This is a genomic window from Corallococcus sp. AB038B, assembly GCF_003668955.1.
GTDB classification, from domain to species: domain Bacteria; phylum Myxococcota; class Myxococcia; order Myxococcales; family Myxococcaceae; genus Corallococcus; species Corallococcus exiguus.
Map to the genome: position 1 here is coordinate 376,565 of NZ_RAWO01000003.1, position 57,671 is coordinate 434,235.

The window sequence follows — 57,671 nt, forward strand, 5'->3', positions numbered from 1 at the left end:
CGCTGGAGGAAGGCAGAGCAACCAGCCACTCCTCAGGCCTGCGTCCCCAAGAATCGGGTTTCGTGCTACCCCGAAGCCGTGGACCCGCTTGTCACCCTCCTCGAACCGGCGCCCCAGGTAGATGAATTGCCAGGTGCGTTCCCGAGCCCCTTCGACGCCGTGGGCCCGCACGCCCTCGCGCGCCGGGCCGCGGAGTCGCTGCAGGCCACGCTTCGCGAGGGATTCATCGCTCCCGGCATTGCCAGCGCCGTCCTCCAGGGACCAGACGGCGGAAAGATGTTCGGCGTGCTCGTGGTTCGGCAGCCGGACGGAACGCTCGGCGTGCTGCGAGCCTTCTCCGCGATGCTCGCGGGACGCTGGGACGTACCGGGCTTCGTGCCCCCCGTGTTCGACCGTGAGGCACGCGCCCGCGTGGAGCCAGTGGCCGACGCCACGGTGAAGTCCCTGCTGTCCCGCGCCGAAATGTGGAGCACCTCCGAGGAATTGCGTCGCGTGCGCGAGGACGATGACGCCCGACAGACACGCGAGGCCACGGAGCGCGAAGCCATGCGCTTGCGCCACGATGCCCACCGCCGCCAGCGCCATGAACGTCGCGCCGCCATTGTGGCCATGTCCGCGCTCACGGAGACCGAGCGAGCCCAGGCGCTGCACACGCTCGACCAGGAGAGCCGGGGCGACAAGGCGGAGAAGCGTCGATGGGACGCAGCGCAGGAAGAAGCCCGTCGCCAACTCGCCCCCGCCCGCGCGAAGGCGGAACGTCGCGTGCGCGCGCTGGACCGCCTGCGGCGCATCGTCTCACGCGGCTTCATGAAGCAGTTCCACGACACGTACGCCATCACCAACGCCCGAGGCGAAACCCGCCCCCTCCGTTCGCTCTACGGTGGCGCGGAGCCCCCATCCGGCGCTGGCGACTGCGCGGGTGCGAAGCTGCTCGCATACGCCTTCGCGCACGGACTTCAGCCGGTGGCGCTCGCGGAGTTCTGGTGGGGCACGCCGCCCGCGTCCGGTGGCCGCGTCCAGGGCGCCTTCTATCCAGCGTGCCGCGACAAGTGCGGCCCCCTGCTCCCATTCATGCTGAAAGGCCTGGAGGTCTCCGCGCCGCGCGTCTTCGTCCCGCCGCCCGCGCCCACGCCAGAACTCTCCATCGTCTTCGAGGACGCGTGGCTCGTCGTCATCGACAAGCCCTGTGGCCTGCTGTCCGTGCCGGGCCGGGACGCCTCCCTCCTCGACTCAGTACTCACCCGCCTGCGCGCGCGATACCCCAACGCCACGGGACCGCTGCTCGCGCACCGGCTGGACCTGGACACGTCCGGGTTGCTCGTCGCCGCGCTGGACAGCCGCACGCACGCATCCCTTCAACGCCAGTTCCTCCACCGCGACGTGGCCAAGCGCTACGTGGCGCTCATCGACGGTCCCGTGCACGGCGACGCGGGCACCATCACCCTGCCCCTGCGCGTGGACCTGGACGACCGTCCCCGGCAGATCGTCGACCCCATCCACGGCAAGCCCGCGGTCACCGACTGGGAGGTCCTCCACCGCGCAGCGAGCCACACGCGCGTGGCCTTCCATCCACGCACGGGCCGCACGCACCAGCTCCGCGTCCACGCAGCCCATCCCCAAGGCCTGGGCGCGCCCATCGTGGGAGACCCGCTGTACGGACACGCGGGCCTCCGCCTGCACCTGCACGCCGAAACGCTGTCCTTCGTGCATCCAGCCACGGGGCAGCGCGTGTCGTTCACCCGCGCCGCCCCGTTCTGAACGCCTGCGTCAGTTGACGAGCAGCACCTTGCCCACGCCGCCCTGCTCCGCGACCTTCTGGGCTTCGCGCGCGTCGTCCAGCTTGAAGGTCCGGCTGATGGGAATCACCAGGTCCCCCTTCGCCGCGCTCACTGCGATCTGCTCGAGCCGGCGCGCGTCCGGATGGGCCATGAAGCTGCGCACGACGAGGCCCTTCTCCTTCGCGCCCTTCGGCTCACCCAACACGCTGCCCACGGTCCCGCCGTGCTTCACCTTGTCGAGCACCGCTGCCACGGCCTCACCGCCCACCGTGTCCGCCACCGCGTCCAGCGTGGGCAGCTTCGCGACGTCCTTTGGATCATCCAGCGCGACGACGCCGTCCACGCCCAGCTTCCGGGCCTCCTCCACCTGCGTCTTCCGCACGCCCGCCCAGATCTTCGCGCCCCGCGCCCGCGCAGCGAAGACGGCCGAGCGCCCCACCGCGCCCAGCGCGCCCGTGACGAGCACCGTCTCCCCCTGAGAGGGCCGCACGTGCTCCTCGATGAGCTGCGTGCCCGTCAGCGTCACCAGCGGCAGCGCGGCGGCGTCCCGCAGGTCCAGGTTGTCGGGCACCTTCGCCCAGGCCTCCGTGGGCGCGACCACCGTCTCCGCGTAGCCGGCGTTCACCAGGCCCATCACGCGGTCGCCGGGCTCGAAGGACTCCACGCCCGTGCCCACCTCCACGACCTCACCGGCCACGTCGCGCCCGAGGATGGTGGGGAACTTCAGGTCCATCCGCCCCTTCATGTCCCCTCGGCGGATCTTCCAGTCCACCGGGTTGATGCCCGCGGCGGTGACGCGGACCTTCACCTCGCCCGGCCCCACCTTCGGCTCGGGCATCTCCTGCACCGCGAGCACATCCACGTCCCCATAGCCTTTGAGCACGACCGCTTTCATCCGGGCCTCCACGTAGCCGAGCGAGGGAAGAGACTTCCAACGTCGGCCCAACGGTAAGCACCCGCCCGGGGGCCGCCATCGTCGGCGACCGGTCGCTCCGCCTCCTGCTCCCCTGGACGGCGGATGGCCGTCAGCGGGGCTGGAACTCCAGCGCCTCGCGCAGCACCGGATACGTGTCCTCCGCGGCGGTGCTGCCCATGAAGGTGTCCAGGTGGCCGTAGCCCGGCAACATGCGACGCTGGTACCAGCGCGCGCCGTTCGCCTCGCGCAGCCACTGGAAGGTGCGCTCCGTGGACGACGGCAGGTACGTGCGATTCTGCTCGCTGGAGACGAACGTGATGGGCCGCTGGAAGGGCTCCGGGTCCAGGTAGTCCGGCGGCCGGGCCTGCCCGTAGCGCCGCAGGTTCTCCGTGCGGCCGTAGTCGAACTTCACCGCGTGACCGCCGCGCGACATCTGCCCCAGGTGGCGGAACGTCAGCAAGTTGCACTTGCCGAACTGCTCCTCCAGCCGCGCGTGCGTCTCCTGGTTGAGGCGCGCGTGCCGGTACAACCGGCCGTACATGAACGACAACCGGTGGCACACCGGACTGTCACACTCCATCCGCAGGAAGCCCGCCACCTTCGTGAAGGCCGCCTGGAACAACGGCGTGCGGGACGCGTCATCCGGCGTGAGCGAATCCAGCCCCGCGTCCAGCAACTCCGGCACCCGCAGGAGCGCCTTGAAGCGCGTGGAGGCCGGCGTGTGGTGGTGCAGCGCCACCTGCGACGCCACCACGGTGCGCACGTCCTGCAGGTGGCCCGCGGCCATGGACATGAAGAACGCCGCGGACCCCGCGCAGTGCACCACCGCCTGCACCGACTCCGCGCCGGTGATTTCGCGGATGCGCCGCACCGCCGTCGGCATGTCGTGGTCCGCCGCGTCGTCCAGCGTGAACTGGCGCAGGGGCAGCTGCACGCTGGCGCGCCAGTCCAGGAGCCACGTGTCGTAGCCGTGGCGCACCAGGTACTGGACGAAGTTCTCCTTCAGCGTGGGCAGCATGAACATGCCGCTCCACACGCCCGCGCCGTGCACCAGCAGCACCGGGCCCTTCGTCCCGCCTACGTAGCGGGTGAGCTTGAGGGGCACGCCGTCGCCCGCGAGGAAGTCGTACCGCTCCGCCACGGGCAGGCCCTGGAGCGAAACATCCTGGGACAACGTCCGCGACACCGCCGCGCTGCTTCGGTAATCAAAAGCCATGGGCCACCGCCTCCGCGATGCGCTCGGCCACCGCGCTGATGGTCATCACCGGATGGAAACCGATGGACGTGGGGATGACGGAGCCATCCGCCACGTACAGTCCGGGGTAGTTGAACACTTCGCCCTCCGTCGACACGACGCCTCGGCCCGGCGACTCCGCCAGGTGCGCCCCGCCCAGCGAGTGCACCGTGAACGGCCGGCGGAACAGCTCCCACGTGACGAGCGGCGCGAACGTCCCGCCATACTGCGAGGCCAGCTCATGCATCGCGGACGTCATGCGATTCACCAGCGCCACGTTCTCGTTCGCGTAGTCCCACTCGATGTCCAGCCGGTCGCCCTTGAGCACCATGTGTCCGTTGGCATTGTCCTGGCCAATGGCGAACAGGTTGCTCGTGCGCGCCGGATCCACACCGGTGCCCAGCGGTTTGCTGAACAGCCCCTTGGCGAACGCGCCGTGCAACAGCGGCCACAGCTTCGGCCACAGCGGAGCCCCCATGCCGCCCAGCAAGCCCAGCTGCGGCTGTCCCAGCCCAGCGAGCACCGCCGTCGCCGGCCGGTTGAACGTGGCCGTCACCATGGTGAAGCGCGGCGCGGCGTCGAAGAAGCGCATCACCGTGGCCACGTCCGGCCCCTCCCACGGGATGATCTCCTCGCGGCTGCCGTGCAGCGAGCCCAGGAAGTCGCCGTTGCCGGAGTAGCCGCGGCCCAGCCAATCGCTCACCAGCGGCAGCGTGCGGGCGCGGTCGCGGCTGCGCAGCAGAATCTCCACCGTGCCCAGCGCCCCGGCGGACAGCACCACGCGGCTGCCCTCCACGGACGTCTTCTCCCCGGTGGCCAGGTCCTTGAAGTGCACCCGGTAGCCGCCCGCCACGCGCTGCACGTGGGACACCGACAGGCCCGGCCACACCGTGGCGCCCAGCTTCTCCGCTCGCGCCAGGTAGGTGAGGTCCAGGGTGTTCTTCGCGCCGGACTGGCAGCCGAACTCGCACTCCGCGCAGCGCTGACACGCCTTGCGGCCCGGGGCGGAGGGCTCCGTCCAGGACACCGCCTGGTCCGGGTCGAACGTCTGGCGCCCCATGCGCCGCGCGGCCTGCTGGAACAGGTCGCGCTTGCGCAACGGGTCGGACGCGGGGAACGGCTTCACGTCCAGCTCGTGCGCCACCTTGTCGTAGTACTTGTCCAACGCCTCGCGGCTGAAGCCCCGGGGCCAGCGCGGATGGTCGAAGACGATGGGGTCCGGCCGCACGTGGATGTTCGCGTAGACGAGCGACCCGCCGCCCACGCCGCTCGCCGTCACCGTGCCGATGCCAGACAGGAAGCGCACGTCATAGAGCCCGCGCGCCTCCGGGCGGATGGGATTGCGCCAGAGCAGCTCGTCCGCGCGCGTGACGTCCCGAGGGAACTGGCCCGGGTTGTACCGGCGGCCCCGCTCCAGCACCGCCACGGACCTGCCCGCCTGCGCCAGCCGGAGCGCGGTGATGGAACCGCCGAAGCCGGAGCCCACCACCACCACGTCGTACTTCTTCGCCATGTCCATGGTGTGTTCCCCCTAGTCGAACTTCGCGCGGGCGAAGACGTCCCAGAGCGTGCCCATGAACATGCCGCCGAAGCGCCGCATCGCGTCCGCCTGCTTCAGCGGCGAGGACGTTCCCAGCACGGAGAACGTGGTGAGCTGCTGGAGGAAGTCCGGCAGGTGCAGTCGAATGATGCCGGTGGCGACGATGGGGCCGGTGCGCTCGTGCCCCTTGCGCAGCACGGTGTAGAGCGTGGACGTGTCGCTCCACACGTCGAAGCCCGCGTCGTCGTTGACCTCCTTGTAGCCATCCAGGAGGTACGGCTGGCCATCCACGCCGGTGAAGGGCATCAGGTACAGCATGCGCCGCTCGTAGAAGCGCTCCGTGCCCACGAAGAGGTTGAAGACGCCGTTCTCCACCGGCGCGCCTCCAGGCGGCGTGAAGCCGCGCACGTGCAGCGTGCCCTGCACGATGCCGCCGTGTGACTCCTGCGCGAGGAAGCGGTCCAGGTTGGGCAGCGTGATGGTGACGACGAACTCCGCCGTCTGCCCACCGCGCTGGCCCGCCCGCGCCGCTCCGGCGAAGTCCTCCGGCGACGGGTGGTTCGGCTGGAGGAAGCCCTTCATCCGCTCCGTGAAGCGCAGGCCCACCACCGGCGTGGGGGACACCACCGTGCCGCCGGGCGGAATCACCACGTCGCCCAGCGGATCCGTTCCGGGCACCACCGGCGAGGCCACCGTCTCCACCTCCGGCATCATCCGCATGCTGACGCGAGGCGGGTACGCGGGCGCGGCCTTCATGGGCACGCGCTCCGGCGCCACCCAGCCCGGCGCGTCCTTCGCCTCTCGGATGGCGCGCTCCACGTTGAGCTCCGCCACCGCGGCGATGGTGGAGGACGGGTTGACGCCCACGCCCACCGGCAGCGCCGCGCCGTCCATGACGTACAGGCCGGGATAGCCGTGCACCTGGCCGTCGGGCTTGAGGACGCCGTACGCGGGCTCCTCCGCCATCGCGCAGCCGCCCAGGTTGTGCACGGACACCGGCAGGTGCAGCCGCTCCCACAGCGGGTTGTAGGCGGCGCGCGTGCCCAGCGCTCGGGCCACGTCCTCGCAGAGCTGTTCCTGCGTGCGGTACAGCGGCAGGTTCGCGGGCACGTCCCACTGCACCTGGAGCTCGCGCGTGATGGGCGACAGCGTCAGCCGGCCGTTGGACTTGTCCCGGCCCATGGCCAGGAACACGGCCTGGAAGCGGCCGCGCTCGTTCTCGATGGCGGCCATCTCCTTGGAGCGCGTGCGCAGCACCTTCACCAGCTCGCGCTGGAGCAGGTCCGCCGGGAGCGACATGGCGCGGTCCGGGTCCATGGCCACCATCAGCCCCGCGGCCTGCGCCGGGTGCCCGCCCTCCTGGAAGAGGAACCAGGTCTTGTCCTTGCCCTGCCCTTCATCCACCACCATGCCGGTGGTGATGGTGGGGCCCACCGCGGGGTCCCACGGCTCCTTCGTGTCGAAGGCGAAGGCGAGGAAGTCCCCGTTGGCCGAATAGCGCGTGCCCAGCCGCGCGCTCAGGTCCGGCAGCGTGCCGAGCACGTCGCGGTTGCGCAGCAGCAGCTCCGTGGAGTTCACCGCGCCCGCGCACAAGAAGACGCGGCGGGCGTCCACGGTGCGCTGCATGCCGGCGCTGGCGTGGTCGGTGAAGGTGACGCGGTAGCCCGGCGACAGGGGCTCGATGCGAGTGACCTCCGCCTGGGTGGTGACCTCCGCGCCCCGCTGTTCGGCGACGGCCAGGTAGTTCAGGTCCAGGGTGTTCTTCGCGCGGCGGTTGCAGCCGATGTCGCACTCGCCGCAGTAGTTGCAGCCCTCCTGGAGCACGCCGAACTTGTTGGGCAGGGGCTCGCCCGCGGGGGCGAAGCGCACGGCGAGGTTCGGGTAGAAGAACTGCGCCTCGCGGCCCAGCTTCTTCGCCACCTCCTGCATCCGCTTCGTCTTGGGCGGCAGCCCGCGCGCGGCGGCGGTGATGGGCTGCACGTCCAGCATGTGCGCGACCAGGTCGTAGTACGGATCCAACGACTCCCGGCTGTAGCCCTCCGGCCACCCGGACGCGAACACGTCCGGCGGCGGGCGCAGGTGCACGTTGGCGTAGATGAGCGAGCCGCCGCCGTACCCCGCGGCCTGCACGACGCTCATCCCCTTGAGGAGCTTGATGTCGAAGAGCCCCTGCCGGTGCTGCCACAGCCAGCCGTTGCGAGGATCCTCGAAGTCGCGAGGGAAGCTGCCCTTCGGGTAGCGCAGGCCGCGTTCGAGCACGCGCACGGTCAAGCCCGCCTGCGCGAGCCGACAGGCCGCCACCGCGCCGCCAAACCCGGTGCCGATGACCAGGGCGTCGTATGCCGGTGCCATGTTCCCCCTCGGGTGCGGTCCCTGGGGAGCAGGGATCCGGAAGCGCGACCCGGGAACGTCCAGATGAAGGACGGACCTGACTCTACAACGGGTCACCCCCGTTTCCTTGAGGCCGGCCCCCCTCCGTGGATCAGCATTTTTCGCTCTGGAGAACTGGATTCCATGATCAGCGCGGATAGGTTGGCGGGCGAGCGGGCTGATGGCTCGCTTGGACGCGCGACGTCATGGCCATGGCCCGGTACCATCGGCGCGGAACGACCTTTCCCATGAGCGCGGACGATTGCCAGAAGCGGGGTCACCGGAGGTGGTGACGGACGAGGAGGTCCCGGCGGTGCCGGCGGCGACCGCGCCCTCGGCGGATCCGCTGGTGGGGTCGACGATTGGCGAGTTCGTCATCCGGGAGCGCGTGGGCGCGGGAGGGATGGGGGTCGTCTACCGGGCGGAGCACCCACTGATTGGCAAGCACGCGGCCATCAAGGTGATGCGCGCGGAGCTGGTGTCCCCGGAGCAGGAGCAGCGGCTGCTGGTGGAGGCGCGGGCGGTGAACGCCATCCGGCATCCGGGCGTGCTGGACATCTTCAACTTCGGGACGCTGCCGGACTGCCGGCCCTACGTGGTGATGGAGTTGCTCCAGGGCCAGTCGCTCGCGGACCGGATGCTCGAGCAGGACCGGATGGACGTGGGGACCACGGCCTGGGTGTTGGAGCATGTCCTCGCCGCGCTGGGGGCCGCGCACCGGGCGGGCGTGGTGCACCGGGACCTGAAGCCCGCGAACGTGTTCCTGATGGAGCAGCCGGACGCGGCGCCGCTGATCAAGTTGGTCGACTTCGGCATCGCCAAGGTGATGCAGGAGCATGACGCGCTGGCGCGGGCGGACCGCTCCACGGTGGGGACGCCGGACTTCATGGCCCCGGAGCAGATCCGAGGCGGAGAGGTGGGCCCAGCCGCGGACCTGTACGCGCTGGGGGTGATGGCGTTCCACATGCTCACGGGCACCCGGCCGTTCCAGGGTGACAACGTGCAGGTGATGTTCGCGCACGTGGAGCAGGTCCCGCCCCGGGTGTCGTCGCGGGTGGAGGGGATTCCGCCAGAGCTCGATGAGCTGGTGTTCCAGTTGATGGAGAAGGAGCCCGCGAAGCGGCCCGCGACCGCGACGGCCGTGCGGATGAAGCTCCGGGGAATGGCGCGACCGCCCGTGCCGTCCGTGAGCGCGGAGCCGGAGGCAGCACCGCCGCCGAGCGTGGAGTCGCGGGCCGTACCGCAGGAACCCACAGCCATCGTGCCGCCGGGTCGCCGGAACGGGGTGTCCATCGCGGTGGCAGCGGTTGCCGGTGTGGCGCTGCTGGGAGTGGGTTACGGGTTGGGGACGCAGGCGCGGAAGGCGGAGCAGACGCAAGTGATTGCGCCGCCGCGACCTTCTGAACCGGTGATGGTGGACGCGAGGCCCACGCCTCCGGTGGAGCCGCCGCCGCAGGCCCCTGTCGAGGAGCCGCCCGAGGTCATCGCGGAAGAGACGCCGGGAGAGGCAGAGACCGCGACAGCGACCCTGGCGAAGTCCACGAAGTTGCCACCGCTGCCGGCGGGAACTGCCTCCGAGAAGAAGATGGAGCAGCGGCTCGCAGGTCTGTTCAAGCTCGTGCTGGCGCGGGCGAAGGACGTGGATGCGGAGGGTGCGCTGCGCGGCAAGCTGATCCAGCAGTACCGGGCCGCCACGGACGCGACGGACGCCGAGCGTGCGCGCATCCATGTCGCGCTGGATGACATCGAAAAGGACCTGACCCAGCGCATCGCGCTGCACGACGCGCCCCCGCCCCCCGTCGTCGTCGCCGCCGCGCCGGAGCCGCCCAAGGTCCCGGCGCTCGTGATTCCCAAACTCCCCACCCTGCCCCAGGGCAATGCCTCCGAACAGAAGCTGGCCCAGCGCATGGACAAGCTGGTGGGGGAGCTGCGCAAGCGCACGCAGAACCAGGACGTCGCGCCGGAACTCACGAAGCAGTTGGTGGATATCTACAAGTCCGCGGCGAACGCCACGACCGCCACCGAGCGCATGACCGTGCATCAGGCCTTGGATGCGTGGCAGGAGCGGCTGACGACGCGCTTCCCCCGCTGAGCATTACGTCCAGGGGATCCACGGAAGTCCCGAGCCCTCAACATCCCCATGACGGGCCGTAGCGGGCGGCGTCATGGAGGAAAAGGACCGGCTCACTGGAAGTACCGGGGACTCCGCGTCGACTGGCGGACGAGCAAACAACCGGCAAGCCCCCAGGGCACGCGACGGCGTCCCCGGGCTCACGGTACTGTCACCGCAAAACGAGCTTTTCAATGAAGACGCGAAGAATTCCGGAGACGGGGGCACACCGGGCGCTGACGGAACGGGAGGTGCCGGTGGCGATGGCATCCACTGCGCCGAAGGTGGATCCGCTGCTGGGGGCGCAGCTGGGTGAGTTCATCATCCAGGAGCGCATTGGCGCGGGTGGGATGGGGGTGGTGTACCGCGCGGAGCACCCCATCATTGGCAAGCAAGCGGCCATCAAGGTGTTGCGCGCGGAGTTGATGTCGCCGGAGCAGGCGCAGCGGTTGCTGGTGGAGGCGCGGTCGGTCAACGCCATCCGTCACCCGGGCATCCTGGACATCTTCAACTTCGGGTCGTTGCCGGACGGGCGACCGTACGTGGTGATGGAGTTGCTCCAGGGCCAGTCGCTCGCGGCCGTGCTGCGCGCGCGAGGCCGGCTGGACGTGGGGACCGCGGTCTGGATGTTGGATCAGATCCTCTCGCCGCTGGGGGCAGCGCACCGGGCGGGGGTGGTGCACCGGGACCTGAAGCCAGCGAACGTGTTCATGGCGGAGCGGCCGGACGCGGCGCCCATGCTCAAGCTGGTCGATTTCGGCATCGCCAAGGTGCTGCAGTCGCACGAGGGATTGACGAACGCGGACGGTTCCGTGCTGGGGACACCGGACTTCATGGCCCCGGAGCAGGTCCGCGGAGGCACGGTCGGCCCGGCCACGGACCTGTATGCGCTGGGCGTGATGGCGTTCCAGATGTTCACCGGCGAGCGGCCCTTCCAGGGTGACAACGTGCAGGTGATGTTCGCGCACGTCGAACAGGCACCGCCGCCGCCCTCGTCGAAGGTGAAGGGCCTGCCGCCGGAGCTCGACGCGCTGCTGCTCCAGTTGCTGGAGAAGGATCCGGCGAAGCGCCCTGCCTCCGCGGAGGAGGTGCGGCAAAGGTTGAAGGCGCTGTCCCTGGAGCGGCCTCCGGGCGCGCTGGGGCCCTCCGAGTCGGTGGAGCCGAAACGGGAGGAGCCCACGTCTCCGACGGCGCCCCAGCCGCCGGGGCTCGCGGTGATGCTCGCGGATCGCCGGAAGGTGGCACCGCTCGCGGCGGTGGTGGTCGCGGGGGTGGCGCTGCTGGGCACGGGCCTGTGGTGGATGACCCGGCCTGCGGAGACGCCGCCCCAGGTGGAGCAGCGTCTGCCCATGCCGGTCCCGCCCGTGGTGAAGGCGCCGGAGCCGGTGGTGCCACCCGCGCCGGAGACGGTCGTGAAGGCCGAGGCCGAGGCCGAGCCCGAGCCGGAGGCGCCCGAGGAAGAGGCACCGGAGACGGAGGTGAAGTCAGGACTGCCTTCGCTGCCGCTCACGACGGCGTCGGAGAAGAAGCTGGCGCGGCGGTTGTTTGGTTTGTTCAAGCAACAGCGGGCGCGGGCGAAGGACGTGGACGAGGACGGAGCGTTGCGCACCAAGCTGCTCCACCAGTACCGGGCCGCCGCGGACGCGACGACGGACGCCGAGCGCGCGCGGATCCACGTGGCGCTGGATGGCATCGAAAAGGAGCTGACGCAGCGCATCGCCTTGCATGACGCACCGCCCGTGGTCGTCGTCCCGGAGATGCCCAAGGTCCCGCCGCTCGTGCTGCCCTCGCTGCCCACCCTGCCCCGGACCAGTGGGCCTGAGCAGCGATTGGCACAGCGGTTGGACAGGCTGGTCGCGGAGCTGCGCAAACGCACGAAGGGGCAGGACGTCGCTCCGGAACTCACGCGAAAGCTCGTGGGCCTCTATGCGGCGGCCGCGAAGGCCGAAACCGCCACCGATCGCATGGCCGTGAATCAGGCGCTAGATACGTGGCAGGAGCAGCTGAACGCGCGGCTCCCGCGCTGATCATCGAGAAGTCAGGCACGACCCCATGGGTCATGCGGATCCAAGAGTTCCGCCGCATCGGGGATGCGGATCAGGGGGTGTTTGAAAGCATTGGGAGCGCATGGCTATGGTTCGCGCGCCAGCGCCCCCATGAAAAACCCCTCTTCTTCTCGAAGCGACACCGGGCAATCCGCCCAGCCGGCGTCACGGTCCAGCGCGGCCCCGGATCCATTGCTGGGCACGCGGGTGGGTGAGTTCGTCATTCAGCAGCGCATTGGCGCGGGCGGCATGGGCGTCGTGTACCGCGCCGTGCACCCGCTGATTGGCAAACAGGCCGCCATCAAGGTCCTGCGGATGGAGCTGGTGTCCGAGCCGCTGGTACAGCGCCTGCTCGTGGAGGCCCGCGCGGTCAATGCCATCCGGCATCCGGGCATCATCGACATCTTCGGCTTCGGCACGCTCCCGGATGAGCGGCCCTACGTCACCATGGAGTTGCTCCAGGGAAGACCGCTGTCGGACTTCGTCCGTACGAAGCGGCCCATGGAACTCGAGAGCGTCGTCTGGGTGATGGACCAGATGCTCGCCGCGCTGGAGGCCGCGCACCGAGCAGGAGTGGTGCACCGCGACCTGAAGCCCGCGAACGTCTTCGTCGTGGAGACCGCGCAGGCGCCGGCTTCCGTGAAGCTGGTCGACTTCGGCATCGCGAAACTCCTGGAGTCGCACGACACCCCGCTCACGGCCGACGGTTCCGTCATCGGGACACCGGAGTACATGGCACCGGAGCAGATCCGAAGTGGCGGCGACGTCAGCCCCGCGACGGATCTCTACGCAGTGGGCGTGATGATGTTCCAGTTGCTCACCGGCGTGCGCCCGTTCCAGGGGGACTCGGTTCAAGTGATGTTCGCGCACATGGAGGAACGCTCTCCCGCGCCCTCTTCGCGCGTGCCCGGGCTCCCGCCGGAATTGGACTCTCTGGTCCTGCAGTTGCTGCAGAAGGAGTCCACGCGGCGCCCTCCCTCCGCCGAGGCCGTGCGCGAGCGGTTGAAGCGCGTCCCCCTGCGCTCCGTGCCCCGGGCCCCGTCGCTTCCGAAGCCTGATGCCGCGCTGACGACAACACCCGTCGCGGGAGACACCGTGACGCACTCCACGACACAGGATGCGATCAATGCCATCCGCCCATCACCTGGCCTGCGCTGGGGGTTGGCGGGAGCGGTGCTGCTCCTGGGGATGGGGGCCGCCATCATCCAGCACCGGACGCCCGCTTCCGTGCCAGCGGTCACGCCCGAACCCCCTCCCGCCCACGTCGCCAAGGTGCCACCACGGCCGGAGCCCGCGCAGCCCCAGCTTCAGCAGGACTCCCGCTCGGAAGCACAGGCGCAGCCGCCGGCGCCCGCCCCGGAGCTCAAACCGGTGCCTCCCGAGGAGCCTACGACGGTCGCCACCTTGCCAGCGTCCAGTCCGCCTCCCGTGCAACCGCAGACGATTCCCCTTCCTTCCGTGAGCATCCAGAAGGATGACCTGCTCGGGCGGATCAAGACGAGCGTGGCGAAGATGCGGGCCCGGAACGGAGGCCATGACCTTCCGGAGGACATCGTCGAAGAGCAGGTGCTGATCCTGAACAGCATCTCCACGGCGAAGACCCGCAAGGAGCTGGCCAAGATCAAGCAGGAGCTGAACGACTGGGAGCACCGCCTTGGACAGCGCTTCCCTGCGCGCTGACCCGCGCATGTGGCGAGCAGCCCGAGGCGTGAAGTCCGAAGCGAGAGGGAAGCCATCCCTGGCGGGTATGGATTTACATCATGGCAGTCATTCGCGACCTGCCATCCCCCGCCCCTGAGGGTGGGTTGTTTGGAATCAGGGGAAATGCGCGGCTATGGTCCGCGCGAACTCCCCTCATGAAAACCCACCGTCATTCCAATCCCGACGGGGCGACGCTCACGATGCGGAAGACCGCATCGTCGGAGACCACGCCTCTCGTGGATCCGCTGCTTTCGTCACAGATCGGTGACTTCACCGTCGAGGAGCGGATCGGCGAAGGAGGGATGGGGGTCGTCTATCGAGCCACCCATTCCCTCATTGGGAAGCAGGCCGCTATCAAGGTGTTGCGCGCGGAGCTGGTCTCCCCGCGGGTGCACGAGCGACTGCTCGTGGAAGCCCGTGCGGTGAATGCCATCCGGCACCCGGGCATCATCGACATCTTCGGCTTCGGCAAGCTCCCGGATGGGCGCCCCTACATCGTGATGGAGTTGCTGGAGGGACGGCCGCTCTCCGAGCTGATGTCCGACCAGAAGCGGTTGGACGTGCCCACCGTCCTCTGGGTGTTGGAGCATGTCCTCGGCGCCCTGGGGGCGGCGCACCGGGCGGGAGTGGTGCACCGGGACCTGAAGCCGGCGAACGTATTCATGGTGGAGCCGCCGAGCGCCGCGCCCACGATCAAGCTGGTCGACTTCGGCATCGCCAAGCTGTTGGAGAACAGGGAGAGCCCGACGACCATGGACGGCTCCGTGCTGGGCACGCCCGAGTTCATGGCCCCGGAGCAGATCCGCGGCGGCACGGTGGGCCCGGCGACGGACCTCTACGCATTGGGCATCATGGCGTTCCAGATGCTCACGGGTGTGCGGCCCTTCCAGGGCGATCCCGTCCAGGTGCTGTTCGCCCAGGTCGATAAGGTCCCGCCGCTCCCGTCCTCGCGCGCGGAGGGGATTCCTCCGGAGCTCGACACGCTGGTGCTCCAGTTGCTGGCGAAGGACCCCGCCCTGCGCCCCCCCTCCGCCGAGGCCGTGCAGCAGCAGCTCCTGCGGGTGCCTACGGAGTCCCGCACCCAGACCTTCGCGAGGCCCCCGGGCCTGAAGCCCAAGGTGCCCACGCAGCGCCCGGCCCCTGTGCCCAAGCCCGCCGTGGCCCGTGTCGCCACCCGTGCGCCTGTCGTCTCGGTCGCGGATGCAGAAGACTCGGGGACGGAGACGCTTCAGTCCATCCGACGTACGCCCTTCCGGGGCTGGATGCTGGGAGGCGCGGCGTTGCTCGCGGGCCTGGGGACTGGAGCGTGGTGGCTGAGCCGCCCGGCCACGCCGGCTGCAGCGGCCACCACGCAGATAGCGCCCAAGCCTGAACTCCAGCTCACGCCCAAGACCGAGCCCACGAAAGAAGCTCGCATCGAGCAGCCCACTTCGGAAACTCCCCAGGTCGTGGTCACCACCATGCCTGCGCCCACCACGAACGTGAAAGCGCCTGATGGGGAGGCTGAAAATGATCCTCCCAAGTCCGAGGATGAAGGATCACATTCCCAGCCCTCTCGCACCGGAAGAACCACTTACAAGTCCAAGGTCCCATCATCGCCATTGCCGGAGCCCATCCCCGCGATGACTCCGGAGCCGCCCATCGCGGCCCTGAGCAAGTCCACTGAGACCGAAGGCACAGGATCGGACGGCAAGTCCTTGGTGGCGCCAACTGATCCGGCCCAGACGACGCCACCTCCGCCTGCCCCCGTCGTAACAAGCGCCGCGCCCCGTGCCGCGATGCCCGAGCTTCCCAGGGACAATGCTACCCAGAAGGCCCTGGCAGACCGGCTGACCAAACTGTTCAACAAGCTCCATGCCCCGAGCCCGAAGGGGAATCCACCCAAGGAGCTTCAAGACTCTCTGATGCGGCTCGTGGGCCAGGCCGCCAAGGCCAGCACCGCCACCGAAAGAACCGAAGTCAGTACTGGTGCCTACGAATGGGACAAGCGCTTCGAGCAATGGCGGGAATTGCCCGCCGGAGCGTCGGTCGCCGTCGCACCGGCCCTGGTCGAGCCGCAAAAGCCACAACCTGTCCCTGTGCCTACTCCGGTCTATGCGCCTCCTTCGGAGCCGCAGTCGCGACCGCATCTCCTCGGTTCCCTGCCGGAACTGCGAAAAACGACGCCCAAAGAGGTGCAGCTTGCGAGCCGAGTGGAGCAGCTCACCCGTGAGTTCCTACGCCGGACCGCTGGCGCTCGTAGCTCTTTGGATCTGGAATGGCAGCTCCTGCAATTCTATGAACGTGCCGCACAGGAGCTGACCGCGACTGATCGCATGGCGCTCCAACAAAAAATGGACAAGTGGTTCGAGGAGCTGAAGGCACGCTACCCCCTCTGATCATTTCTTCCCCAAAGCGATGTCAGACACGACCCAAGAGTCCCCCTACCCTGGGAGATCCTCCGCATCGTGATCCGCTGAACAGCGGATGTTTGAACGCATTGAGAGCGCGTGCCTATGGTTCGCGCGCCAGCGCCCCATGAAAAGCCCATCCCCTCAAGGCGATACCACCCAGAACATCCGGTCCCCATCGCGGGCCAGTGCGCCTCCGGATCCTTTGTTGGGGACGCAGTTGGGGGAGTTCGTCATCCAGGAGCGCATCGGCGCGGGCGGCATGGGCGTCGTGTACCGGGCCGTGCACCCGCTGATTGGCAAGCAGGTCGCCATCAAGGTCATGCGCATCGAGATGGTGTCGCAGCAGCAGGTGCAGCGCTTGCTGGTGGAGGCCCGCGCGGTCAATGCCGTCCGGCATCCGGGCATCATCGACATCTTCGGCTTTGGCACGCTCCCGGATGAGCGCCCCTACGTCATCATGGAGTTGCTCCAGGGACGGGCACTCTCCGATTACGTCCGCTCGAAGCGCCCCATGGACCTGGAGTCCGTCGTCTGGGTCATGGACCAGATGCTCTCCGCGCTGGGCGCCGCGCACCGAGCAGGAGTGGTGCACCGCGACCTGAAGCCACCCAACGTCTTCATTGTCGAAACACCCGTGACTCCGGCCGCAGTGAAGCTGGTCGACTTCGGCATCGCGAAGTTGATGGAGTCACGCGACAAGCCACTGACGGCGGATGACATGGTCATCGGCACGCCGGAGTTCATGGCGCCCGAGCAGATCCGCGGCGACACCGTCGGACCGGCGACCGACCTCTACGCGGTGGGCGTGCTGATGTTCCAGTTGCTCACCGGCGTGCGCCCCTTCCAGGGCGAGTCGGTCAAGGTGATGTTCGCGCACCTGGAGGAGTCGCCGCCGCTGCCTTCGTCGCGGCTCCCAGAATTGCCGCACGAAGTAGACGCTCTGGTACTCCAGCTCCTCGCGAAGAATCCCGCGTCACGGCCGCCTTCCGCCGAAGCCGTGCGTGAGCAATTGAAGCGCATCCCACTGCGCTCGTCTCCTCGCGCGCCATCCCTTACGAAGACCGAGATCCCGGTCCCAGCGGGTGACAGCAATACACCCAGCACGCAGGAGGCACTCAAGGCCATACGCCAACCGCCGGGCATCGGATGGGCATTGGTCGGAGCACTGGTGCTGCTGAGCGTGGGGGCTGGCGTCGTCCGGCTCCGCTCCGTGCCTTCTGCTCCTATCGACCCCCCAATTATTAGTGTGAGTGCCCATGGGACTGACGCGGGCACCCATGGGACTGACGCGGGCTCCGCTGAGACTCCTGGGGGCATCCTGGGGACCGACGCGGGCATCCTGGGGACCGACTCGGCCACTGACGCAGGAACCGACGAGGGTGTGAACCCCACGCCTCCGAGGCCCCCAAAGGCGAAGCAGGAACTCTTTCAGCGCATCCAGCGGCTCCGGATGGAGTTGTTCCGCAGAAGAGTGGGCGCACCAGAAGCAAAGGTGATGAAGGAGTCACTGCAAACGATCGCGCAGTCCGCGCAATACGCGCGCACCGCAAAGGACTACGCGGGGGCCCATTTCGCGCTGGACGACTGGGAAGACCGCCTCGACCAGCGCTTCCCCCCGCGCTAACCCCGGTCCTCCTCGTCCGCCTCATCCAGCCCCTCCGGCGACTCCAGCAACCGTCGGGCCCGCTCCATCATCTCCACGACGATCTGCCCGGCGGGCTGCACGGTGTCGATGCGCGCCATGCTCGCGCCTCCCGCCGGCAGGCTCATCTCCTCCAGGTCTCCCTGCGTGTCCGGCGTGGGCAGGAAGGAGCTGAACTTCGGCATCACGTACTGCACGTCCAGCACGCCCGGGAACAGCCGCGTCGTCCCAATGGCGTCCGACTCCGTCGTCGGCGGCACGCTCGACTCGCGCCCCGCCCACTCGCGCACCACGCGGTTTCGGATCACCCGCATGCGCTTGCCCGGCCACTCCGGCCCGAACAGCGTCGTCAACGCCGTGTCTCCCGCGTCCCCGTCCACCAGCCGCTCCTTGTAGAGCGGGTGCGCGTACGCCTCCACTGACGCCACCAGCCGCGTGCCCACCCAGACGCCGTCCGCGCCGTGATGCAGCGCGCGTGCAGCGCTGAACCCGTCCGCGATGCCTCCCGCCGCCAGCACCGGCACCGCGTCCGTCAGCTTCCGGAACTCCTTCAGCAACACCAACGTCGGCGTGCTGCCCAGGTTGCGCCCGCCCGCCTGCCGCCCCTGGGCGATGAGCCCCTGCACCCCGGCGTCCAGTGCCTGCCTCGCCAGCTCCACCGTGCCCGCTTGCACCCAGACCCGCGTCCCCGCGGCCTGCAGCGCTTGAATCCATTCGCGCGGCGGCAACGCCCAGTGGAAGACCACCACCGGAACCTTCGCCGCGATGCACGTGTCCATGTGGTCCCGCGTCGTGAAGCCGTGCGGCTCCAGCCGGTCCACGATGAAGTCCACGCCGTAGGGGCGCTGCGTGCCCGCCTGGATGGCCTTCAGCCGCGCCTCCAGCACGCCCGGCGGCTCCGGCGCCGTGCCCAACATTCCCAGGCCGCCCGCTTCCGACACCGCCACCACCAACGGCGGCAGGGACACGAACGCCATGCCCGCTCCGACGAAGGGATAGTGGATGCCCAGCTCGCGCGTCAGCCGCGTCTTCAGCGTGTTGCCCTCCAACACATAGATGGGCTTCGACTTCGGACGGGCCTCCAGGCCCGCGGCATCGGATTCTCCGTCCGCCAGCGACGCCTCGTCCTCGGGGGAAGCAGAGGGCTGGCCGGGTCGTCCGTCGTTCGCGCCGTTCATCGCGTCTCCCGAAAGGATGCTGACGTACCGAGCCTTCAAGATTAGCAGCGCCGCCACCTGATTCAGACGCGACCGGGCGGGGCCGTGCTCACTGGCCAGCAGAGCGGCCTCACTCCTCCGGGATGAGGCCGTCGGGCCCCAGCCCCGCGTCCGTCAGCACCCGCCCCCGCCCCAGCCTCCGCGTCAGGGGCCGGTAGCGCTGCGCCACCAGGGTGCTCAACCGGAACGGCAGCTTCCGCTCACGCTCCACCTTGCGGGCCCGCTCCACCAGCGCCTCTTTCGTCAGCCTCGACGGGCCTTCCAGCCCCACCAGGACGCGGTTGGTCGTGGTGGGCACCTCGAAGATGGACAGGCCGTGGAAGCTCACCTGGTAGGTGCGCACCATCGCTTCGTAGTGCGGGTTCCCCGCGGACTCCCAGACGTTGCTCGCCACCGCCCCGCCCCGCGTCAGCCGTGAACGCACCGCGCCCAGGAACTCGCGCGTGGCCAGGTGCCCGGGAATCTGATCCGCCCCGTACGCGTCCAGGAAGATGAGGTCGTAGGGCGGCCCGTCCGCTTCGATGAAGGCCCGCCCGTCCCCCACGTGCGCGCGCAGGAGCGCGTCCTCCTGGAAGCCGCAGTACTCCTTCGCGGCGTCCACCACCGCCGCGTCCAGCTCCACCACGTCGATGTGCGTGTCTGGCAGCACCGCGTGCAGGAACATGGGGATGGAGCCGCCGCCCAATCCGATGGCGAGGATGTTCTCCGGCTGGGGCACGAACGCCAGCGCCACCATCGCCATGCGGGTGTACGGCAACTCCAGCCGCAGCGGTTCGCCAGGCCACACCACACTCTGGCGCGCCCCCCCGTCGCCAAAGCGCAACGAGCGGCGTCCTTCCTCATCCTCGGTGACGATGACGGGCCCGGAGCCGTCATCGCGCTCGTCCTCCACCGCCAGGACCCGGGCTCCCTACTTCGCGTCCGTCACCGGCAGGGGTCCGCTGTCCAACACCCGCTGCGCCGTCACCGCCGGCCCGTACCGCGGCGTCTGGATGGGCGTGCCCTGCGCGTCCTTCCCCTGACTCAGCGTCATTGCGTCCGCGTCCGGAAGGTAGCCCACGCGCAGGGACACCTCGCGCACGGTGGACAGCTCGCGCGTCTCCTCCGGGCCCGTGGCGTAGGGCAGCGTGGTGCGCAGGGGCAGCGGCACCACCACGCGGCGATTCGCCGTGGCTCCTGGCTCCACGCGGCTGACCGCGGGCACCTCCGGTGCCTCCACCGCCAGGTCTTCCGGCACCGGCAGCAACATCCGCGACAGCACCACCTTGCCGCCGGACAGGTCCACGTAGGCCCGCTCGGGCGCCAGCGTGAGGTGGCCGCTGAAGCCCACGTCCCACAGGCCGTCCGTGAGCAGCACGGCCTTCTGCGTCCGGTTGTGCACCGCGTAGGTGACGGCGAGCGTGTCCGCCTCTCGCGCCACCGACTCCACCTTCAGCTCCACGTCCGCCTGGGCCACGCGCTGTCCTCCTGGATCCGCTGCTGGGGGCGCGGGCCGCTCCGGCGCCCGCGCACAGCCCATGATGACTGCCAGTGCCATGATGGCACCAGCGCGGCGGAAGGTCTTCATCCCCCGAATCCTAGTAGCGCGGGCGGGTCGGCAGGTTCAGATCGTCGCGCAGGACGTTCTCTCCGGGACGTCCGCCCTGCACCACGTCCGGCGTGGACGGGTCCTGGTCCAGGTCGATGGGCAGGCCCACCGCGGAGGTCTCCAGGTTGCGCGTGCCGTCCTTGGAGCCCAGCGCCAGCGTGCCGTTGTTCATGTCCGACGCGTGCACCAGCTCGTGGAACAGGCCCACGACGGGCGGGCGGTTCATCCACTCCTCGCTGCCCAGCGAGATGCGCGTGGTGTTGTAGTTCACCTGCGAGTCCGTGCCCTTGCCCGGCGTGCCGTCCGCGTTCATGAAGCCGTCGTTGAAGTTCGTGCCGCCCGCGCTGTTGCCGCTGGACGTCTCGCGGATGACCGTCTTCTTGCCGCTGTCGTCCAGCGTGCGCAGCAGGTCCTGGCCCGAAGGCAGCGAGCGCATCGCGTCCAGGTCCGACTGCACGCGCGCCTGGAACTCCGCGCTGCCCGTCACTGAGACGGAGGAGCCGCGCTGGTCCGCGTCCGTCATGTCGACGATTTCACGCTCGCCCTCGGCCGCGTCGGCGGTGGTCTCGCCCTCCTCCACGTAGAGCTTGTCCGTGCCCGTGCCGCCACGGACCGTGTCCTTGCCCGCGCCGCCCGCCACCGCGTCGTTGCCCGCGCCGCCGCTCAGCGTGTCGTCGCCGCGCCCGCCGATGACCTGGTCGTCGCCCTCGCCGCCGTAAGCCCGGTCGTTGCCCGCGCCCGCGTCGATGTAGTCCCGGCCCTTGCCGCCGGACAGGGAGTCGTTGCCGTCCAGGCCGTACATCACGTCACGGCCCTCGCCACCCATGATGCGGTCATCGCCCGCGCCGCCCTCCAGGTAGTCGTCGCCGTCCATGCCCTTCAGCGTGTCCTTGCCCTCGCCACCGATGATGGTGTCGTTGCCCGCGCCGCCGATGAGCGTGTCATTGCCCGCGCCGCCCGTGAGCTTGTCGTCGCCGTCACCGCCGTCCAGGGTGACGTCCTGCGTGACGCTCGCGTCCACGGTGATGGAGTCGTTGCCGGCGCCGCCGTTGATGATGACGCCCTTGGACTGTTCGGCGGTGAGGTTCACCGTGTCGCTGCCGGACGTGATGGTGAGCCCGCCGTTCTTGTTCTGCGTCACCTTCGCGGTGTTGTTGCCCGCGCCCAGGTCCACCACCGTGCGCCCATCCGCGTTCGTGCTCACCTGCGGCGCGAGCGCCTTCGCCACGCCCTTGGCGACCTTGTCGAGGGCCGAACCGATGCCCGAAGCGATACCTCCCAGGAAGCCGCCGCCGTCCTTGTCCTTCTTCACCGCCGTCTCGGTGGTGCGGACCTCCGACAGCTGAGGACGTGAACCCGCGCGAGGCCCGGAGTCGAAGCCGTCCGACATCCGCTGCGTGACGGCGGCCTTCACCGCGTTGGGCTTCGCCGGCGGGGCGGGCGTCTTCGGCTGCGGGGTGCTGACAGGGGACGTCGTGCGCGAGCCGGGCTTGCCAATCGTGGTCATGTCGCTTCTCCCAGGTGACGGAGACACCTGGCCAGGGGTCCGGGCGACGGGGCGCCAGGGTCGGCAGAACGCCGACATTCCAGATTGTCGTGAACGTTTGCCGCCAGTTGCGTGGCCCAGCCCGGAACGACACGGCGCGGCACGGAAGCCCCTGGAATCGTTGTGTTTCTCAATTCCCGATTCGCGAGATGGTTTCAAGGATTTCGTGTATTACAGCTTCACCGCCCCTGCCCCATTCGCGGGGAAACGGGGGGTGGATGACGGGAGGGAGCACCGCATGAAGCTGAAGACGTTGCTGTCCGCCGGGGTGGCCTTGGCCGCCGCGGCGTGGGCCAGTCCAGGAGTGGCGGCCACGGCGAACGGCCCCATCTGTGACCCGGCGGCCTACGTGAACTCGACCACCTATTACAACTGCACCGGGAGCAGCCACACGGCGCTGGATATCGGCAACGGATCCTGCGGCGAGTGGAACCACCGGGGCATGCTGGTGGGCAACTACTACTATTACTACTACGGCGGCTGCGCGGCGGCCTGCTACGGCTCCACCTGCAACGGCGGCGCGGGCAACTACTACGTGGTGTCCGGCGCGAGCGGCTGGGACTTCCGCCAGCTGCACTTCTACGCCAACGTCAGCTCCGGCACGAAGACGTGCGACCGCTGCGCGCTGGGGCTCGTGGGCGGCACGGGCAGCGCCACCGGCCCACACGTTCACGCGGACAACCGGCAGTACGGCACGCGCAAGTCGGCCTGGTACACCAGCGTCGGCACCACGTGCGGCACCAACGCCAACTGCACCAACAGGCTGGGCGTTCCCACGCTGTAGCCCCGCGTTCGGGTGTCCTCGGGCAGGGGCCGCACGTCCCCTGCCCGGCTTCACGTCTCCGACGTCCGGCGCGCGTGCGCCCGTCGTTCCTCTTCCGCGTGAGCTCCCTTCGACATGACCTCCCGTCCACTCTTCAAGGTCGCGCTCGCTGGCCTCGTCCTCCTCGTCGCCCTGGGCGTCGTGTGGTGGCGGGGCTCGGCTGGGAGCGCTGACGCCGGTCCTTCGCTGCCCGTCGCGGCGATTCCTTCCGTGCCCACGGCCGCCGCAGGAGCTGGCGCCACCGGGGAGCCTCCGCCCACCGCGCGCGCTGGACCTCGCGAGGAGATTCCCATGCCCGGGTGCTGGGACGGGCTGGCGGCGTTGGACAGGTCCGCGACGATGGAGTCGCTGCACGCCGCCGTGGCCGCCGCCATCCAGGCGCGCGACACCGCGCTGGTGGCCTACCTCCAGGAGCGCCTGACGGAGCTGGTGGGCAATGATCCGGACCGCGCGCTGCAACTGGTGGCGTGGGCGGTGAACTCCGCGCCACCGGAGCCGGCCATCTACCTGGAGGCCCTCAAGGCCTCGCCCGCCGTGCGCCATCCGCGCGTCACGGAGAAGCTGGTGTCAGTGGCCGAGGACAAGACGCTGGCCGCACCGGACCGCGCCTCCGCGTTGGACGCGCTGGAGACGCAGCACCGCTTCACGCCGGAGACGCGCGGGCGGCTCAAGGCCATCGCGATGGATGACTCCGCCGATTCCGCCGCGTGGACGGCCACGCGCACGCTGGGCCGGGTGATGAAGGAGGACTACGAGCGCACCGGCACGTATGCGCCGTATTGGAAGGACCTGCTGGACATCGGCACCACGTCGGATGACTCAGCGGTCCGGCTGCTCGCGCTGGAGATGCCTTCGTACTCAGACCCGTTGCTCGACTCGGACTCCATCGATGCGCTGGCGAAGGTGATGCGCACCGACAAGGAGCGCGACGTGCGCGAGATGGCCGCCTTCCGGCTCGCCGTCACCGAGGACCCGCAGAAGGCCCTGGCCGCGTACCGCGCCGCCTTCGACGGCGAGCATGACCTGTGCGTGCGCTGGGCCTTCCTGCGCTTCGCGGTGCGCGCGGCTGGCGCGGATGCACTGCCCCTGGTGGAGGAGTTCGCGCGCAAGGACCCACGCCTGCGGCAGGACTATCTGGACTTCAAGGCGCTGTACGCCACCGGCACCACGGACTTCGCGCGCATCTGGATGGGCAAGAAGGAACATCACGACTGCGTGGTCGAGGAAGGAGCGCCGCACTGATGGGCTCGCGAACGATGAAGGCCCGAGTGCTCTGGCTGTCGCTCCTGCCAGGACTGGCCCTGGCGCAGGGCGCGCCCGTTACCGTCCCCACCCGGACGGCCTGCACGGTGGAGGGAATGCTGGACGAGGTGCGCGTGGCCATGAAGACGGGCTCGCCCGCGTACCGCAAATACGCACGCCTGCGTTTGAAGGAGGCCGCCATCGCCATGCCGCCGGAGGCCCTGGGCCGGGCTGTGAGCCAGGAGCGTGACCCCGCCGTGCTGGAGGCCGTGGGCGCGGCGCTGGCCACCAAGGCGAGCAACGCGCAGAAGCCGGAGCTGCTCCAGCCACTGCTCTCCCGCGCGAGTCAGGACGCGGACCCCGGCCTGCGCGCGGCGGCGGTGCGCGCGTTCCAGGGCTCGCCGTCGGTGGAGTTCATGGCGAAGAACGGCGACGTCGTCACCTACGAGCAGCTCGTGCGCGACAGCGCGCCGGAGGTGCGCCAGGCGGTGGTGGAGAACCTGGTGACGGAGAGCGCGGGCATCTACTTCGGCCACAACCCGGAGCTGGCGGAAGCAGCGGTGAAGGTCGCCTCGGCCACGGACGACCCGGCGCTGGCCACGCGCCTGCTGGGCGAGGTCTCCATGGAGGCCGCGAGCCCGGAGGTGGTGCGCAAGCTCACCCAACAGCTGAGCTCGGAGAACGCGGGCCTGCGCGCGGCGGCGGCGAAGGCGCTGGGCGGCGTGCCGGGCTCTGAGTCCGCGGGCGCTCGCCGTTCGCTCACCTCGTTGTACCGGAGCGACAGCGACCTCGCGGTGCGCAAGTCGGCGCTGGAGGGGCTGGCGCGGCTGGGCCAGTCCGGCGCCCGGCCGCTCCTGGAGTCCCTGCGCGGCGTGGACAAGCGGCTGGATCCAGAAATCGACGCGTGGCTGTCCGCGCTCCAGCGCAACCTCCAGGAGTGGCACCTCATCCTGCGGGAGAAGCAGCGCTTGTCGCCCTGAGTGCGTCCGCTGGGGAACGGCTGTTCCATGGCGGGCATCCTTCACGCCGGGCCCCACTGAAAAGGTGGCCGGGCGGCAGGGAGAGCGGCAGGTTGAGGGGGCCATGTTCGACAGCGGTTTCGGCTCGTCCACCCTCGCACTGGCGCTCGTTGGCAGCGCCGTCACCATCCTCTCCACCAGCCTGGGCGCCGTGCCCGCCCTGGCCATGGGCGGCATCTCCCAGCGCACCAAGGACGTGCTGATGGGCTTCAGCGCGGGCGTGATGCTCGCGGCCACGGCCTTCTCGCTCGTCGTGCCCGCCATCCACCTGGCGGAGGAGCGCTCCACGTCGCGCTTCGTCCCCGCGCTGGTGGTGGGCGGCAGCATGCTGGTGGGCGGCCTGTTCCTGCACCTGTGCAACCGCTTCATCCCCCACGAGCACTTCATCAAGGGCCAGGAGGGCAACGCGCAGGCGGCGAACCTGAAGCGCATCTGGCTGTTCGTGCTGGCCATCGCGCTGCACAACTTCCCGGAGGGCCTGGCGGTGGGCACCGGCGTGGGCAGCCGCTCCATGACCATCGCCGTGCCCATCCTGGTGGGGATTGGCCTGCAGGACATCCCGGAGGGTTTCGTCGTCGCGCTGGCGCTGATGGGCGTGGCGTACAGCCGCAAGCAGGCGGTGCTGGTGGCGCTCTACACGGGGCTGGTGGAGGGCGCGGCCGCGCTGGTGGGCTTCTTCGCCACGTCGTTCGCGTCAGGCGTGCTGCCGTGGGCGCTCGCGTTCGCGGGCGGCTCCATGCTGTACGTCGTCAGCGACGAGATGATCCCCGAAAGCCACCGCCAGGAGTACGCGAAGGAGGCCACCGCCGGGCTGATGGTGGGCTTCGTGCTGATGATGTTCCTGGACGTGACGCTGAGCTGACGCTTTGCGTGCGCGCACCGCGTCTGTGTCCTGCAGGACACCCGGCTGCCCCGCCCCGTGTGGCCCGGACGTGGTAGTTTCAGGTGCATGTCTGTGTCGGATCGAACCCGCGTCGACGGGACCCCCGGGGAGTCGAAGGACAAGGGCGCCCACCTGGACGAGGAGGGGCAGGAGGCCGCGCTCCACGTGACGCTGCCGTACGAGCAGGCCCGCCGTCCGGGGGACCTGCCCACGGTGCGCCGCTTCCGCCTGTCCGTGGTGGAGGGCCCGGGCGCGGGCATGGTGTGGGAGTCCACGGCGGACACCTGCTCGGTGGGCTCACATCCGCTCAACGACTTCGCGGTGGAGGACTCCACCGTGTCGCGCTTCCACTGCGAGGTGCGCATCGGGCCCAAGGGCCCGCAGGTGAAGGACCTGGACAGCCTCAACGGCGTCATCGTGGACGGCGTTCAGGTGGTCGAGGGCATCCTGCGCAGCGGCAGCCTGCTGCGGCTGGGCCGCGTGGTGCTGCGCTTCGACTTCAGCGCGGAGAGCAACCGGCTGCCCCTGTCGGAGTTGACGCGCTTCGGCACGCTCGTGGGCACGTCCGTGGCCATGCGCGGCTGCTTCGCGATGATGGAGCGGGCCTCCGCGCGCGACGTCACGGTGCTGCTGGAGGGAGAGACGGGCACGGGCAAGAGCCAGGCGGCGCTCGCCATCCATCAGGCCAGCCGGCGCAAGGACGCGGCGTTCCTGGTGGTGGACTGCGGCGCCATCCCCGCGCACATCCTGGAGAGTGAGCTGTTCGGCCACGAGAAGGGCTCCTTCACCGGCGCGGTGAGCCGGCGCGCGGGCGTCTTCGAGGAGGCCGACGGCGGCACTGTCTTCCTGGACGAGATTGGCGAACTGCCCCCGGAGTTGCAGCCCAAGCTCTTGCGCGTGCTGGAGAACCGGGAGATCCGCCGGGTGGGCAGCAACACGTACCAGCCGGTGGACGTGCGGCTCATCGCGGCCACGCACCGCGACCTGCGCGCGGAGGTGAACGCGGGCCGCTTCCGCTCCGACCTGTTCTTCCGGCTCGCGGTGCTGCGCATCGCCATGCCTTCGCTGCGTCAGCGGCCGGAGGACCTGTCCATGCTGGTGTCGGGCATCCTGGCGTCGCTGGGCGCGGACCCGGAGCGCACGGGCGCGCTGCGCACGCCGGAGTTCCTGTCGCGACTGAGGCACGCGGCGTGGCCGGGCAACGTGCGTGAGTTGCGCAACCACCTGGAGCGCTGCCTGGTGTTCGAGGACGCGCTGCCCCTGGCGGAGGAGGACTCTCGCCCGGAGGGCAGCCCGCTGGAGCTGGACCTGTCGCGGCCGTACGCGGAGCAGCGCCGGCGCGTGGTGGACGACTTCGAGCGGCGATACCTGCGGGCGCTCCTGGAGAAGCACCAGGGCAAGGTGGCCCAGGCCGCCGTCACCGCCGGCATGGACCGCGTGCACTTCTACCGGCTGCTGCGAAGGCACGGCATCAAGCCGTAGGCGGCTTCAGCGCCGGGAGGAGAGCCTCCAGCGCTCGGGGGCATCCGGCACGGGACTGACGACGAAGTCCGCTTCCAGTCCCCGCAGCGCCGGGCTGGTGACGATGGGCGTGGCCGCTTCTCCGTCCTCCCGCACCCAGCCGGGCAGGTGGAGCAGGCCCCCTTCCCCGCCCGCCGCGTCCCACGCGGAAGCACTGGCTTCCGTCCAACCGTGAGCCTCTTCCCGCGACGTGAGCCGGTCCACATGCACGGTGACGTGCAGGCGCGCGGTGGAGCTGCCCTTCCCCGTCAGCGCGAGCCCCACGTCCAGCACCCGCGCCCGCAGCTCCCGCTCGCGTCGCACGTCGTCTGGAAGGCTGGCCACGGCGAGCAGGCACGCGCCGCCCATCACCCGCACCTCCATGCCGGCCTCGCGCGCCAGCGTGCTCGCGCGCTCCAGGCCCGCGTCCAGGTCCTCCATCGCCGCGGGGTCCGGTTCTCCTGTCAGCCGGGCCTCCACGTACAGCCCCACCGCGCGGGGGACGGCCACCGGTGCCGCGCCTCCCAGCACCGCGCCCCGCAGGTCCTCCAGGAGCGCGTCCACGTCCGGGTGGCGCTCCTCGCGCGCCTTGCGCAGACACCGCAGCACCACCGCGTCCAGCGCGGCGGACACCGGCGCGTGCTCTCCGGGGCGGGGCGGCGGCGCGTGCAGGTGCTGCTGCTCCACCTCGTGGCGAGTGGTGCCCTGGAAGGGCGGCATGCCCGTGAGCAGTTGGAAGAGCAGCACGCCCGCGGCGTACAGGTCCGTGCGCGCGTCCGGCACCTCGCCGCGGATCTGCTCCGGCGCCATGGACAACGGCGTGCCCAGCACCACGCCGGTGTGCGTGAGCGACGAGCTGCCCGGCGCGCCCGGCACCAGCCCCTTCGCCACGCCGAAGTCCACCAGCTTCACGGCGGGGCCACCGCGCCCCGGCGCGAGCCGCACCACGTTCTGCACCTTCAGGTCGCGGTGCACCACTCCCGCCGCGTGCGCCACTCGCAGCGCCGCGCCCACCTGCTCCATCACCTCCAGCACCTCGCGCGGGGACAGGGGCCCGCGCGTGGCCAGCTCCGCCGCCAGGTCCTGCCCCTCCAGCCACTCCATGGCGATGAAGGGCCGGCCGTCCGACAGCTCGCCGTACCCCAGCACCGTGACGATGTGCGGGTGGCGCAGGCGCTGCAGCGTGGCGGCTTCACGACGGAAGCGCCGCAGCGCCACCGCCGCCGCGGCCACCTGCGGGTGCAGCACCTTCAGCGCCGCGGGCACTCCGGATTGCGCGTGCCGCGCCCGGTACAGCGCGGACACGGGGCCGTGGACCTGGACGCGGTCCACGACCCACTCGCCCACGAGCGCGCCGGGCCGCAGCTCCTCGCCGTAGAGGGCCTCCTCGCCATTGCCCGCCATGGGCTAGCGCTTGCCCGAACCGCCCCGTGAGCTCTCAATGGGCGGAGGAGGCTCCGTCCAGCGCTTGCACAGCTCGATGTGCTGGGCATCCACCAGGTCGCATGCGCCGTTGAGGTAGACGGTGACGGGCTCCTCCCAGGGCTGGTTGGATGTGTCCCGACAGGACTCGAAGTCGCCGTCGCCCGCCAGCAGCGGGCCATCCTGCGTCTCACACTGATGGGGGACCCTCGGGTCGGGGTCCCAGCACGGCCCTGTCACGGTGGCCGCGCAGTCCTCCTGCGTGCCCGGCAGCGCGCACACGCGGTAGGTCGCGTAGGCCCGGCCGTACACCCAGCCCGGGTCGTAGCAGGAGTAGAGGTCCTTGAAGACGGGCTTCGACTGGCGGCCCTTCGGACGGTTGATGGTGTAGCGGTCCTTCTCTCCCTTCACCAACGTCACCGTCACGTTGATGTCGTCGCGGAGCGCGTCCCTGCCGAAGAGGTTGCCGTAGAAGGCACCCTCGCGGACCCGGTACACGGCGCGCTCGGAGAGCGGCGCCTGCACTCCCGCCGAGACGCCCACGGTCGCCGTGCCCTCCGCGTCGCTGTCCCAGGGCGCGGTCATCACCGTGAAGTACCCACCCGACACGGGGCAGGTGAAGTTCACGGAGGGGTCCGTGTCCGTGGAGGACGAGGGGTCCGTGGACTCCGGCACGCACCCCTGGCTGGACTCCACGTGGCGCGCGTCCGTCTTGTCGCAGCCGGCGATGCCCCGGCACACGCGCAGCACCATGCGTGCTTCGCCGCTGGAGCCCAGCGGCGTCCCGGACGGGCAGACCGCCGGGCCGCCCGCACCCACGGAGATGGTCTGCCCCGCCGGGCACCACCCCACCGAGTGCATCTTCCAGCCGCAGTTCCGATCCGCTCCCACCGTCTGCGCGTCGCACGGCACGGCGCTGTTCACGGACGCGGTCGTGGCCGGCACGTGCTCCAGCGGCGCCGTCCACGCGTCCAGCGAGAACGGCTGCGCGATGGAGAGGTCGGGCTCGTGGATCTCCCCGCGCATGGACAGCTCCACGCGGTAGCCCAGGCCGTTGTTGCGCGACAGGAGGCACGCCGTCACGCGCCGGAGGCACGCTTCTCCCGGCGCCTGCGTGCGCCACCACGGACAGAGGCCCGCGGAGCCAGCCCATTCACTGCGCTGAGAGCCGGAGGGTTGGAAGGGGTTGAGGTATTCGAGCGTCTCCCCTTCGTCCAACGCACAGCTCACCAGGTACGCCATGAAGCGCTGCGCGTAGGGGTCGCGGAGCTGGTTGTTGATGAGCGCAGTGCCCATGCCGGGGCTCATCACGTCCGGGTCGAAGAGGGACTCCAGCGAGTTCGTGGACAGGGCCGCGTTGGCGTCGTGGTTCGCGGCGATGGCGTTGAGCACCAGCTCCCGCGTCGTGAGCGAGTTGGCGATGCGGATGTCCGCCTTGCTCGTGCCGAGCACGACGTCGGAATCGTCGCTGGCGGTGGTGTCTTCCGGGAGCGCGGGTTCGCAGCCGGTCAGGGCCAGCAACAGGAAACACCAGGGGACTCGGAGGACGGAGGAGGCCATCGCGCGAACACTCCTTGGGTAGGATTCGGAAACGGGAAGGGAAGGAAACCCCAGGCGCGGCCTTCTTGTCTCCCTGTAGCGTGAAAGGTTACGTGCGCGGCACCGTGTAACGGTTCCCGTTACAGCGCTGAGGGTGCGAGCGCGGCACGCAATGCGTGGAAACGCGTAGACCACAGTGGGGCTTCCGCCACGGCCGGGCCGGCGCGTTCGAGCCACGCACGGGCTTCTTCCATGGCGCCCGTGCGACGCGCGATGGCGGTGGCCTGCAGGAGAATCTCCGCCTTCTCATCCGGTGAGGCCAGCGCGTCCGCTTCGGTGTGGAGCGCGGCCCAGTCCGTCTCGCGGAAGGCGCCGGCGGTCTGTTGATGGACCTGGAGCTCCACCAGCCGTCGCATGATGGCGGTGGGTGGCAGGGATTCCGGCGGACAGCGCTCCGAAATCCAGGCGAGCTGGCGGGCTGCCGCTGCCTCGTCTCCCGCGGCGGCCTGGATGCGGGCGATGAGCAGCGCGTCCACGGGCACGGGGTGTTCGCGGAAGAAGCGCACGCCCAACTCATGCGCGCGCTGCGCGAGGGGGAGCGCTTCGTCCAGGCGGCCCTGCATGTAGAGGACCTCCGCCAGGTTGAAGGTGGACCAGCGCTCCATCTGCGCGTGGGCCAGCTCGCGGCCCAGCGCCATGGCGCGACGCAGGTCCGCTTCCATGCGGGGCACGTCTCCCTGGCGGAGCCACAAGAGGACGCGGTTGCACAGCACGGCGGCCTTGTGGAGTCCGTCGCCCGCGGCCTCGCAGCGCTCCAGGGCTTCGTCGAAGCGTTCGGCGGCTTCCGGCGCGCGGTCCAGGAAGGTGAGCGCGGAGCCCAGCAGGGCCAGCGACACGACCAGCGTCTCGTGGTCCCGGGCACGCTCGGAGCCTTCGGCGGTGGAGGTGAGCACGCGGGCCGCGGCGGCCCATTCGCCCTGACGCACGTGAAGGCGGCCCCGGGCCAGACCACAGCGAAGGGACAGGCGCGGCGCGTCCAGGGGCTCGATGGCGTCGAGCGCTTCGCGCGTGCAGACGGCGGAGCCATCCGAGTCCTCCATCCAGTCGCGCGCGGTGGCTTCCTCCAACAGCAGGTCCACTTCGAGCGCGGCGTCGCCCCGGATGCGGGCCAGGGCGCGCGCGGCGGACAGGTCCGCGAGGCTCTCCCGGAAGCGCTGGAGGCGGTGCCGGACCTTGCCTCGTCCCGCGAGCGCCTGGGCCCGACGCGCGTCATCGGACTCCGGAAGGAGCGCGAGCGCGCGCGTGTAGTGCTGCTCCGCTTCCACGGGCAGGTGACCGGAGCGGGCCTCCTCGGCCAGCGACAGGTAGTCGCGCGAGGCTTCCTGGTGGGCGCCGCAGACGGCCGCGTGGTGCGCACGGCGGCGGCGTTCGGCCACGTCGTCGCCCACGCTGGCCTTGAGCGCGGCGGCGTGCAGCGCGCGGCGGGGCGCGGGAGGCAGCAGGGCTTCCAGGGCCTCGCGCAGGAGCGGGTGACGGAAGGCGAAGCGGCCCGGGCTGGTGGGACGCAGGAGGCCCGCGCGGGTCAGTCGTTGCAGGCCCGCGCCCGCGTCCAGCGCGGCGGCTCGCGACAGCTCCGGTCCCGCGGTCAGGTGGCGTAGGGCCGCGTCCACGCGTGCGACGTCCACCTCCGTGCCGAGCACCGCGCACAGCCGCGCGAGAACACGGTGGGCTTCCGGTAGGCCCGCGAGCACACGTGGGGCCAGTCGTTCGAACAGCGGCGTGACGGAGACGTCCAGCAGCGCGTCCGGCGCGACGTACCATCCACCACCCGGCGCCGAACGCAGGGCTCCGGCGGCACGGAGCGCACGGGCCAGTTCGACGAGGGACAGGGGCACGCCCTGCGCCAGGAGTTCCAGGCGCGCGAGCACGGGCTCAGGGATGTGCTCCGCCGGACGCAGCAGGTGGACGAGCACCGCACGGCTGGCTTCCGGAGGCAGGGGCGGCAGCGTGTGGCGTGAGACGTGGGCGCTGCGCTCGCCCAGGTGGGGACGCAGGCCCAGCAGCGAAGGACGTCCGGCGACGCAGATCCAAAGGGACGCCCGCGGTCCTTCGAGCGTGGCGCGCTCGAGCACATCCAGGCTCAGGGGATCCGCGAGGTGGGCATCATCCAGCAACAGCACGAGCGGGGCTTCACGGGCCTGGGCGACGAGGGCCTCGGCCAGGATGCGGGGCTCCGCGGACGGACGGCCCGCGACGGCGCGCAGCGAATCCAGCAGGGCGTTGGACAGCGACGCATCCGGTGGCGGCGCGCGGAGACGGACGACCCGGGCATGGCCCGTGGACTCCAACTGGAGCGCGAGCGCCTTGAGCAACCGTGACTTGCCATGCCCCACCTCACCGGTGAGCACGCCCAGGCCCGGTGCCGAGGACGACAGGCTCCGCGCCGCGTCCGAGACCAGTGCGTCCAGCAGAGCGTCGCGGCCCACGAACGGAGGAGGCTCTCCATCAGCGCGAGCTCCGTCCTCGTCATGGAGGCGCAGACGGAAGACCGCCCCGTTCTCGCTCTCGGCATCCACGAGTCGCGGAGGCGCCGCGCGTGCACCCCCCGCGACCGCTTGCGAATGCGTGGACTCGCGGCTCGCGGACTCCCGCACCACAGGGCGAGCGTCTCCTTCGTTCCCCTGCTCTGCCGCGGTTCCGATGCTCTCGGGACGCTGTTCCTCCCGTGCGTCAGGCTCACGAATCCCAGGTGAGGCTTCGATGTCGTCAGGCTTGCTGACGGGCTCGATCCACCCGGGCTCCAGCCTTGCGACCGCCTCCGGTGTCACCCGCACTTCGCCCTGCGCGAGCGCCCTTCCCCACCACGTCTCCGGCCGCTCCAGCGCGGCACCCGCGATGCGCGGCAACGTGGTGCCGGGATGCACGTACAACACCGCGACGTGCAGGACCGCGGAGGCCTCTCCGGACTCCACCAACCGCCGTGCCGCGAGCGCGCCCGCGCGCACGTTCGCCTCCGCAGACAACGACTCGCAGAAGACGAGCACGTAGCCCCCCGCCGAGACCCGCGCCAGCACTCCGCCGAACGGCTCCAGCGTGGCCGCCAGCCCTTCCACCGACGCGGCCGTGCGCAGCCCCAGCACCGCCACCGGACGCGCGCCCGCGAACGTCACCAGCGCCTGCGCCGACCGCGCATCCCTCGCCCCGACGACACCTGGCAGCGAAGGTCCTTCCGCGCACGCGGCCTCGAACGCGGCCAGCAGCTCCTCCGCGCTCGCGTACCGTTCCGCCGGCTCCTTGGCCAGACACCGCGCCACCACCGCGTCCAGCGCCCCCGGAACCTGCGCCCGCTCCGACACGCGTGGCGGACGCTGGCTCACGTGGCCTTCGCGCACCTCGTCCGGAGTGCCGTGGAACGGCGGTGTTCCCGTGAGCAGTTCGAAGAGCAGGACGCCCAACGCGTAGAGGTCCGCCGCCGGGCCTGCCTCGCGCGCGTCCAGGCACTGCTCCGGCGACATGTAGACCGTCGTGCCCGCGCGGTTGCCCGCCGCCTCCGTCGGCCCCGCGTCCATCCATCGCGCGAGCCCGAAGTCCAGCAGGCTCAGCGCGCCACCTTCGCGCAGGAAGATGTTCTCCGGCTTGAGGTCCCGGTGCGCGACTCCCACCGCGTGCACGCGCGCCACCGCCGGACACAGCCCCGTCAGCAGCTCCCGCACCCGCGCCACGGACGCCGCGCCCGTGCCTGGCAGCGCCGCCATCCACGCCGCGAGCGTCTGCCCTCGCAACAACTCCTGCACCAGGAAGGGCCTGCCCCCCACCCGCCCCTCTTCCAGCACTTCAGGGACCGTGGGCGGCCCGACGCGCCGGAGCGCCTCCGCCTCGTGGGCGAAGCGCGCATGGTGCGGCCCCAGTCCCACCTTGAGCGCCACCTCGCGGCCGTCCGACTCGCGCACCGCGGTGAAGACGTGGGCGAAGCCCCCCACTCCCAACAGGGCGGCACCGGACAGGCCGGGGACGTCAGGAATCGCCAGCGGCTCCAGGGGGAGACCGGACCCGGCGGCGACGCCATTCACGGGACACGCCGCGCCCGGAGCGAGGCGGCGGTGGCAGACCGGACAGCGCATGCGGATGCCCGGAGGCTACCAGAGCGCCCGCGCCAGCACGATGCCCACCCCCACCAGCCCCTCGCCCGCGATGAGCCCGGCCGCCAGCGTCACGCCCGGCCCTTCCGACGCGGGCCTCCACCGTCGGGCCAGCTCCCACCCCAGCCCGCCCAGGAAGAACCCCAGGCAGGTGGAGGCAGGTAGCAGACACGCCAGCCCCATCCCTACCGCCGAGGGCGTCCAGCGGCGGAAGCGCTCGGGCAGCGCCTGCTCGCCCAGCGTGAGAACGGCCGCCGCGCCCGCGGCCCAGGCCATGGCGATCCGCAGGTCCGCCGAGACGGCATCCAGCCCTGACGCCAGCACCTGCGCCACACCCGCCGTCATCGTCGCGGCCGGCGCCGGAAAGCGCTCCGAACCCAGCACGGAGGGCTCCGGCACCAGCAGGTAGAACAGCGGCACCACCACCAGCGCCCCCACGACGCACCCCAACAGCTGCGCCAGGAACACGCGGCGTGGATCCGCGCCCAGCAGATGCCCTGCCTTCTGGTCCGTGAGCAGGTCCGCGGAGGAGGACGCCGCGTTGACCGTGATGCCCGCCGTCGCCAGGTTCGCGCGCACATCTCCGGGCAGCAGCACGCCATACGTGAGCTGCGTCACCTGCCCCAGCGCACCCACGGGGCTCATGTCCGTCTCCCCCGTGACACGACAGGAGATGAGACACAGCACGAACGACAGCGCCACCGCGAGCAGCGCGTGCGGCACCGGCACGTCGAAGCCCACCCGCGCCAACGCCACCGTCGCGGGCGTCAGCACCAGCATCCCCGCCACCCACCACCGCCCGGGCACCTGGAGCGCTTCAATGGGATGCGGCGCCTGACGCGGCCCGCGCAGCCCCCGCAGCGCCCGGCCCCACACGCGGGCCTGGAGCGCGAACTGCAAGAGCGACGCGGTGGTGAGCGCCGCCGCGCCCGGCCACAGCGCCCACGCGAGGAAGTCCCCATCAGGAGCCACCACGCCCGCCGCCATCAACCGGGGCGCGACGACGCCATGGACGAAGAGCGCCCCCAACCACATGGACGCGGTGACGCGCACGCCCAGCAGCGCGCCGCCGCCCACCGGCATCAACCCCGTCTCCAGCGCGAACCCCAACCGCTCCAGCGACACGCCCCCCAGCGTCCCGGGAAACGCATACGCATAGGGCAAGCGCCCGAAGCCATCGCGCGCGAGCGTCAACACGCCCGCGATCAGCCCGCCCACGCCCAGCATGCGCAGCCGCGGCCCCGCCGCCTCCCCTCCCGAATGCAGCGCGCGAGCCGTCGCCGCCGCGGCCGTCCCGGACGCGAACGGAAGCTGCTCCCGATCCACCAGCTGCCGCTTGAACGGCACCGCGAACAGGACGCCCAGCGCGGACAACAGGAACGTCCACGCCAGCAGCGTCATCCCGGGCAGGTGGTGCCCCGTCGTCAACAACCACGCCCCCTGCACCGACACGAGCGCGCCGCCCGTCGCGTACCCCGCCGACGACGCCACCGTCTGCGCGCATCCCAGCTCCAGCAGGGACAACGGGCTCCCGGCAACGCGGGGGCTCAAGCGCCGGAGCGCCCCATGCGTCGCGGAGGCGAGCAGCGCGGCAGTGACGGCCACGCCGAACGCCACGCCCGTCTTCAGGCCCGCGTAGAGGTTGGTGGCGCAGGTGAGCACACCCAGCCCCGCGCCCAGGAGCACCGCGCGCAGGGTGAGCTGGGGCAGCCGGTCGCCCTGGTACACGCGCGTGAGCCAGTAGGTGTCCACCTCCGCCTGCGTCGTGCCGGGGATGCGCAGCAGCGTCAGCGAGGCGTCGGTGGGCGCGTCCCCGGCGGGGACGGCTCGGGGGGCGGGGGCCGGCATGGGCCGCCCATCCTCTCCGTTCGCACCCTCCCGCGCTACATCCCCGCCCCGTCATGACCTGGGATGTTTCAATCCCTGTCGTCCCCGCCCGCACAATCACAGGCACGCGGATGTCACAGACTCCAACCTGATTTCGTGGGACATCACGGACTATCGGATACATACTCAATGTGAACCGAGCCAATACTCATGGTGAGAAGGCGTCCGGTTCGCGGAGTTCCCCGATGCTCCACGTCACCCCCAGCTGGAAGCGCCTCGCCCTGACGGCGATGGTGTTCTCGACTCCCCTCATGGCCGGCTGCACGGCCGAGCCCACGCGCGAAGCGCCGACGGCCGCCGTGCGCCAGGACCGGGCCCACGACTCGCTGAAGATGTCGAAGCTGTACGCGCAGTGGAAGCAGCAGCACGCGGATGGCACCCAGATGCCGCTCGACCTGGGCGACGCGGATCAGTACGCCTTCCTGATGAAGCGCCTGGAGGCGGCGGGCAACACCCCGGCCAACTCCCCGCGCCTGTTCTCCAGCCTGTCGCTGCAGCGCGAGCGCGTGCTGGCGGAGAAGGCGTCCGGCAATGTGAAGGCGCAGACCACCACCCCCGAGTGGTGCGGCCACCTGCTGCCGCTGGAGGAGATTGCGCACGGCAACGGGGAGACGACGTTCCAGGGCTCGGGCTACCTCACCTGCGCGGGCGGGGCGGACTACTCCTACGTGGACTTCAACGCGTACTCCACGACGCCGGACCGCCAGGACTTCCAGCTGCTGGCCACGACGGCCACGGAGGACTACCTGGTCAAGACGCTGGAGACGGATCCGCTGAACGTGGTGCTGGACGCGGGTCCGGACCGGGTCCTGTATTACGACTCGGTGGGCATGGCCTATGACGAGGCCAGCGGCCGGATGGAGACCTTCTACTCCACCGCGGACACCACGGTGCTGCTGCTGCCGCCGGGCCTGAACTTCGACCACCCGCGCGAGCTCATCGGCACGGGCCTGCCGGGCAACGCCATCCGCACCTGCCTGGAGCGCGGCTCCGCGACGGGCGCGCTGGACTGCGACTACACGCTGGCGAAGAAGGACGCGGCCGGCAACATCATCGCCTTCGCCGGCGGCTACACGGGCGTGGCGGCGGTGAATGCCCAGCAGTCCGTGACCGCGAAGAAGTGGCTGCCGGACACGACGGCCTACTGGCCCACGCCGGGCGCGTTCAACGCGGCCAAGCTGTACCTGCCGGCGCAGGGCTCCTACGTGACGGGCCTGCCGGCCAACTGCACCGTGACGACGGTGAAGAGCGAGGTGAACATCGTCCTCCTGAGCGCGGGCGGCCGCTGCAAGGTGAAGAACGTCGCGGCGACCACGCCGGGCACGGTGGTGCTCACGGGCAGCCTGCCGCTGGGCACGGGCCTGGACGCGTCCAGCATTCCCTTCAACGGACTGATGGACCTGGGCACGGACTGCCTGGCCAACGAGCAGGACGTGGCGATGCAGGCCTTCACCACGGTGAACGCGACGTGCCCGCGCTCGGGTGGCGGCTTCAGCCCGGTGACGCGCGTGGGCTTCCGCCGGCTGGCGGTGCTGGACTTCAAGAACAGCTGCCTCGCGGCGGGCACGCGCGTGCTGCGCGCGGACGGCAAGTCCGTCCCCGTGGAGTCCGTGAAGGTCGGTGACCGCGTGCTGTCGAACGCGGACGGCCGCGCCCTCACCGTCACCACCGTGACGAAGGGCACCGAGTCCCAGCCGATGGTCCGCCTGAAGGCGGGCAAGGGCCAGGACGTGCTCGTCACCAACACCCACCCCATGGTCAGCCGCACCCGAGGCGTCGTGACGGCGGGCGAGCTCGCGGTGGGCGACGTGCTGCTGACGAAGAACGGCGAGGCGACGCTGGCCTCCGTGGAGCGCGTGCCCTTCAAGGGCCAGGTCTACAACCTGACCCTGGGCACGGACACGGAGCTGCTGGACGTGGGCGCGAAGGAGCACACGCTCATCGCCAACGGCTTCCTGGTGGGTGACGCGCGCATGCAGACGGACCTGGCGCGTGAGAAGCACCAGCCCGTCGCCTCGAATGTGCTGGCCGTGCTGCCCGCCGCGTGGCACGCGGACTACCTGAACAGCCGCCGCTAAGCGGCGTCAGGCCTCGCGCGAACGCAGCAGGTAGAAGACGTAGCCGTAGCTGTCCCCGTGGCGGCGGTACAGGTTCACTTCCTGTTCCGCCGCCGCGATGACCTCGCGCAGCGCCGCGTCCGCGGTGGGGCGCAGCCGGTCGATGCGCTGGAGGAGCGGCGTGTAGTACTCGTCCCACCACGCGGACGCGGGCAGCGTGAAGGTGTCCAGCACCGTGAAGCCCGCGGCCTCCGCGCTGGCGCGGTTCTGGGCGATGGTGCCCATGGACGGGTACCCGGAGGACCAGAAGCGCACCGCCTCCGGGGGGCGGACGTCGGTGAGCCAGGTGCACTCGGTGACGGCCACCTGTCCACCGGGCGCGAGCAACGGCCGCCACTGGCGCAGGCCCTGCTCGAAGCCCATCAGGTAGATGGCGCCCTCGGACCAGAGCAGGTCGACGGAGCCGGGCGGCAGCGACAGTGCGCTCATGTCCTCCTGGCGCGTGACGATGGCGTCCGACAGCCCCTGCTCGCGGGCCTCGCGCTCCAGCCGGTCAAGGTAGGGCCGGTGCAGGTCCACGGCGGTGACGCGCGTGCCCAGCTCCCGCGCGAGCACCAGCGACTGCCGTCCGGTGCCCGCGCCCAGGTCCAGCACGCGCGGCGAGGGCGGCAGCGGGGACAGGCGCCGCAGCGCTTCCCGGGTGCAGCCGTCGCTGCCGGGGCCCAGGCGGGGCAGCTCGTTGTAGAGAGTGAAGAAGGCGTTGACCGTCTGGCGCAGCTCACCGGAGCTGCGCTTCACGTTGCCCTGGAGCAGCGGGACGCGCTTCCAGTGCTCCTCGATGCGCTGTTTGAAGAGCTCCGGCATGGGCAGGTCCGCGCGCAGCGTCGTCCACGTGTCGAGCGCGACCTCGACGGCGCCCTTCACCACCGGGAGGACGTCGTCGTCGCTCAGGCCCAGCTTGCGCGCCAGTCGTTCGAAGCTCTGGAGCGACACGTCCTCGAAGCGCTTGGACTTCGCCAGGTTCAGCGCGAGCTGGTCCTGAGGCATGTACTGGATGGTGGAGACGAAGTCGTACGCGGGAGACAGCGTGGGGCGCGTGCCGTCCGGGTAGTAGAGGGACCAGTTCTTGTGGTGCGCGTCGCCGTTGCCGCACGCGATGATGAACACCAGCCGCCGCAGGAACTCCTGGAGCGCGTCCAGGCCCGCGACCTTGAGCAGCACGTTGGCGATGGTCTCGTAGTTGTACTTCTTGTACTTCTCGTCGGAGTACAGCCCCAGCACCTGCGCCAGGTCCTCCATGTGCACGCGGCGGCCGGGGGACGGCCGGTCGAAGCGTCGGATGGCGTAGGCCAGGTCCTCGCGCAGGGTGATGCCCTCCGGGAGGCCGTGCAGGTCAGCGACCGGGAGCAACTGGAGCTCCGGTACGTCGATGCCGGTGGCGCGCGCCCACGTCATCACGGACAGCTCGTTCTCCGGCACGCGGTCGTAGCGGTTGTCCGGGAGCTTGACGATCCAGTCTCCGCCCAGGCCGCCCATGGGCAGCGTCATGCCCCGGTCGCGCCGGAGCATGGAGAACTTGAGCTGCACGCCCGCGAGCGAGAAGCGCAGCGGCTCACCATCCGACACGGGTTCGGCCGGGACGTCCACGAGCGGCGCGTCGTGGCCGGCGAGCTCGCCCGCCGGGCGGATGATGACGGCCCCGGAGAGGTCCGCGCCCAGGTGGGCGATAAAGAAGAACTCGCGCTGCCGGGCGATGTGCTGGCGTTCGGAGATGAGGTCGCGCAGCGGCCCTTCGGGAAGGAGGTTGGAGAAGAACGGCGGCAGCCGCATGCGGCTGGTGTGACGGCGCGACAGGTCGTCCTCGAAGAACTGGCCCAGGACGGGGCGCGGATAGCGCTGGCGGTAGTCCTCGGAGAGGCTGAACTCGATGCGCTCGTCCGCGAGCAGCGTGAGCGTGCCGACGTGCACGTCGCCAATGAGGACGTCGAGGATGCCCGTGGTGGACACAGGGAGCGTGGGGTCCATGTCAGTCCTCATCGTCGTCGATGATCATCGACTGGAGCGAAGGCCGGTCCGAATCATCCCAGCGCGTGCGGGCCTCCATGAACTGGCGCAGGACGGGCTCCAGGACCATCTGGCGCAGGTGGAGGAACGCACCGTCATTGCGCCGCAAGGACTCCATGGCCTGCGGGCTGAGCCCATGGCTGTGGAGGATGTCCTCGCTCGGAGGCGGATGCGCTTCGAGCATCTGGGACAGGGAGTGCCCCGGCACCGGAGGATGGAAGAGGAAGTTGAAGGTCCCTTCCATCAGGCGCCGGACCGTCCTCCGGTCAAAGACCCGTTGCGTGGTCCACCGCGGGTCACCCGCGGGAAGGATGGGCTGGAAGCCCTCGCCCTGCTGCTCCAACAGCTCTCCGGGGTCCAGCACCGCGCCCGTCAGCAGGTGGCGCGGCTGGAGGGACAGCATCGCGATGCGCAGGACCAGCGGGGGCCGAGCGATGGAGTGGGGAATGACAGGCATGCCCGTCTCCATCCACCAGCGGATGAGCGGCGGCGGCACCTGCGCCAGCAGCGTCTGGAGGGAGCGCTCCTCGTCGGAGCGGATGGCCGCGAAGACCTGGAGGGCCTCCGGGGGCTTCAGCTCCCAGCCACCAAAGACGATGTGGCGCCAGATCCAACGCGACAACAGCTCCCGCGAACGAGGTGTCGGCTCCGGGTGCAGTTGGAAGAACCGCGTCAGCAACACCAGTGAGTTCTCGGGCGCGGGCAGCAGCTTGAGATGCGGGATGAACGCATCGCGCTTGAGGAACACGATGGCGTCCCGGAGCGCCCGGTCCGTTCGGCGGACGGTCTCCGTGAGTTCGTCGTCCTGGTTGAGCTGTTCCTGGTAGCCCCGCGTGAAGTCCAGGCCGCGCACGGCCAGCACGGCGCGCAGCAGCAGTGACTCCGGGATGCTCCCGAAGCCCAGCTCCCGCAGCCCTTCGGTCACCGACTCCAGGCTGAGCGAGCGCGAGCCCACGTACAGCGCGTTGAACACCTCTTCATCCGTGAGCGGACGGCCCGCGGTGTTGAGGCGCTTGAAGATGATGCGGAGGACCTTCTCGTCCGCCGTGTCCACGACGTACGCGGGCACCTGGTACTCACGGATGGCCTTGCCCAGGCGGATGGCGGCGCGCAGGTGCTCCGGGTGCGCCTCCCGGTCCGGATAGCGATTGAGCCAGTGGAGCAGCGACTCGCTGTCCAGCACCTCATTCATGGGCAGCCAGTGCGGTGGTGGTGCCCCCGCTTCCGGCGGTGCATGCAGCTCCCCCGTCTCCAGGTCGAAGTACAGGTGGAAGTCATCGCGTCCGGCTTCATCGCCATAGGACGGATGCAGCAGCACGCCCGCGAGCGCCGTCACGCGCTGCTGTCCGTCCACGGCCCACAGGCCCTGGCTGGTGGAGGGCGCGTCGATGCGCACGGGGCCGAAGCTGACATTGGCGGCGGGGGCCTCCCGGCGCCAGAACAACAGGGTCCCGATGGGATAGCCCCGGTACACGCTGTCCAGCAGGTCTCGCACGTCCTCCGCGGTCCACCGCAGGGGGCGCTGGAAGTCGGGGATGCGCACCTCGCCGCGCCGCACGCGGTCGAGCAGGTCCTCGATGCTGAACGACTTCGTCTCCGGGCGCCGCGTCAGGGGAGCGGGCATCGCGATCCTCCTCCCCCGGGTCTGTAACCCGAAGCTTTAGAACCCGCCACCTACACCGTGGAGCCACGTCGCTTCGGCAGCAGCACCACCAGACCCAGCGCCACCAGACCCGTCACGGTGGACAGGATACGGCCGCCCTGCCCCACCGCGTTGACGTCCAGTTGCAGGTCCATCAGCCCGTTCGCCAGGTTCCATCCCCAGTGCAGCCCCACGGCGCCCCACAGCGAGCCCGTGCGGGCCACCGCCGCCGCGTACGCCAGGCCCGTGCAGAACAACATCAGCCACTCCAGCGGACCGTTGCCCAGCCGGTACACGTGCGTGAGCACGAACACGCCCGCGGACAGGGCCACATAGCCCGCGCCCTGCCCCGCCACCGGCCACGCGCGGTACCAGAAGCCACGCGCGACGATGTCCTCCGCCACCGACGGCACGAACGTGGACACCGCCACGCCCAGCGCCGCCACCAGCAGCGCCGTGCCCATCAGCGGCTTCTCCAGGGGCTGCACACGCATCACGCCCACCGCCACACCCACCAGCACGGACAGCGGCTTGAGCACCAGCATCACCGCCAACGCCCGCGCGAGCGCGGAGCCACGCCACGCAAGTGCATACGCATGAAAGCCATTGCGGTAGCCCAGCCACCGCCCCACGCCCCAGGCCACCGCGTGGAAGAGCATCATCAGCGCCGCCGTCACCGCGAAGCTCCCCAGCAGCCGTCCTCCAATCCCCTCCGGCGCTTCGTAGCAGGCGTACAGCACGGCGAACGCGAGCGCGCATTTCGGCGCGACAGGAGACGGAGTCGAAGCAGGGGGAGTCATGACGGTGGCCCCTCATAGCGCGGGAAACATCACCACCGAGCAGTCCGCTTTCAGCGGTTCAGACGGATTGCACCAGGAGTCACCGCGACTTCACTGGATGGAGATGAACTGAAGCCGCTGACGTGATGACTCGCGCCATCCTCCTGGTGACTGCAGTCACCGGCCGGGCACCTGGCGCGAGCATCCTCTTCCTGTGAGTTCCAGGGGTTGCGCGGTTCACCTTGTCGGCACGCGCGCTGCAATGAGGTCCGGGCACGTCGCAGCTCAGACCCAAGGTGATAACCATGATCGACCTCAAGGCCACGGCCCGCTCCTCCTCCCTGATGCGCCCCAACGCCGCGGAGACCGCGCTCGTCAACCCGAAGGCTCAGCTCTCCGCGGGGCCTGTCGCGGACGCCTCCCGGAGCATGCCGTCGCGGGGCTTCAGCCAGGTGGACTCGTTCGAGCCCGCGATCATCAACCGTCGGCAGCCGCGCGGGATGTCCGCGATGGAGGGTATGTCAGACATGCTCAGCGCCCCGGCCACCTTCGCCCCTCGGGGACTCCCCCCGGAACTCCAGAACCTGGCTCCGGCTCCGGCTGTGACCGAGGCGCCGGCGCCGGCTCCGCAGCAGGCCTCCAACGGCGTCCCCAGCGCCAATGACAAGCGCCCGGCCGGGGACAACCGTTCCGCCGCGCAGATTGTCGACGACACGCCCGCGCTGAAGAGCCTGGGCCGCCAGAAGGACATCAAGTTCGACCAGCTGTGCAAGCAGACGGGCGTCGACCCCAAGCTGGACCTGAAGGATCCGAAGCAGAACGCCGACGGTGTCTACCGGTTGGCCAAGGTGCTGGAGTTCATCGACAGCGCCAAGGCCTCCACGGGCGGGGACCGGGATAGCAAGGTCAAGGGCGGCGTAGGCGACGGCAACATCGAGGGCATCACCAAGGACGGTGACGCGCGCCACGGCACGGAGGCCGGCATGGTCAAGGACTTCGCCGAGAAGGGCTACTCCTTCCTGGGCGAGCACCAGCTGCCAACCACGAAGGACACCCACGTGAAGGCGGACGGCAGCAACAAGGACAACTTCCAGTGGGCCATGGGCGAGGCCGGCAAGGCCCTCTGGTTCATCCCGGGAGTCAGCAACGTCCTGACGGGCATCGGCAACTCGGAGGGCGGCTTCAAGGGCGTCCTCGAGGGCGCCGCGACCGGCTACCTCAACACCATCAAGGGCGCCGCGGAGGGCGTCATCGGATCCATCACCAAGGGCCGCGCCAACCCGGCCGGGATGCTCTTCGGAGCCTATACGGGCGCGCTGGCCAACACCGAGGCCGCCCCGCAGCCGGTGAAGGACATCGCCAGCATGCTGTAAGAACCGCTAGGGCAGCGGCTCCGTCCGGTGCTTGCGCGCGGGGTTCTCCAACCCCACGCGGAACCACCGGTAGCCGTAGCCCTCCAGGGTGAGCCCGTGGCGCTGTCCGTCCACGGGCTCGGAGTGGTCCTCGCTGAGCACGTTGAACAGCGTGCACGGCTCCTCGCCGCCCGGATCCAGCTTCACCGTGCAGGGCCGGGCGGACAGGTTGTGCAGCACCACCATCGCGTTGCCCTTCCATTCGTACCGGATGGCCAGCACGCCCTTGTTGCCCGTGCGCAGCACCTTCCATGCACCCCACCCCAGCTCCGGACACTCCTTGCGCGCGCGGATGATGCGCTCGGTCCAGTTGAGCTGTGAGGCCGGGTCGCGGCGTTGCTGCGCCACGTTCACCTGCCGGAAGCCGAACGGCCCCTCCGACACCAGGGGCTTCACCGGCGCCTCCGCCAACGTGAAGCCGCCGTGCGGCTCCGGGCTCCACTGCATGGGCGTGCGCACCGACTGCCGCTCCACGAGTGACAGGTTCTCCCCCATGCCCAGCTCGTCGCCGTACCAGAGCACTGGAGTCCCCGGCAGTGAGAACATCAAACTGTAGGCCACTTCGATGCGGCGGCGGTCGCCGTCCAGCATCGACGCGAACCGGCGGCGCAGGCCCCGGTCATACAGCTGCATGCCCTTGTCCGGCCCCAGCGCCTCGAAGACCTCCAGCCGGTCCTCGTCCGACAGGCGCCCCAGGTCCAGCTCGTCGTGGTTGCGCAGGAAGTTCGCCCACTGCGCCGTGTGCGGCAGCTTGGGAGCTGACTTCAGGGCCTGCACCAGCGGCGTCACGTCCCCTCGCGTGAGCGACAGGTAGAAGTTCTGGTTCGCCAGGAAGTTGAACACCATCTGCATGCGGTCGTTGTCGCCGAAGAACTCCACCACCTCGTTCATGGTGACGTTGGCTTCCGCGAGCAGGATGGCGTCCCCTCTGCGCCATGAGAGGAATTCGCGCATCTCCTCCAGCAGCTTGTAGGGGTTCTTCACGTCCGGGTTCTTCACGCCCTTCAGCTCGACGAGGAAGGGCACCGCGTCCACGCGGAAGCCGGACACACCCAACTCCAGCCAGTAGCCCATCACCTTGAGGATCTGCTCGCGCACCTCCGGGTTCGCCACGTTGAGGTCGGGCTGGAAGTCGAAGAAGCGGTGGAAGTACCAGAGGCGCGCCTCCTTGTCGTACGTCCACGTGGAGGGCTGCACGCCCGGGAAGACCATGCCCTTGTTGGCGTCCTTGGGCCGCTTCTTCGACCAGACGTAGTAGTCGCGGTAGCGGCTGTCCGGGTCCTTGCGCGCGGCCTGGAACCACGGGTGTTGATCCGACGTGTGGTTCACCACCAGGTCGATGATGACGCGGATGCCGTGCAGCTTCGCCTCGTGGGTGAAGGCCACGAAGTCGCCCAGGTCCCCCAGGCGCGGATCCACGCCGTAGTAGTCGCGGATGTCGTAGCCGTTGTCGCGGTTGGGCGTGGGCTGGAAGGGCAACAGCCACAGACACGTGATGCCCAGGCCCGCCAGGTAGTCCAGCTTGCGGCGCAGGCCCGTGAAGTCCCCCACGCCGTCGCCGTTGCCGTCCATGAACGTCTCGACGTCGAGGCAGTAGACGACCGCGTTCTTGTACCAGAGGTCTTCAATCATCCCCTTCCCTTTAGCCCTCCGTTCCCAGGAGGCATCCGGCGACTCCCGCGCGCAGTGAGGAACCCCACACCCGGGGGCCGCCGGGCTTCGTTCAGCCAACACTCGCGTGAAGGCGGGCCTCGCGGCCGGGCTGATCCGACTCCAGGGTGGACGCACCCATGCCCCTCATCGGCTTCCACGCGTCGCACGAACAGTTCCCGCCCAGTGAGCTCTTGCGCCTCTGCCAGAAGGCGGAAGGCGCGGGCTTCCAGGCCGCGCTCAACTCGGACCACTTCCACCCGTGGACGGAGGCGCAGGGGCAGAGCGGCTTCGCGTGGGCGTTCATGGGCGCGGCGCTCGCGACCACCGGGCTGTCCTTCGGCTCCGTCACGGCGCCGGGCCAGCGCTACCACCCGGCCATCGTCGCGCAGGCGCTGGGCACGATGAACGAGATGTACCCCGGCCGGGCGTGGATGGCGCTCGGCAGTGGCCAGTACCTCAACGAGGCCATCACCGGCACGGGCTGGCCCGCGAAGGACTTGCGCAATGTGCGCCTGAAGGAGTGCGTGGACATCATGCGCGCCCTCTTCCGCGGCGAGACGGTGACGCACCGGGGGCTCGTCACCGTGGAGGAGGCGAAGCTCTACACGCGCCCGAAGGACATGCCCCTGCTGGTGGGCGCGGCCGTGACGCCGAAGACGGCGGGATGGGTGGCGGGCTGGGCGGATGGCCTCATCACCACCGCGCGGCCCCCGGAGGAGCTGCGCAAGGTGGTGGCGGCCTTCCGAGAAGGCGGCGGCGAGGGCAAGCCCATGTTCCTCAAGGTGCAGCTGTCCTACGCGAAGGACGACGAGCTTGCCCGCGAAGGCGCGTACAACCAGTGGGCGTCCAACATCTTCGCCAACAGCATGCTCACGGACCTGCGCACGCCCGCGCAGTTCCAGGAGGCCGCGAACGTGGTGCAGCCGCACGACCTGGACGGCCCGCTGCGAGTCTCCAGCAGCTTCCAGCAGCACATGGACTGGCTGGGCGAGGACCTGCGCCTGGGCTTCGACCGGCTGTACCTGCACAACGTCAACCGCGACCAGGACGGCTTCATCGAGGCGTTCGGTAAGAAGGTGATTCCGGCCCTCACGCGCTGAAAGCCACTGGGTATGCTCGGGAGCATGCCCACCGAAGTGCTGTCCCGTCAGGCCCTCAACCGCGCCACGCTCGCGCGCCAGTTGCTGCTCACGCGCGAGAAGATGACCGTGCCGCGCGCCATCGAGCATCTGGTGGGGCTCCAGGCGCAGCTCGCGCGTCCGCCGTACCTGGCCCTCTGGTCGCGCCTCCAGGGCTTCCAGCGCGACACCCTCACGAAGCTGGCGCTCAAACGTGAGCTGGCGCGCGGCACGATGATGCGCGGCACGCTGCACCTGATGACCGCGAAGGACTACCTGCGCTTCCGCGGCCTGTTCCAGCCCCTGCTCAACGTGGCCATGCGCTCCGTGCTGAAGGAGCGCGCCACGGCGTTGGATCTGCCCGCGCTGCTGGCCACCGCGAAGCCCTTCCTCCAGGAGAAGCCCCGCACCTTCGAGGCGGTGCGCGAGCACCTGATGAAGCACCACGTGGACGGCGACGAGCGGGCCATGGGTTTCGCCGCACGGATGATGCTGCCGCTCGTCCAGGTGCCCGAGGAAGGGCTGGAGTGGGGCTGGCCCGGCAACTCAGGCTTCACGCTGGCGGAGTCGTGGCTGGGCGAGAAGCTCTCCACGGACGACGACGCGTCGCCGCTGGTCTTGCGCTACCTGGCCGCCTTCGGTCCCGCCACCGTGGCGGACATGCAGAGCTGGTCTGGCATCAAACCGCTGAAGGACGCCTTCGAGAAGGTGCGCGGCAAGCTGGTGGAGTTCCGCGACGAGAAGAAACGCGTCCTCTTTGATTTGCCCAAGGCCCCGCGCCCGCCCGAAGAGACACCCGCGCCGGTGCGCTTCCTGCCGGACTTCGACAACCTCATCCTCTCCCACGCGGACCGGACCCGCGTCGTGCCGGAGGAGCACCGTGCGATGTTGTCCACGAAGAACCTGCGCGTGCTGAACGTGTTCCTGGTCGACGGGCGCACCGCGGGCGTCTGGACCACCGAGCGCACGAAGGGCACCGCGACGTTGGTCTGCAATGCCTTTGACGCGCTGAAGAAGCCTGTCCGCGACGCACTGGTGCAGGAGGGAGAGGACCTGCTGCGCTTCAGCGACCCCGAGGCTGCGAAGGTGGCAGTGCGGTTCGCCACCTAGGAGCACCATCTCGACTCCTGATGTGCCCTCGGGGCATGGCCCCTCCTGATTGGCCGAGTTGTCGGACCCGGCGGGTATGACCGGGATCCGCACACCAGTCCGGGGTGCCGCCAGGAGGCGCGAGCGATGGGGAACCGCTGGTGGGCGGTGCTGTGGTTGTTCCCGCGAGGGGACGGGCCGCGGCATCCAGGTGCGTTCGCGTCGGTGGACCTGGGAGTGGACCATGCGCGCTGACGTCCTGCTGACGTGCGTGGCCCTCCTCTTCACCGGCTGCGCCTCGGTGCCTGCCGGTCATGGAAAGACGCTGAGCTACACGTCCCGCTCGGACTCCCCTGGCGTGCGAGCGTCGAACGACGAAGCGCCGCGAGCATCCGCTCCGGCGGCGAATGTTACGCCCCGCGAGCAAGCGCCACGGCTGTACCGCCGCAAGGCCGTGCGCGATGAGATGACGGGAGCGAGCCCCGTTCGTGCGGTGGCCATGGCGGACGTCACCCGCTCCGACGATGTGCAACCGGACGCCTGGGAACAGTTGGTTACGAACGCGGGGCTGGAAGCGAGTGACGAACGCCCTCTGGGAGGCGCGCTGACGCCCACGCAAGCGGCGCGACTGATGGGAGTGCTTCTGGGCAAGCCCGTCACGTTGAGCACCTTCCCGCCTCGCATGGCCGCAGGCTTCATTCTTCGCGAGGTGATGGAGGGAGGCGAAGTCGCGCGGAAGGAACTGCTACGGCGGGTGGAGCGCTTCTCCCGGGAGCAGATCGCGGTTCTGCGACCCGATGGCTATCTCGCGTGGGCACTCACCGGGCGCACCCAGCAAAAGGTGGCAGCAGTCGAATGGAAGGACGGCGCCTTCCGCGCGCATGGCTTCGAACTGGGCCGGTTCTACAGCGGCAAGGGCGGTGTGTTCCGGACCGTGGACGCGCAGTTGCAAGCTTCGGACTGGCGGCCCCTGGCCGAGGTTTATGACGACGCGGACGTCGTCAGCCGCACCTTGGATGGAGCCGAGGATGCATTCGTGGAGCTGTACCACGCGCTGGGACAGTTGCTTTCGCGTCCCGTGGACAGCATCGCGGGCCTGAGCCGCCTGCCAGCGGGCGTGGCGGCGCTCATCGCTTCATCGCCCGCGTACTGGGAACGCTTCCAGTCCATGACCCGTGGCGAGCAGATCCGTGAAGTGTCGCGGCTGACGACAGGACTGCTCTTCACCGCGGGCGCAGCCTCGGCCACGACGCGGACGCTGAAGGGAATGTCGGTGGGCGTGGAGGCCACGGTGCCGGTGCTCTCGCTGTCGGTGGAGGGCGCGCTGGCGCTGGAGCGGGTCTCAGTGCCAGTAGGACGCGCGGCGGCGGTGTTGAGCGGTGGGCCCGGGGCGGCCATCATCCTCCAGCGCGCGAACACGACTGGCAGTGGCGCGGCTCCGTCCAAGGGGCCCGGGCAGTGGGGGCCGGTGAAGGAGTCGATGTCCACGCGTGCCCGGCGCTACCAGGAGCAGATCTCCGGGCATTCGGCGGATGAAGCGTACTGGGTCGGTGGCACGAGCACGAAGGCTGGTGGCGTGAAGTTCGACGGCTTCAGGGACGACGCGCTGCTGGAGGCCAAGGGACCCGGCTACGCTGAATTCTTCGAGGACAACTTCGACCCCAAGGGTTGGTTTGAAGCGTCAGGCAAGCTCCAAGACCTCGCGGACCAAGCCGAGCGGCAACGCCGCATCGTCCAGGGCATGGGCATCCGCATCGAATGGCACGTCGCCGAGAAGCATGCAGCCGATGCGATGCGGAACCTGCTTGAGAATAGGGGCGTCACAGAGATTACCGTCATCCATACCCCGGCCCGCTCCCTGGTACGCTGACCCGTGCGCGTCATGACGACCCAGCCCACACCTGCGCTCCCTCCTGACTCCTACTCCGCCGGTGCCTATTGGGGGCCACGCAAGGAGTCCCCCGAGGAATGCGCCCGTCGAGCGGTGACGTTTCTCGACTCGCTAGCCGCGTGTGACCCCCTGCTGGCGCACTGGAACAAGATCCCCAAGCCTCGCGGCAAGGGCCGCAAGACCCCGCTGACGCCACCTTCCCTCCCTGCTTTGACGGAAGCATTCCGGCGCGGTGTGAATCGGGAGCCCGGCGGGCCTCCTATCGAAGATCTGGGCTTCCGCGTCGGGGCATACAACGACGGCACCGGCCAGGACTTCGCCTCCGTCAATATGAAATGCGGAAGCTACGCCGAGTTCCGCATTGCCAATTCGTGCGTCCTGTCGCTACCGGCCAAAGGGGCAAACGCGGAGCGAATATTTACGGCTTCCGTGCTGATCGAGGTGGTACGCAGCATGGCACTGGCCTGGGAACCGGATTGGGCAGTGGCCATGTCCCGCACCCATCGGGAGCTGGATGACGCGGACGGCAAGGCCGATATGTGGCTTGGCTGGGTGACGTACCTCGCGCGTCAGCGGGGCACGGTGCCGCCGCTGCCCGCGCCTGTGCGTATCGAGCCCGTGAAGGACAAGGGCACGTTGATCATCCTGACCCCTGAGCGCTTCACGGCCAGCAACCCCGAGCACGTCGCACTGGCGCGACGGGTGCGTGAACTGCTGGCCCAGGCAGGGCTCATGCGAACAGCTGGAGCAGATCCTCGCGGGTGATGGCGGCGGCGCCCGAGGCTTCGCTGAGCGCGGCTTCGAACAGGGCGCGCTTCTTCTCCTGAAGGCCCAAAATCTTCTCCTCCACCGTGCCCTGGGACACGAGCCGGTAGACCATCACCGGCCGCTCCTGTCCGATGCGGTGCGCTCGGTCCGCGGCCTGTGCCTCCACCGCCGGGTTCCACCACGGGTCCATCAGGAACACGTGGTCCGCCGCCGTCAGGTTCAGGCCCGTTCCGCCGGCCTTCAGCGACATGAGCAGCACCGGCGCTCCGTCCTGGCCCTGGAAGCGCGACGTCACCTCGCCTCGGTTCGCCGTCGCTCCGTCCAGCCGCTCGAAGCCGATGCCTGCTCCCTTGAGCCCCGGCTCGATGAGGTCCAACAGCGACGTCCACTGGGAGAAGACCAACGCCTTGTGGCCCTCCGCCACCGCCGTCTCCAGCGCGTCCACCAACGTCTGCACCTTGGAGGACGTCTTCGCGTGCTGCCCCGGCACCAGCGCCGAGTGGCAGGCCGCCTGCCGCAACCGCAGCAACGCCTCCAACGCCTTGAGCACGCTGCCGCCCTCGTTGAGCAGCGCCACCACCTCCGCTCGCGTCGCGGCCATCACCGCGTCGTAGACGGAGCGCTCGCGCTCATCCAGCTGCACGTGCATCACGGAGTCGGTGCGCGGCGGCAGCTCCGGCGCCACGTCCTTTTTCAGGCGGCGCAAGATGAACGGGCGGATGCGGCGACGCAGGCCTTCCGCCGCTCCGGGCTTGCCGTCCGCGATGGGCTGCGCCGTCTTCTCCTCGAACTGGCGGCGGCCTCCCAACAGACCCGGGTTGGTGAAGTGCATCAGGCTCCACAACTCGTCCAGGCGGTTCTCCAGCGGCGTACCGCTGAGCGCGAGCCGCAGGTTCGCCTTGAGCCCGAACGCCGCGCGCGACACCTGGCTCTCCGGGTTCTTGATGGCCTGGGCCTCGTCCAGCACCACCGCCTCCCACGTGGGCGCGCCCAGCACCGCCGCGTCCAGGCGCAACAGTGCGTACGTGGTGAGCGTGATGTCCGCCGCCGGGTCCAGCTTGCGGCCGGGGCCGTGGTACACGCAGACCTTCAAGGACGGCCGGAAGCGCTGGAGCTCCGCCACCCAGTTGGGCAGCACGCTCGTGGGGCACACCACCAGCGACTTCGGCCCCAGGATGCAGATGGTCTGGAGCGTCTTTCCCAGACCCATGTCGTCCGCGAGGATGCCGCCCAACCCCGCGCCCTTGAGGAACGACAGCCAGCTCACGCCCTGCTGCTGATACGCGCGCAGCGTGGCGTTGAGCTCCGTGGGCAGCACCGGCGGCGGCAGCTTCTCGAAGCCCTCCACCAGCGGGGCCAGCTTGTCCAACCCCGGAGGCGGCGGCTGGTCCAATGACTCGCACAGCTGGGTCAGCTCCGGCAGCGCGTGGTTCGCGACGCGGCCATCCTCCTGGCGCGCGGCCAGCAGATCCGCCACGCGCTGCCCGTTCTTGTCCAGCCACGCGCGCGGCAGCGGGGCCCAGCCACCTCCATCCAGCGGCACCAGCCCCAACCCTTCCGTCCACGCCCGCACCACCGCGGCCGCGTCCACCGTGCGCGCCCCGCCCTTGCCGCCCTCCACCTCGAACTCCAGCGTGAAGCGCACCTCCGGCACGCCCGCGCCGGACGCGCCGCCATCCACGCGCAGGGACGGCTTGAGGCGCATGTCCGGGCTGACGATGCCCGCCGCGTCGCCGCCCAGGTCGCCCCGGAATTTCCGCAGCTTGTCCGCGAAGCGCATCATCTCCGGGCCCTGCACCGTGAGCCTTCGGCCGGGCACCAGGTTCAACTCGTCGCGCAGTTGGTGGAGCAGCTTCTGCTCCGCGGGCTCGTCACGCAGCGGCACCGCGCCGCGCAGGTACACCATGCGCCCGTTGTCGATGCGCACCGTCGGCGGCGCGCCGTACACCAGCGTGGGCAGCACCGACAGGCCCTGCGTGAGCTGGTTCAGCTCCAGGAGGATGCGCGGCTTCAGGTCGCGGTCCACCGACGGCAGGCGGCGGCTCCGCATGTCCACCGGCATGCGCCGCGCCAGCTCCGGGAGAATCTTCGCGGACAGCTCGCCCAACTGCTCCGGCGAATACGTGCGCACAAGCGGCAGGTGCTGAAGCCACGCGCCCGTCATCGCCGTCTCGCCCAGGCGCACCAGGGATTCCGCCGTCAGCGCGACGCCGGGGCTCACCACCTCCGTGATGCGCGGATCCCTCGTGATGGTGATGACCCACTGCTGGCCCTTGTCCTCCACCTTCGCGCGCGGGGGCAGCACCTCGCCGGACACCGCCACCGGCCGGCCGTCCAGCAGCACGTTGCGCGCGGGCTCCAGGGCCCTCAGCAGCGCGTCCAGCTTCTCCGCGAGCAGCGGCCCCCGGGTGCGCCGCTCCAACAGGCGCTCCATCACCAGGTCCACCTGCTCCACCTGCAACGTGACGCCGGCCTGGGGCTTCGCCAGGCGCCCCGTGAGGTCCTCCAGCGGCTCCTCCGTGCCGTCCGCGTGCGCGAGGACCCGGTGCAGCTGCAGCCCTCCCTCCACTCGCGTGAAGCGGTACACCACTCGCGACCAGCGGTCCGACACCGCCTCCAGCGGCGCGTCCTGCTTCTCCGCCTTGTCCAGCGAGATGGCCGCCGCGACCACGTGCTCGCATGGGTCCACCGGACTGGGACAGTCGCACTCCCACGCCTCGTCGCCCGGATAGAGGACGACGGTGAAGGCCACGGCCCGGCCCGCCACCTTCACGCGCAGCTCGATCTCCGAGGCCGTGCGCGACTGGAGCGCCACCGCGCCGTCACGCGCGAGGCTGACGCCCCTGGACCAGAGTCCCGGCTTGGCTTCTTTCCGGACGGCTTCGAGGAGCTGGGTGTTCTCGGACATGGCAGGCGGATTCCCTACGCCCCGCCACGCCCTTGCGCAACGTCGGATGCGTCCCGGCTGACGGCCAGGCTACTCGTCGTCGTAGGACGGCTCGAAGAGGTAGGTCAGCTTCACCATGAACTCGCGGCTGAACACCGGCAGGGGCGCGTGTCCGCCGTTGTAGGGCTGGGCCACCCGGAAGTCGCTGCCCAGCAGGTTGTAGACGCCCGCGCCAATCTCCAGGCCCTTCGTCCCCACGTTCTCCGCTCGCACGAAGAGGTTGAGCAGCAGCCGGGGCGACAGCGTCTGGACCTCCGACACGCCCTCCTCGTCCGGCGCCCCCACGGCGAAGCGCTGGCCCACCAGCACGGCGGTGGGGCTGACGGACAGCCACGGCAGCAGCTTCGCCGTGCCCGTCAGCGTCACCTTGTGCGTGGGCAGCCCGGTGAAGGCGTTGGGCTGGCCGGGCACCAGGTAGTCCTCCACGTCGTTGCGCCCGCCCGGCCGGTAGAACGAATAGCCCGCCTGCGCGCGGCCCCAGGACCCTCGCAGCCGGTAGTCCAGCTCGATGCCCCGGCTGCCCAGGCGGCCCAGGTTGCGGTACGCCTCCGACGCCGTGACCGGGTCGTACGAATAGATGATGGGGTCCGTCACGCCCACGTCGAAGGCGTTGGCGCTCAGGCTCTGCCCCTCGCCCAGGCGCACGGTGGCTTCCAGCTCGTACACCGTGGTGCGCTCCGGCCGGACGTCTTCGCCCAGGGAGATGTTCTCGATGCCCGGCGCGCGGAAGGCGCGGCTGTACAGGGCCTTGCCGCTCACCGGCCCGAAGGACTTGAGCAACACCAGGCGCGGCACGAACGAGCTGCCAAAGGCGCTGTGGTCCTCGAAGCGCGCGCCCGCCACCACCGTGGCGATGGGGTTGTCCGAGTACACCTCCATGAAGGCCGCCACGTTGCGGTAGGAGACGACGTCCTCGTCGCCGTTGAAGGGCTCCTGCTGGCCGATGCCCGCCGGGCCTCGCAGCTGTCCCTGGTCGAACGCCAGGTCCACGCCACCCGTGAGCTGGAGGAAGTCGAACGCCGCCCAGCGCGCCAGGGCCCGGCCGCGCAGGCGCCGGTAGCGCTTGTCGTAGAAGAAGTCCGACGACTCGTCCGAGTCCCGGTAGGACTCGCCCAGCGTGAGGTTCAGCCGGGGGATGATTTCAATCCGGTCCGTGGGCCGGAAGCGGTCGCTCAGCTCGGCGTGGAACGATTCGAAGTCGGTGTTCGCGGGCGTGGGCAGCACCTCGTCCACGGAGACCACCGACGTGGTGTCCTGGCGCTGGTACAGGAGGCTCAGCTGGAGGTCCCGGTAGCCCACGCCGGCCTGCACCACCGTGGGGTCCATCGCGGACGCGCCGTTCATGCTCGCGGAGTCGCCGTAGAAGTCGTCGAACACGGCACCGCTGCGCTGCCCCTGCCCCAGCGACGCGGACGCGAACGCGCTCAGGCCCGGCGCGCTTTCGAACACCTTGCGGCCGGACACCGTGAGGCTGCGGCGGCCCAGGCCGTGCGCCAGCTGCCCGTAGGTGCCCACCACCAGCGCGTCCGTGCTGCCCTGGATGCCCCGGGTGATGACGTTGATGACGGCCAGCTCCGCGTTGCCGCCGTAGATGACCGAGCCGGGGCCGCGCACGACCTCGATGCGCTCAATCAGCTCCACCGGGAACTCGTGGCCCAGCTGCATCGTGGAGTAGAGCTGCTCGTTCATCTCCTTGCCGTCGATGATGAGCAGCACCTTGCCTTCCTGGCCCCACAGGCCCCGGAAGCCCGGCCCCACCGTGCCGGACACGTCCACGCCGAAGAAGAAGCCGGGCACCTGCAACAGCACGTCCATCAGGTCGCGCGCGCCGGAGGCCCTGATTTCGTCCGCGGTGATGGCCGTCACCACGGCCGGCGAGTCATGCAGCTTCGTGATGGCGAACGACGCCACCTGGCTGTGCACCTCCGGCTCTTCGTCCAGCTGCTCCTGGGCGGAGGGCATCTCCCCGGGGTCCAGGGTGGGCTCCGGCGCCGTCTGCGCGAAGCCCGTGCCCGAGCCCAGCAACGCAAGCCATACACACACACGACGCCCGTGCCTGGTGAAACCCATACGAAACAACCTTCTCGAAGTTGGGAGACGCGAGCCTGTCCCGGGGGGAGACAGGCCTCACGTGAAACAGAGTGTAGCGACTTCAGCGACGTCCGAAAGTTCTGGGATTACGCGCACTGCGTCGAATGCGGGCGTACGCCTGTTTCACTTCACGCGCACGCGGGTGCTGCGGCCCGGCTCGACCTCCACGGTCATGCGCCGCTTCACCTCGCCGTTGACGCGGACCTCCACCTTCGCGGGGCCCGAAGGCAGGGCCTGCGCGGAGATGGGCGGAAAGCCATACGGCCGGCCGTTGATCCACACCTCGCCGTAGAGCCCCGGCGACGTCACCTCCAGGTCGCCCCGCTGCGCCACGGCGGCCTTCGCCACGGAAGGCTCCGGCGGCTTCGTGGGCTCCGGGTCGCGCGGGGACGCAGCAGGACCACCCGCGGCCGGGGGCGAGGCCGGGACCACGGCCGCCACCTGGGCCACGGTCGGCTTCGGCGTGGGCGGCGTCAGTTCCGCGGAGAGGTCGCGGTTGAGCGAGCGCACCGAGTCCGCGTCCACCTCCACCGTCTCCTCGTACAGGCGGCGGTCGCCCTGCGCGAGCACCACGCGGTGCGCGCCCGCGGACACCGGCAGCCGCGCCGGTGTCAGGTCCACCGCCCTGCCATCCACCATCACCACCAGCCCCGGCGGCGTGGACGTCACCAGCAGGAGCCCGCCCTTCGCATCTTCCTGCGGAGCGGCCTGGGCGACCGGCTGCTCGCGGGAGCCACGCTTCCCGGGGCGCGTGCGGGACGGCGTGCGGTTGGGCGCCGGCTCACGCGGCGTGGGCGCGGTCCGCGTCTGCTCGCGCGAGCGCAGGTCGGTGGCGATGCCCAACAGCCGCGTCAGGTCGCTGTCCCCCTCATCCGGGCGCAGCTTGAGCGCCTCCGTGAACTGCGCGACCGCGCGCTCGTAGTCGCGGTCCTCCAGCGCGGCCAGGCCCGATGCGCGCAGCGCCCGCACGAGCCCCGCGTGCGAGTCCTCCTTGGGCGGGGACACGGACGCCACGGACTGAGGGAGGGCCACGGCGGGCGTGGGCGCGGGAAGCCGCGTGGCGGCGGGCTCGGGCTGCGCGGCCTTGCGCGAGCGGACCACCAGGTACGCCCCGGCGTTCACGGCCACGGTGCCCAGCAGGATGACGGCGACCCAGGTCTTCTGATTCTTCACGTTCAAAGTCCCACTTCCCACGACGACACGGTGCGCCCGCCCTTCACGCGATGAACAGCCAGAACACCGCGCTGCCCGCCAGCGCGACACCCGCCGCCGCGGCCAGCCCCCAGGGGAACGCCCCGTCCGCGGCCATCTGCTCCGGCGGAGGGATGACACCCGTGGTGGAGCCCGTCCCCGTGCTCCGGGGCAGCATGCCCGTGGGCACCAGCGCGCTGGGCTCGCGAATGTCCACCGCGTGCTCCAGCGGCGCGAAGGGCGACGGGCCGGAGATGCCGCTGGGCATGCGCGTGGAGCCCATGCCCGAAGCATCCGCGGACACTCCCGGCGACGAGCCCACCAGGGACCCCGGCACCGCCAGCGCCGTGGACACGCGGCCCGTGGCATCCGGCGGAAAGAGCGTGGCCATCAGCGCCGCCAGCTCCCGGCCGCCGGACGTCCAGTGCTGCGCCG

General features: G+C 70.1%; 37 protein-coding genes (1 of these 37 cut by a window edge). 17 read left to right on the forward strand and 20 right to left on the reverse strand.

Annotated features, from left to right (window positions below):
- The first annotated feature begins 78 nt into the window (after positions 1-78).
- The gene (locus D7Y04_RS17780) at positions 79-1,758 is read left to right on the forward strand and encodes a pseudouridine synthase (RefSeq protein ID WP_368666421.1); all 1,680 of its coding nucleotides are present in this window, start codon (positions 79-81) and stop codon (positions 1,756-1,758) included.
- 9 nt (positions 1,759-1,767) lie between these two features.
- On the opposite strand, the gene D7Y04_RS17785 is transcribed toward D7Y04_RS17780, so the two are convergent.
- The 4 genes from D7Y04_RS17785 to D7Y04_RS17800 all read right to left on the reverse strand — a co-directional run bounded on the left by D7Y04_RS17785 (position 1,768) and on the right by D7Y04_RS17800 (position 7,820).
- The gene (locus D7Y04_RS17785; protein ID WP_121760088.1) at positions 1,768-2,673 is read right to left on the reverse strand and encodes an NADP-dependent oxidoreductase; all 906 of its coding nucleotides are present in this window, start codon (positions 2,671-2,673) and stop codon (positions 1,768-1,770) included.
- Positions 2,674-2,803: 130 nt separating this feature from the next.
- Positions 2,804-3,910 carry an alpha/beta fold hydrolase gene (locus tag D7Y04_RS17790; protein ID WP_121760089.1) on the reverse strand — a complete coding sequence of 369 codons (1,107 nt, stop codon included), beginning with the start codon at positions 3,908-3,910 and terminating at the stop codon, positions 2,804-2,806.
- Positions 3,900-5,447 (reverse strand): FAD-dependent oxidoreductase, encoded by a 1,548-nt coding sequence (locus D7Y04_RS17795; protein ID WP_199749686.1) that lies wholly within the window; start codon positions 5,445-5,447, stop codon positions 3,900-3,902. The genes D7Y04_RS17790 and D7Y04_RS17795 overlap by 11 nt, the downstream gene beginning before the upstream one ends.
- Positions 5,448-5,459: 12 nt before the next feature.
- Positions 5,460-7,820 carry a GMC oxidoreductase gene (locus tag D7Y04_RS17800; protein ID WP_120595844.1) on the reverse strand — a complete coding sequence of 787 codons (2,361 nt, stop codon included), beginning with the start codon at positions 7,818-7,820 and terminating at the stop codon, positions 5,460-5,462.
- Positions 7,821-8,100: 280 nt separating this feature from the next.
- On the opposite strand from D7Y04_RS17800, the gene D7Y04_RS17805 reads away from it, so the two are divergent.
- From D7Y04_RS17805 to D7Y04_RS17825, 5 genes are all read left to right on the forward strand, one after another.
- Positions 8,101-9,930: a serine/threonine-protein kinase gene (locus D7Y04_RS17805; protein WP_233601475.1), complete on the forward strand. Its 1,830-nt coding sequence runs from the start codon at positions 8,101-8,103 to the stop codon at positions 9,928-9,930.
- A 212-nt stretch (positions 9,931-10,142) separates the two neighbouring features.
- Entirely contained in the window at positions 10,143-11,975 is a 1,833-nt protein-coding gene (locus D7Y04_RS17810) for a serine/threonine-protein kinase (RefSeq protein ID WP_121760091.1), read from the forward strand.
- Positions 11,976-12,104: 129 nt separating this feature from the next.
- Positions 12,105-13,673 (forward strand): serine/threonine-protein kinase, encoded by a 1,569-nt coding sequence (locus D7Y04_RS17815; protein WP_121760255.1) that lies wholly within the window; start codon positions 12,105-12,107, stop codon positions 13,671-13,673.
- Between the two features lie 80 nt (positions 13,674-13,753).
- The gene (locus D7Y04_RS17820; protein WP_121760092.1) at positions 13,754-16,072 is read left to right on the forward strand and encodes a serine/threonine-protein kinase; all 2,319 of its coding nucleotides are present in this window, start codon (positions 13,754-13,756) and stop codon (positions 16,070-16,072) included.
- Between the two features lie 220 nt (positions 16,073-16,292).
- Positions 16,293-17,711: a serine/threonine-protein kinase gene (locus D7Y04_RS17825; protein ID WP_158620650.1), complete on the forward strand. Its 1,419-nt coding sequence runs from the start codon at positions 16,293-16,295 to the stop codon at positions 17,709-17,711.
- On the opposite strand, the gene D7Y04_RS17830 is transcribed toward D7Y04_RS17825, so the two are convergent.
- From D7Y04_RS17830 to D7Y04_RS17845, 4 genes are all read right to left on the reverse strand, one after another.
- Complete coding sequence (locus D7Y04_RS17830) at positions 17,708-18,907, reverse strand: nitronate monooxygenase family protein (protein WP_121760093.1); 1,200 nt, start codon at positions 18,905-18,907, stop codon at positions 17,708-17,710. The two genes, D7Y04_RS17825 and D7Y04_RS17830, sit on opposite strands and share 4 nt — an antisense overlap.
- A 109-nt stretch (positions 18,908-19,016) precedes the next feature.
- Entirely contained in the window at positions 19,017-19,838 is an 822-nt protein-coding gene (locus tag D7Y04_RS17835) for a spermidine synthase (RefSeq protein ID WP_121760094.1), read from the reverse strand.
- 18 nt (positions 19,839-19,856) lie between these two features.
- Positions 19,857-20,513, reverse strand: a complete 657-nt coding sequence (locus D7Y04_RS17840; RefSeq protein WP_121760095.1) for a hypothetical protein — start codon at positions 20,511-20,513, stop codon at positions 19,857-19,859.
- A 10-nt stretch (positions 20,514-20,523) separates the two neighbouring features.
- A complete protein-coding gene (locus tag D7Y04_RS17845; protein WP_120598489.1) occupies positions 20,524-22,041 on the reverse strand; it encodes a M91 family zinc metallopeptidase in 1,518 nt (505 codons plus the stop codon).
- A 277-nt stretch (positions 22,042-22,318) separates the two neighbouring features.
- Here D7Y04_RS17845 and D7Y04_RS17850 point away from each other — a divergent pair, with 277 nt between their 5' ends.
- The 5 genes from D7Y04_RS17850 (at position 22,319) to D7Y04_RS17870 (ending at position 27,529) form a co-directional block, all read left to right on the forward strand.
- Complete coding sequence (locus tag D7Y04_RS17850) at positions 22,319-22,864, forward strand: peptidase M23 (RefSeq protein ID WP_120598488.1); 546 nt, start codon at positions 22,319-22,321, stop codon at positions 22,862-22,864.
- Positions 22,865-22,978: 114 nt separating this feature from the next.
- Positions 22,979-24,145 (forward strand): HEAT repeat domain-containing protein, encoded by a 1,167-nt coding sequence (locus tag D7Y04_RS17855; protein WP_121760096.1) that lies wholly within the window; start codon positions 22,979-22,981, stop codon positions 24,143-24,145.
- Entirely contained in the window at positions 24,145-25,125 is a 981-nt protein-coding gene (locus D7Y04_RS17860) for a HEAT repeat domain-containing protein (protein WP_120580073.1), read from the forward strand. The genes D7Y04_RS17855 and D7Y04_RS17860 overlap by 1 nt, the downstream gene beginning before the upstream one ends.
- Positions 25,126-25,228: 103 nt before the next feature.
- Positions 25,229-26,026: a ZIP family metal transporter gene (locus tag D7Y04_RS17865; protein WP_121760097.1), complete on the forward strand. Its 798-nt coding sequence runs from the start codon at positions 25,229-25,231 to the stop codon at positions 26,024-26,026.
- A gap of 87 nt (positions 26,027-26,113) precedes the next feature.
- Positions 26,114-27,529, forward strand: coding sequence for a sigma 54-interacting transcriptional regulator (locus D7Y04_RS17870; RefSeq protein ID WP_370457135.1), 1,416 nt, complete (start codon positions 26,114-26,116; stop codon positions 27,527-27,529).
- Between the two features lie 6 nt (positions 27,530-27,535).
- On the opposite strand, the gene D7Y04_RS17875 is transcribed toward D7Y04_RS17870, so the two are convergent.
- From D7Y04_RS17875 to D7Y04_RS17890, 4 genes are all read right to left on the reverse strand, one after another.
- On the reverse strand, positions 27,536-28,951 hold the full coding sequence (locus D7Y04_RS17875; RefSeq protein ID WP_121760098.1) for a serine/threonine-protein kinase: 1,416 nt from the start codon (positions 28,949-28,951) through the stop codon (positions 27,536-27,538).
- Between the two features lie 3 nt (positions 28,952-28,954).
- Positions 28,955-30,529, reverse strand: a complete 1,575-nt coding sequence (locus D7Y04_RS17880) for a hypothetical protein (RefSeq protein ID WP_120598483.1) — start codon at positions 30,527-30,529, stop codon at positions 28,955-28,957.
- Positions 30,530-30,648: 119 nt separating this feature from the next.
- Positions 30,649-34,629: a serine/threonine-protein kinase gene (locus D7Y04_RS17885; RefSeq protein ID WP_121760099.1), complete on the reverse strand. Its 3,981-nt coding sequence runs from the start codon at positions 34,627-34,629 to the stop codon at positions 30,649-30,651.
- Between the two features lie 15 nt (positions 34,630-34,644).
- Positions 34,645-36,495 carry an OPT family oligopeptide transporter gene (locus D7Y04_RS17890; protein WP_121760100.1) on the reverse strand — a complete coding sequence of 617 codons (1,851 nt, stop codon included), beginning with the start codon at positions 36,493-36,495 and terminating at the stop codon, positions 34,645-34,647.
- A 224-nt stretch (positions 36,496-36,719) separates the two neighbouring features.
- Here D7Y04_RS17890 and D7Y04_RS17895 point away from each other — a divergent pair, with 224 nt between their 5' ends.
- Positions 36,720-38,612, forward strand: a complete 1,893-nt coding sequence (locus D7Y04_RS17895; protein ID WP_121760101.1) for a Hint domain-containing protein — start codon at positions 36,720-36,722, stop codon at positions 38,610-38,612.
- A gap of 6 nt (positions 38,613-38,618) precedes the next feature.
- Here D7Y04_RS17895 and D7Y04_RS45700 read toward each other — a convergent pair whose 3' ends face one another.
- The 3 genes from D7Y04_RS45700 to D7Y04_RS17910 are packed head-to-tail and all read right to left on the reverse strand — an operon-like array spanning position 38,619 to position 43,097.
- On the reverse strand, positions 38,619-40,616 hold the full coding sequence (locus D7Y04_RS45700) for a HipA domain-containing protein (RefSeq protein WP_233601476.1): 1,998 nt from the start codon (positions 40,614-40,616) through the stop codon (positions 38,619-38,621).
- Position 40,617: 1 nt separating this feature from the next.
- Positions 40,618-42,279 carry a DUF262 domain-containing protein gene (locus D7Y04_RS17905; RefSeq protein WP_120597511.1) on the reverse strand — a complete coding sequence of 554 codons (1,662 nt, stop codon included), beginning with the start codon at positions 42,277-42,279 and terminating at the stop codon, positions 40,618-40,620.
- A 50-nt stretch (positions 42,280-42,329) separates the two neighbouring features.
- Positions 42,330-43,097, reverse strand: coding sequence for a CPBP family intramembrane glutamic endopeptidase (locus D7Y04_RS17910; protein ID WP_120597512.1), 768 nt, complete (start codon positions 43,095-43,097; stop codon positions 42,330-42,332).
- A 284-nt stretch (positions 43,098-43,381) separates the two neighbouring features.
- Here D7Y04_RS17910 and D7Y04_RS17915 point away from each other — a divergent pair, with 284 nt between their 5' ends.
- Positions 43,382-44,449, forward strand: a complete 1,068-nt coding sequence (locus tag D7Y04_RS17915) for a hypothetical protein (RefSeq protein WP_121760102.1) — start codon at positions 43,382-43,384, stop codon at positions 44,447-44,449.
- Positions 44,450-44,455: 6 nt separating this feature from the next.
- Here D7Y04_RS17915 and D7Y04_RS17920 read toward each other — a convergent pair whose 3' ends face one another.
- Positions 44,456-46,120 (reverse strand): alpha-amylase family protein, encoded by a 1,665-nt coding sequence (locus tag D7Y04_RS17920; RefSeq protein WP_120597514.1) that lies wholly within the window; start codon positions 46,118-46,120, stop codon positions 44,456-44,458.
- Positions 46,121-46,278: 158 nt separating this feature from the next.
- Here D7Y04_RS17920 and D7Y04_RS17925 point away from each other — a divergent pair, with 158 nt between their 5' ends.
- From D7Y04_RS17925 to D7Y04_RS17940, 4 genes are all read left to right on the forward strand, one after another.
- Positions 46,279-47,241 (forward strand): TIGR03885 family FMN-dependent LLM class oxidoreductase, encoded by a 963-nt coding sequence (locus tag D7Y04_RS17925; RefSeq protein WP_121760103.1) that lies wholly within the window; start codon positions 46,279-46,281, stop codon positions 47,239-47,241.
- A gap of 24 nt (positions 47,242-47,265) precedes the next feature.
- Positions 47,266-48,369, forward strand: coding sequence for a winged helix DNA-binding domain-containing protein (locus D7Y04_RS17930; RefSeq protein ID WP_120597521.1), 1,104 nt, complete (start codon positions 47,266-47,268; stop codon positions 48,367-48,369).
- Between the two features lie 223 nt (positions 48,370-48,592).
- Positions 48,593-50,218, forward strand: a complete 1,626-nt coding sequence (locus D7Y04_RS17935; RefSeq protein ID WP_121760104.1) for a Tox-REase-5 domain-containing protein — start codon at positions 48,593-48,595, stop codon at positions 50,216-50,218.
- 12 nt (positions 50,219-50,230) lie between these two features.
- A complete protein-coding gene (locus D7Y04_RS17940) occupies positions 50,231-51,004 on the forward strand; it encodes an immunity 52 family protein (RefSeq protein ID WP_121760105.1) in 774 nt (257 codons plus the stop codon).
- On the opposite strand, the gene D7Y04_RS17945 is transcribed toward D7Y04_RS17940, so the two are convergent.
- The 4 genes from D7Y04_RS17945 to D7Y04_RS17960 all read right to left on the reverse strand — a co-directional run.
- Positions 50,970-53,915: a DEAD/DEAH box helicase gene (locus D7Y04_RS17945; RefSeq protein ID WP_120597518.1), complete on the reverse strand. Its 2,946-nt coding sequence runs from the start codon at positions 53,913-53,915 to the stop codon at positions 50,970-50,972. The genes D7Y04_RS17940 and D7Y04_RS17945 overlap by 35 nt on opposite strands.
- Positions 53,916-53,984: 69 nt before the next feature.
- A complete protein-coding gene (locus D7Y04_RS17950) occupies positions 53,985-56,024 on the reverse strand; it encodes a TonB-dependent siderophore receptor (RefSeq protein WP_121760106.1) in 2,040 nt (679 codons plus the stop codon).
- Between the two features lie 144 nt (positions 56,025-56,168).
- On the reverse strand, positions 56,169-57,218 hold the full coding sequence (locus tag D7Y04_RS17955; RefSeq protein ID WP_121760257.1) for a PEGA domain-containing protein: 1,050 nt from the start codon (positions 57,216-57,218) through the stop codon (positions 56,169-56,171).
- 43 nt (positions 57,219-57,261) lie between these two features.
- Positions 57,262-57,671, reverse strand: the final stretch of a protein-coding gene (locus D7Y04_RS17960) for a serine/threonine-protein kinase (RefSeq protein WP_233601478.1). 877 nt of this gene lie beyond the right edge of the window; the window shows 410 of its 1,287 coding nt (coding positions 878-1,287); its start codon lies off the right edge, out of view; it ends in the stop codon at positions 57,262-57,264.

Excerpts from the sequence above, each read along its gene's own strand:
- D7Y04_RS17830 (WP_121760093.1), bottom strand. The coding sequence starts at position 18,907 with ATGAACGGCGCGAACGACGGACGACCCGGCCAGCCCTCTGCTTCCCCC.
- D7Y04_RS17910 (WP_120597512.1), bottom strand. The coding sequence starts at position 43,097 with ATGACTCCCCCTGCTTCGACTCCGTCTCCTGTCGCGCCGAAATGCGCG.
- D7Y04_RS17875 (WP_121760098.1), bottom strand. The coding sequence starts at position 28,951 with ATGGCGGGCAATGGCGAGGAGGCCCTCTACGGCGAGGAGCTGCGGCCC.
- D7Y04_RS17895 (WP_121760101.1), top strand. The coding sequence starts at position 36,720 with ATGCTCCACGTCACCCCCAGCTGGAAGCGCCTCGCCCTGACGGCGATG.
- D7Y04_RS17915 (WP_121760102.1), top strand. The coding sequence starts at position 43,382 with ATGATCGACCTCAAGGCCACGGCCCGCTCCTCCTCCCTGATGCGCCCC.
- D7Y04_RS17815 (WP_121760255.1), top strand. The coding sequence starts at position 12,105 with ATGAAAAACCCCTCTTCTTCTCGAAGCGACACCGGGCAATCCGCCCAG.
- D7Y04_RS17870 (WP_370457135.1), top strand. The coding sequence starts at position 26,114 with ATGTCTGTGTCGGATCGAACCCGCGTCGACGGGACCCCCGGGGAGTCG.
- D7Y04_RS17935 (WP_121760104.1), top strand. The coding sequence starts at position 48,593 with ATGCGCGCTGACGTCCTGCTGACGTGCGTGGCCCTCCTCTTCACCGGC.
- D7Y04_RS17820 (WP_121760092.1), top strand. The coding sequence starts at position 13,754 with ATGGCAGTCATTCGCGACCTGCCATCCCCCGCCCCTGAGGGTGGGTTG.
- D7Y04_RS17860 (WP_120580073.1), top strand. The coding sequence starts at position 24,145 with ATGGGCTCGCGAACGATGAAGGCCCGAGTGCTCTGGCTGTCGCTCCTG.
- D7Y04_RS17945 (WP_120597518.1), bottom strand. The coding sequence starts at position 53,915 with ATGTCCGAGAACACCCAGCTCCTCGAAGCCGTCCGGAAAGAAGCCAAG.
- D7Y04_RS17865 (WP_121760097.1), top strand. The coding sequence starts at position 25,229 with ATGTTCGACAGCGGTTTCGGCTCGTCCACCCTCGCACTGGCGCTCGTT.
- D7Y04_RS17930 (WP_120597521.1), top strand. The coding sequence starts at position 47,266 with ATGCCCACCGAAGTGCTGTCCCGTCAGGCCCTCAACCGCGCCACGCTC.
- D7Y04_RS17905 (WP_120597511.1), bottom strand. The coding sequence starts at position 42,279 with ATGCCCGCTCCCCTGACGCGGCGCCCGGAGACGAAGTCGTTCAGCATC.
- D7Y04_RS17880 (WP_120598483.1), bottom strand. The coding sequence starts at position 30,529 with ATGGCCTCCTCCGTCCTCCGAGTCCCCTGGTGTTTCCTGTTGCTGGCC.
- D7Y04_RS17845 (WP_120598489.1), bottom strand. The coding sequence starts at position 22,041 with ATGACCACGATTGGCAAGCCCGGCTCGCGCACGACGTCCCCTGTCAGC.
- D7Y04_RS17920 (WP_120597514.1), bottom strand. The coding sequence starts at position 46,120 with ATGATTGAAGACCTCTGGTACAAGAACGCGGTCGTCTACTGCCTCGAC.
- D7Y04_RS17795 (WP_199749686.1), bottom strand. The coding sequence starts at position 5,447 with ATGGACATGGCGAAGAAGTACGACGTGGTGGTGGTGGGCTCCGGCTTC.
- D7Y04_RS17790 (WP_121760089.1), bottom strand. The coding sequence starts at position 3,910 with ATGGCTTTTGATTACCGAAGCAGCGCGGCGGTGTCGCGGACGTTGTCC.
- D7Y04_RS17785 (WP_121760088.1), bottom strand. The coding sequence starts at position 2,673 with ATGAAAGCGGTCGTGCTCAAAGGCTATGGGGACGTGGATGTGCTCGCG.
- D7Y04_RS17885 (WP_121760099.1), bottom strand. The coding sequence starts at position 34,629 with ATGCGCTGTCCGGTCTGCCACCGCCGCCTCGCTCCGGGCGCGGCGTGT.
- D7Y04_RS45700 (WP_233601476.1), bottom strand. The coding sequence starts at position 40,616 with ATGGACCCCACGCTCCCTGTGTCCACCACGGGCATCCTCGACGTCCTC.
- D7Y04_RS17810 (WP_121760091.1), top strand. The coding sequence starts at position 10,143 with ATGAAGACGCGAAGAATTCCGGAGACGGGGGCACACCGGGCGCTGACG.
- D7Y04_RS17855 (WP_121760096.1), top strand. The coding sequence starts at position 22,979 with ATGACCTCCCGTCCACTCTTCAAGGTCGCGCTCGCTGGCCTCGTCCTC.
- D7Y04_RS17925 (WP_121760103.1), top strand. The coding sequence starts at position 46,279 with ATGCCCCTCATCGGCTTCCACGCGTCGCACGAACAGTTCCCGCCCAGT.
- D7Y04_RS17940 (WP_121760105.1), top strand. The coding sequence starts at position 50,231 with ATGACGACCCAGCCCACACCTGCGCTCCCTCCTGACTCCTACTCCGCC.
- D7Y04_RS17890 (WP_121760100.1), bottom strand. The coding sequence starts at position 36,495 with ATGCCGGCCCCCGCCCCCCGAGCCGTCCCCGCCGGGGACGCGCCCACC.
- D7Y04_RS17950 (WP_121760106.1), bottom strand. The coding sequence starts at position 56,024 with ATGGGTTTCACCAGGCACGGGCGTCGTGTGTGTGTATGGCTTGCGTTG.
- D7Y04_RS17800 (WP_120595844.1), bottom strand. The coding sequence starts at position 7,820 with ATGGCACCGGCATACGACGCCCTGGTCATCGGCACCGGGTTTGGCGGC.
- D7Y04_RS17840 (WP_121760095.1), bottom strand. The coding sequence starts at position 20,513 with ATGAAGACCTTCCGCCGCGCTGGTGCCATCATGGCACTGGCAGTCATC.
- D7Y04_RS17850 (WP_120598488.1), top strand. The coding sequence starts at position 22,319 with ATGAAGCTGAAGACGTTGCTGTCCGCCGGGGTGGCCTTGGCCGCCGCG.